The sequence below is a fragment of the Streptomyces sp. NPDC021115 genome, from assembly GCF_044333065.1.
In the GTDB taxonomy this organism is placed as follows: Bacteria; Actinomycetota; Actinomycetes; order Streptomycetales; family Streptomycetaceae; genus Streptomyces.
Window position 1 is genome coordinate 115,343 of the sequence record NZ_JBIRQF010000019.1, and the last position, 54,222, is coordinate 169,564.

Annotated in this window: 42 protein-coding genes (1 of these 42 running past the window's edge); 31 read left to right on the top strand and 11 right to left on the bottom strand. The window is 70.7% G+C overall.

Going from position 1 to position 54,222, the window contains the following annotated elements:
* The 13 genes from ACH4TL_RS37140 to ACH4TL_RS37200 form a co-directional block, all read left to right on the top strand.
* On the top strand, positions 1-2,967 hold the 3' portion of the coding sequence (locus ACH4TL_RS37140; RefSeq protein WP_398328118.1) for a DUF4157 domain-containing protein. Its footprint begins 3,651 nt before the window's first position; 2,967 of the gene's 6,618 nt are visible here — the last part of the coding sequence; the start codon falls outside the window, past its left edge; the stop codon is at positions 2,965-2,967.
* 113 nt (positions 2,968-3,080) lie between these two features.
* A complete protein-coding gene (locus ACH4TL_RS37145; RefSeq protein ID WP_398328009.1) occupies positions 3,081-3,587 on the top strand; it encodes a hypothetical protein in 507 nt (168 codons plus the stop codon).
* Positions 3,587-4,273, top strand: coding sequence for a hypothetical protein (locus tag ACH4TL_RS37150; RefSeq protein ID WP_398328012.1), 687 nt, complete (start codon positions 3,587-3,589; stop codon positions 4,271-4,273). Before ACH4TL_RS37145 ends, ACH4TL_RS37150 begins: the two co-directional genes overlap by 1 nt.
* Positions 4,274-4,279: 6 nt before the next feature.
* On the top strand, positions 4,280-4,660 hold the full coding sequence (locus ACH4TL_RS37155; protein WP_398328015.1) for a hypothetical protein: 381 nt from the start codon (positions 4,280-4,282) through the stop codon (positions 4,658-4,660).
* Positions 4,653-5,792: a hypothetical protein gene (locus tag ACH4TL_RS37160; protein WP_398328018.1), complete on the top strand. Its 1,140-nt coding sequence runs from the start codon at positions 4,653-4,655 to the stop codon at positions 5,790-5,792. Before ACH4TL_RS37155 ends, ACH4TL_RS37160 begins: the two co-directional genes overlap by 8 nt.
* A 29-nt stretch (positions 5,793-5,821) precedes the next feature.
* Positions 5,822-6,355, top strand: a complete 534-nt coding sequence (locus ACH4TL_RS37165; protein ID WP_398328021.1) for a phage baseplate assembly protein V — start codon at positions 5,822-5,824, stop codon at positions 6,353-6,355.
* A 31-nt stretch (positions 6,356-6,386) separates the two neighbouring features.
* A complete protein-coding gene (locus ACH4TL_RS37170) occupies positions 6,387-6,746 on the top strand; it encodes a hypothetical protein (RefSeq protein WP_398328024.1) in 360 nt (119 codons plus the stop codon).
* A complete protein-coding gene (locus tag ACH4TL_RS37175) occupies positions 6,743-7,138 on the top strand; it encodes a GPW/gp25 family protein (protein ID WP_398328027.1) in 396 nt (131 codons plus the stop codon). The genes ACH4TL_RS37170 and ACH4TL_RS37175 overlap by 4 nt, the downstream gene beginning before the upstream one ends.
* Complete coding sequence (locus tag ACH4TL_RS37180; RefSeq protein ID WP_398328030.1) at positions 7,135-10,278, top strand: putative baseplate assembly protein; 3,144 nt, start codon at positions 7,135-7,137, stop codon at positions 10,276-10,278. The genes ACH4TL_RS37175 and ACH4TL_RS37180 overlap by 4 nt, the downstream gene beginning before the upstream one ends.
* On the top strand, positions 10,275-14,081 hold the full coding sequence (locus ACH4TL_RS37185; protein ID WP_398328033.1) for a putative baseplate assembly protein: 3,807 nt from the start codon (positions 10,275-10,277) through the stop codon (positions 14,079-14,081). The genes ACH4TL_RS37180 and ACH4TL_RS37185 overlap by 4 nt, the downstream gene beginning before the upstream one ends.
* The gene (locus ACH4TL_RS37190; RefSeq protein WP_398328036.1) at positions 14,078-16,300 is read left to right on the top strand and encodes a hypothetical protein; all 2,223 of its coding nucleotides are present in this window, start codon (positions 14,078-14,080) and stop codon (positions 16,298-16,300) included. The genes ACH4TL_RS37185 and ACH4TL_RS37190 overlap by 4 nt, the downstream gene beginning before the upstream one ends.
* Before the next feature lie 64 nt (positions 16,301-16,364).
* The gene (locus ACH4TL_RS37195; RefSeq protein ID WP_398328039.1) at positions 16,365-17,945 is read left to right on the top strand and encodes a DUF6519 domain-containing protein; all 1,581 of its coding nucleotides are present in this window, start codon (positions 16,365-16,367) and stop codon (positions 17,943-17,945) included.
* 86 nt (positions 17,946-18,031) lie between these two features.
* On the top strand, positions 18,032-18,913 hold the full coding sequence (locus ACH4TL_RS37200) for a peptidoglycan-binding protein (RefSeq protein ID WP_398328042.1): 882 nt from the start codon (positions 18,032-18,034) through the stop codon (positions 18,911-18,913).
* A gap of 355 nt (positions 18,914-19,268) precedes the next feature.
* Here the strand turns inward: ACH4TL_RS37200 and ACH4TL_RS37205 are convergent, their stop codons facing one another.
* The 4 genes from ACH4TL_RS37205 to ACH4TL_RS37220 all read right to left on the bottom strand — a co-directional run bounded on the left by ACH4TL_RS37205 (position 19,269) and on the right by ACH4TL_RS37220 (position 22,681).
* Entirely contained in the window at positions 19,269-20,120 is an 852-nt protein-coding gene (locus ACH4TL_RS37205) for a putative RNA methyltransferase (RefSeq protein WP_398328045.1), read from the bottom strand.
* A 167-nt stretch (positions 20,121-20,287) separates the two neighbouring features.
* The gene (locus tag ACH4TL_RS37210) at positions 20,288-20,470 is read right to left on the bottom strand and encodes an LPXTG cell wall anchor domain-containing protein (protein WP_398328048.1); all 183 of its coding nucleotides are present in this window, start codon (positions 20,468-20,470) and stop codon (positions 20,288-20,290) included.
* Positions 20,471-20,615: 145 nt separating this feature from the next.
* On the bottom strand, positions 20,616-21,758 hold the full coding sequence (locus ACH4TL_RS37215) for a glycoside hydrolase family 76 protein (RefSeq protein WP_398328051.1): 1,143 nt from the start codon (positions 21,756-21,758) through the stop codon (positions 20,616-20,618).
* A 134-nt stretch (positions 21,759-21,892) separates the two neighbouring features.
* Complete coding sequence (locus ACH4TL_RS37220) at positions 21,893-22,681, bottom strand: DeoR/GlpR family DNA-binding transcription regulator (RefSeq protein ID WP_398328054.1); 789 nt, start codon at positions 22,679-22,681, stop codon at positions 21,893-21,895.
* A 233-nt stretch (positions 22,682-22,914) separates the two neighbouring features.
* Here ACH4TL_RS37220 and ACH4TL_RS37225 point away from each other — a divergent pair, with 233 nt between their 5' ends.
* From ACH4TL_RS37225 to ACH4TL_RS37250, 6 genes are all read left to right on the top strand, one after another.
* On the top strand, positions 22,915-24,288 hold the full coding sequence (locus tag ACH4TL_RS37225) for an extracellular solute-binding protein (RefSeq protein ID WP_398328057.1): 1,374 nt from the start codon (positions 22,915-22,917) through the stop codon (positions 24,286-24,288).
* A 22-nt stretch (positions 24,289-24,310) separates the two neighbouring features.
* On the top strand, positions 24,311-25,255 hold the full coding sequence (locus ACH4TL_RS37230; protein ID WP_398328060.1) for a carbohydrate ABC transporter permease: 945 nt from the start codon (positions 24,311-24,313) through the stop codon (positions 25,253-25,255).
* Between the two features lie 3 nt (positions 25,256-25,258).
* Positions 25,259-26,080, top strand: coding sequence for a carbohydrate ABC transporter permease (locus ACH4TL_RS37235; RefSeq protein ID WP_398328063.1), 822 nt, complete (start codon positions 25,259-25,261; stop codon positions 26,078-26,080).
* Between the two features lie 171 nt (positions 26,081-26,251).
* Positions 26,252-26,617 (top strand): bifunctional 3-phenylpropionate/cinnamic acid dioxygenase ferredoxin subunit, encoded by a 366-nt coding sequence (locus ACH4TL_RS37240; protein ID WP_398328066.1) that lies wholly within the window; start codon positions 26,252-26,254, stop codon positions 26,615-26,617.
* A 170-nt stretch (positions 26,618-26,787) separates the two neighbouring features.
* On the top strand, positions 26,788-27,909 hold the full coding sequence (locus ACH4TL_RS37245; protein WP_398328069.1) for an aromatic ring-hydroxylating dioxygenase subunit alpha: 1,122 nt from the start codon (positions 26,788-26,790) through the stop codon (positions 27,907-27,909).
* Between the two features lie 47 nt (positions 27,910-27,956).
* Positions 27,957-30,320, top strand: coding sequence for an FdhF/YdeP family oxidoreductase (locus ACH4TL_RS37250; protein ID WP_398328072.1), 2,364 nt, complete (start codon positions 27,957-27,959; stop codon positions 30,318-30,320).
* Here ACH4TL_RS37250 and ACH4TL_RS37255 read toward each other — a convergent pair.
* Both ACH4TL_RS37255 and purU read right to left on the bottom strand, forming a co-directional pair.
* Positions 30,308-31,108, bottom strand: a complete 801-nt coding sequence (locus ACH4TL_RS37255; RefSeq protein ID WP_398328076.1) for an IclR family transcriptional regulator — start codon at positions 31,106-31,108, stop codon at positions 30,308-30,310. The genes ACH4TL_RS37250 and ACH4TL_RS37255 overlap by 13 nt on opposite strands.
* Before the next feature lie 99 nt (positions 31,109-31,207).
* A complete protein-coding gene (gene purU, locus ACH4TL_RS37260; RefSeq protein ID WP_398328079.1) occupies positions 31,208-32,080 on the bottom strand; it encodes a formyltetrahydrofolate deformylase in 873 nt (290 codons plus the stop codon).
* A 195-nt stretch (positions 32,081-32,275) separates the two neighbouring features.
* On the opposite strand from purU, the gene ACH4TL_RS37265 reads away from it, so the two are divergent.
* The 8 genes from ACH4TL_RS37265 (at position 32,276) to ACH4TL_RS37300 (ending at position 43,127) form a co-directional block, all read left to right on the top strand.
* A complete protein-coding gene (locus ACH4TL_RS37265) occupies positions 32,276-34,717 on the top strand; it encodes an FAD-dependent oxidoreductase (RefSeq protein ID WP_398328082.1) in 2,442 nt (813 codons plus the stop codon).
* Positions 34,718-34,731: 14 nt separating this feature from the next.
* Entirely contained in the window at positions 34,732-35,616 is an 885-nt protein-coding gene (locus ACH4TL_RS37270) for a bifunctional methylenetetrahydrofolate dehydrogenase/methenyltetrahydrofolate cyclohydrolase (protein ID WP_398328085.1), read from the top strand.
* Between the two features lie 40 nt (positions 35,617-35,656).
* Positions 35,657-37,066: an MFS transporter gene (locus tag ACH4TL_RS37275; RefSeq protein ID WP_398328088.1), complete on the top strand. Its 1,410-nt coding sequence runs from the start codon at positions 35,657-35,659 to the stop codon at positions 37,064-37,066.
* A 194-nt stretch (positions 37,067-37,260) separates the two neighbouring features.
* A complete protein-coding gene (locus ACH4TL_RS37280) occupies positions 37,261-38,346 on the top strand; it encodes an S-(hydroxymethyl)mycothiol dehydrogenase (RefSeq protein ID WP_398328091.1) in 1,086 nt (361 codons plus the stop codon).
* Positions 38,343-38,972 carry an MBL fold metallo-hydrolase gene (locus ACH4TL_RS37285; protein ID WP_398328094.1) on the top strand — a complete coding sequence of 210 codons (630 nt, stop codon included), beginning with the start codon at positions 38,343-38,345 and terminating at the stop codon, positions 38,970-38,972. Before ACH4TL_RS37280 ends, ACH4TL_RS37285 begins: the two co-directional genes overlap by 4 nt.
* A 109-nt stretch (positions 38,973-39,081) precedes the next feature.
* The gene (gene solA, locus ACH4TL_RS37290; protein ID WP_398328098.1) at positions 39,082-40,227 is read left to right on the top strand and encodes an N-methyl-L-tryptophan oxidase; all 1,146 of its coding nucleotides are present in this window, start codon (positions 39,082-39,084) and stop codon (positions 40,225-40,227) included.
* Between the two features lie 265 nt (positions 40,228-40,492).
* Positions 40,493-41,674 (top strand): NAD(P)/FAD-dependent oxidoreductase, encoded by a 1,182-nt coding sequence (locus ACH4TL_RS37295; RefSeq protein WP_398328101.1) that lies wholly within the window; start codon positions 40,493-40,495, stop codon positions 41,672-41,674.
* A gap of 70 nt (positions 41,675-41,744) precedes the next feature.
* Positions 41,745-43,127 carry an L-serine ammonia-lyase gene (locus ACH4TL_RS37300; RefSeq protein ID WP_398425427.1) on the top strand — a complete coding sequence of 461 codons (1,383 nt, stop codon included), beginning with the start codon at positions 41,745-41,747 and terminating at the stop codon, positions 43,125-43,127.
* Positions 43,128-43,140: 13 nt separating this feature from the next.
* Here the strand turns inward: ACH4TL_RS37300 and ACH4TL_RS37305 are convergent, their stop codons facing one another.
* Positions 43,141-43,908: an IclR family transcriptional regulator gene (locus ACH4TL_RS37305; RefSeq protein WP_398332013.1), complete on the bottom strand. Its 768-nt coding sequence runs from the start codon at positions 43,906-43,908 to the stop codon at positions 43,141-43,143.
* Between the two features lie 130 nt (positions 43,909-44,038).
* On the opposite strand from ACH4TL_RS37305, the gene ACH4TL_RS37310 reads away from it, so the two are divergent.
* The gene (locus ACH4TL_RS37310) at positions 44,039-45,040 is read left to right on the top strand and encodes a 2-hydroxyacid dehydrogenase (RefSeq protein WP_398332016.1); all 1,002 of its coding nucleotides are present in this window, start codon (positions 44,039-44,041) and stop codon (positions 45,038-45,040) included.
* A gap of 1,013 nt (positions 45,041-46,053) precedes the next feature.
* Here ACH4TL_RS37310 and ACH4TL_RS37315 read toward each other — a convergent pair.
* Positions 46,054-46,476 carry a hypothetical protein gene (locus ACH4TL_RS37315; protein WP_398332019.1) on the bottom strand — a complete coding sequence of 141 codons (423 nt, stop codon included), beginning with the start codon at positions 46,474-46,476 and terminating at the stop codon, positions 46,054-46,056.
* Between the two features lie 289 nt (positions 46,477-46,765).
* Here ACH4TL_RS37315 and ACH4TL_RS37320 point away from each other — a divergent pair, with 289 nt between their 5' ends.
* Entirely contained in the window at positions 46,766-50,449 is a 3,684-nt protein-coding gene (locus tag ACH4TL_RS37320; protein ID WP_398332022.1) for a hypothetical protein, read from the top strand.
* Between the two features lie 46 nt (positions 50,450-50,495).
* Here the strand turns inward: ACH4TL_RS37320 and ACH4TL_RS37325 are convergent, their stop codons facing one another.
* A complete protein-coding gene (locus ACH4TL_RS37325) occupies positions 50,496-50,918 on the bottom strand; it encodes a hypothetical protein (protein ID WP_398332024.1) in 423 nt (140 codons plus the stop codon).
* Between the two features lie 213 nt (positions 50,919-51,131).
* On the opposite strand from ACH4TL_RS37325, the gene ACH4TL_RS37330 reads away from it, so the two are divergent.
* Positions 51,132-51,419 (top strand): YiaA/YiaB family inner membrane protein, encoded by a 288-nt coding sequence (locus ACH4TL_RS37330; RefSeq protein WP_398332027.1) that lies wholly within the window; start codon positions 51,132-51,134, stop codon positions 51,417-51,419.
* An 83-nt stretch (positions 51,420-51,502) separates the two neighbouring features.
* Here ACH4TL_RS37330 and ACH4TL_RS37335 read toward each other — a convergent pair whose 3' ends face one another.
* A complete protein-coding gene (locus tag ACH4TL_RS37335; RefSeq protein ID WP_398332030.1) occupies positions 51,503-52,414 on the bottom strand; it encodes a LysR family transcriptional regulator in 912 nt (303 codons plus the stop codon).
* 76 nt (positions 52,415-52,490) lie between these two features.
* Positions 52,491-52,613, bottom strand: coding sequence for a hypothetical protein (locus tag ACH4TL_RS37340; RefSeq protein ID WP_398332033.1), 123 nt, complete (start codon positions 52,611-52,613; stop codon positions 52,491-52,493).
* 52 nt (positions 52,614-52,665) lie between these two features.
* Between ACH4TL_RS37340 and aspA the strand changes: the two genes are divergently transcribed.
* Positions 52,666-54,066, top strand: coding sequence for an aspartate ammonia-lyase (gene aspA / locus ACH4TL_RS37345; RefSeq protein WP_398332036.1), 1,401 nt, complete (start codon positions 52,666-52,668; stop codon positions 54,064-54,066).
* Positions 54,067-54,222 lie beyond the last annotated feature (156 nt).

Below are 54,222 nucleotides of genomic sequence, written 5' to 3' on the forward strand. Positions count from 1 at the left end.
GCCGAGAAGGAGGCCGAGAAGAAGAAGCAGGAGGAGAAGGAGAAGAAGGAGGGCGGCGGAGGCTTCTTCGGCTGGGTCAAGGACCAGATCAACAACCTGATCGACGCGATCGTCAGTGTCGTCACCGCGGTCTTCGACGCCGCACGCAAGGTCGTCAACGGCATCATCGACGGCTTCAAGACCTTTGTGAACAAGGCCATCGACTTCGCACGGGACTTCGCCATCAAGGCCATCAAGGCGCTGGCGGACGCCCTGATCAAACTCGGGGACGTACTGCTGGCTGCCTTCCCCGAACTGCGCGACAAGTTCCGCAAGGCGATCGAGGGCTTGCGGGACAAGGCGATCGCCGCCGTCAACAAGCTGGCCGACGGCCTGAAGAAGGCCGTCAACTCCCTCCTCGACGCCCTCGCCGCCGGCCTCAACAAGCTCCTCGACGTCCTGGAAGCGGGCATCAAGGCCGCCATCGAGGTCTACCGCAAGGCCCTGCTCGCGGCGGTCGAGTTCGCCCAGAAGGCGATCGCCCTGCTGGGGCAGTTCGCCGAACTGGTCGCCGACATCGCCCCGGACCCGGGCGGCTGGCTCAGCAAGGCGGGCACCGCCGCCAAGACGGGCATCAGCCAGCACCTGTGGGGTGCCATCAAGGTCGCGGTGAAGGAGTGGTTCAACACCAAGGTCGAAGGCATCCTGGGCCTCGGCAAGACGATCATCAACGTCCTGGTCAAGGGCTGTGTCTCGATGAAGCAGATCGCCAAGATGGCCTGGGACGCGATCGTCGCCTCGCTCCCGGTGATGATCGCCACCATCATCATCGAAAAGCTCGTCTCGATGATCATCCCGGCCGCCGGTGCGATCCTCACCATCATCCAGGGCCTGATGGCGGCCTGGCAGACCATCAGCCGGATCATCGCGGCCTTCGGGAAGTTCTTCGCCTTCCTCAAGGCGGTCAAGGCGGGCCCGGCCGCGTGTCTCTTCGCCGAGGCGGTGGCGGCGGGCGTGGTCGCCCTGCTCGAATTCGTCACGAACTTCCTGCTGGCCCGCCTGGGCCGCGCGGTCAAGGGCGTGGGGAACCGCCTGAAGACCATGGCCCAGAAGATCCTCCAGGGCCTGAAGAGGACGGGCAAGGGCGCACGGAAGGCGGCGGGCGCCGCGGTCAACCGTGCCCGCGGCGCCGTCCGCAAGGCCGACCAGGCCCTGGCCCGCCCCGCGGGCCCCACCAAGCCGAACGGCCCCCGCGTCCCCTCCCGCCCCGGCGCCACCACGTCTCCGGGCGGCACCCGCCGCCCGACCCCGACCCGCCCGGCGAGCCGCACCCCAGACCGCCCCCCGAGCCGCACCCCGGACCGCCGCAAGGAGCGCACCCGAGACGAGGCGGAGGCGAAGCGCGAGCGAGACCACGAAAAGCAGACCACCCCACCGACGAGGCCAGACCGCGGCACGGACGGCGGCAAAGACCGCACCCCCGACAAGAAGCCCAAGGAAACCGAGGCCCCGAAGCGCACCAAGCCCCGCAAGCCCAAGTCCCCCCTGGGGCGCGCCCTGTCCCGCGTCAAGAGCACGGTCAAGTCGGCGCTGAAGAAGGTCAGGAACGCCGCCAATGCGCTAGGCCGGAAGCTCAAGAAGAGCAAGGTCGGCAAGGCGCTGAGGAACAGCGCGAAGCGGATGCGTGACTTCTTCAAGAAGAAGCGCGACCTCATGCGCGACCGCAAGAAACAACGCACGGACCACAAGAAGCAGCGCCGCGACGATCGTAAGAAGAAAGAGAATTCAAGAGAGTCCAAAGAGGTTCGCCTTGAAGAGATCGTAGCGCGGATCCGGCCGAAGCTTCTTTGGCTTTTGAAGCGCGGAGTCGGAGCCACTGGGCTGCGGGCTTCTTTGGCGGCAATGCGGGTGTTTTATCGCCTCACCGGCCTCTATCACAGTGGCGATGAAAGGGGGGTACTGTGGGCGGTGCTCAATCCGAAAAGGACCCCAGGGCAGTATGAAACACTGACCGAGGATGAGCACTTAAAGGTTGCCCTGGAGGCTATCAATGATTTCGTTGCCAACGATGAGGAGTTTGGGGCTGAACAAGGAAGGGTCGAGGCTACTGCGCTGACGCACCTTTTGCCAAATAGGATTCCGAATGCCTCCTCGGCCTTCCCGTATAGGCGGCCTTGGCAGAGTCCTGCAGATGACTCCGTCACTGAAATGTTCATTCCTTCGGGTGTGCACGTTGCCGCTGCGGCGGCTCGAATACGGCGTGACAGTCAAGGAAGTCGTCGATCAATTTCAAGAGATAGGATCATCAATCGGGGTCAACAGCGTCTGGGCAGACTAAGGCAACTGATAAAAGGTATTCCGAGTCGGCTGAGCATGATGAGGAGTCGTCAGAAAGATCCAGCCCGAGATCTCTCCGGGATGATTGATCCAATTAGTCTGGAGCAAGGAAATTTGAGGGGGCATGGTGGGTCTACCTATGACGCATACTCCAGAGATGCGAACGAAGAGGAAGCATTTGAAGAGGCGGCGAGGGCCTATGTCAGGGGGCATGTGGCTCGCGCCATGGTCTCAGCTCGCCGCGTCGGAGTTCCTATTGAGAATGTCGGAGAAACTGCTACTACTGTGGGGTTCGCGGAGCCGTTGAATAACGAGTTCGCATGGATCACGAGTGCGGAAATCCTGAGGGAGCGTGACGCTGAAGATACAGATCGGAGGTCATTTTCGCAACGCTTGAGGGGTGGGTCTTTCAGTGGGGAGGGTGTGCAGCGCGCGGGGCGACAACTGATTCGCAATATCTCGAACATGCGTGACGGAAATGCAAATATGGGCCCGGAGGAAACGAGGTTGAGAAATGAGATATTGAAGACCATGGAGAATGCCGGATTGATGGCCGACATCTATGTCGACCCCGGGAGTAAATCATCCATAAAGGTCAGACTGAAAAGGAATATTCAGGACTATCTCCGTCGCCAGTACGGCAAAGAATGAGCATGTTTGTGTGAAATTTTCAACCTTGGGAAGAGGTGCTCTTGCATCAGACTAGGCGTTTCATACTGCGAGATGATGTCCCTGTAGAGAAGGTTTTCAAATACGCTTCCGGGGTGGGGCTCTCATTGATTCGGGAGGACGTAACTGAAGAACCGTACCGTGTGCATGCGTGGGTATGGTCGGCGGGTGAAGATGTTCAACTCGGATACGCTGAAGACTCGCTTGTTGGTGAGCGATATTTGCGAGTCATCTCCCACTCGCCAGTCGCATGCGCGGAGTTCGGTACCCTAGTCGTTGGGTATTTCCGGCCTTGGGGGGTCGAGGAATTGCTCGCAAAGGTGGCGGAAGCGCGCGTATCTGATGTGCTATCCGAATCCGTGGTGCGGCTGGGAGTTGGTGCTCCTGTGGAATTCGATCAGAGGTTCTTTTGTGAGATCTCTCGTGCCATGCGCAGCAGTGAGCAGAAGGTGCAAATGTCGGCGATCCTTGCTTCCTCCTATGCGCTGTGGCCTGAGTTTCTGCGGCTGCTTTCCGAGATTGAGAGGAATGCAAAAGAAGGTCAAGTCAAGGATTATGCAGCCAGCATTCGTGAGCTAATCTCAGGAAAGCAGCCGATGTGATGACCCGTTACGCCGACATACCCAAACCCATCCGCTCCGGCATCGTCATCGTCGACCCCGACCGCGGCACCCCCCAACGCATCATCGTCCTCCAATTCAACCCCGACACCCTCGAACGCTCCCTCGCCCCCCAATCCGCCGGCGACCAGGCCGACAGCGGAGGCGGCGGCAGCGGAAGCGGGGACAGAAACGAAGCCCTACGACTGAAGGGGCCCGCGCAGGAGACGTGGAAGTTCACCGCCGAGATCGACGCGACCGATCAGTTCGAGGTGGCGGCGCCCGACGGGATCCATCCGCAGCTCGCCGTGCTGGAAATGCTCGTGCAGCCGACCACGGCCAAATTACGAGAGGCATCGCGGCTGTCGAAGAAGGGGACCATCGAGATCACCCCCATCGAGATGCCGCTGACCCTCTTCACCTGGGGGAGCAAGCGCGTCATGCCGGTCCGCCTCACCGAGCTGTCGATCAACGAGTCGGCCTTCGACGTGAATCTCAACCCCATACGGGCCTCACTCAGCATCGGGCTCAAGGTGCTGACCATCAGCGACCTGCCCGCAGGGCACCGGGGCGCCGAGCTGTACCTCGCGCATCTCGCGCAGAAGGAACGACTCGCGGCGGCGGCACGCGGAGGGGCGCTGAGCGTGCTGGGGCTCACCAACGGGGACATCGGGCTGGGGAGGGTGTAGAGGCAGATGGCCGGGATTGAGCCGTACGAGAGCGCGCTGGACGGGATACCGGGATCCCACCCGTACCCCCGCACCAGCCGATATCACGATGCCGAGATCGGCGTGCACACCCAGCCCGACGGGACCGAAGTGCGGTACGCCAAGCGCCGGTTGCTCCCGCCGCTCAGCGAAACCGAAACCGAAGACGAGACCGCCCCGCACACCGTCAGCAGCGGCGAGCGGCCAGACCAACTAGGTCAGCGGTACCTCGGAGACCCCGGCCAGTGGTGGCGGATCGCCGATGCCAATCCCACCCTCGATCCCCGGGAGCTGACCGCCGAGCCGGGCCGAGAGATAGAGATTCCGCTGCCCGGCGGGTTCACCGGCGGGGGAGGAGGCCGTGGCTGACGAGCCCGTGGGGCAAGGGCCCATCCACCTCGAACTCAGAATGGGGCCCCAGCTCACCCGCCCCGTACCGCCCGAGGTGACCGAGGCGCTGCTCTCCGCGCAGATCACCATGACCGCGGGGGAGCGGAGCGGATTTCAGATCGCCTTCGACCTGACCAAGAAGGGCGCGATCATCGATCGCCTGCTGCCCGAGGGGTTCTTCGACCCCCGGACCAGGGTGATCATGACGGCGGCCGTCAAGGGAACGCCGATCGTCCTGCTCGACGGGCTGATCGTGCGGCAGGAGGTCGGTGCCAGCAACCAGCCGGGCCAGACGACTCTCACGATCACCGGCGAGGACCTCACCCTGCTGATGGACCTGGAGGAGCGCACCGACCGGTACCCCGGCCTCCGGCCCGCCCGACGCGTCGAGCGGATCCTCGAGAAGTACAAGGACTACGGGATCCGCACCCGGATCATCGATGAGAAGATCCCGCAGACCCCCAACGTCCAGCAGCGCGTGGACTACCAGACCGGCACCGACCTCCAGTACGTCAACGAGCTGGCCCGCGCCAACGGGTTCACGTTCTACCTCGAACCCGGCCCGGGCCCCGGGACCTCCCTGGCGTACTGGGGCCCCGAGCGCCGCATCGGCCGCCCGCAGCACGCGCTCAACGTCAACATGGACGTCAACTCCACCGTCGACCAGCTCACCTTCGCCTACGACGGGACCGCCCGCGAGGAACCCCAGGCCCGGGTCCAGGACCCCAGGACCCGGGAGTCCACCCTCCTCCCGCAACAGGACATCAGCCCCCTCCGCCCGCCCCTCGGCAAGCGGCCCACGCCCGCGCTGAAGCGGAAGACACTCTCCGGCACGGCCAAGATGGACCGGGGCCAGGCCGAGGCCGAGGCGATGGCGCGGGCGGCGACATCGGCCGACGCGATCTCCGGATCCGGGTCGCTCGACGTCAACCGTCACGGCTACATCCTCCAGCCGCGCCAGCTGGTCGGCGTACGCGGCGCAGGCAAGACCTACGACGGCGAGTACTACGTCAAGTCCGTCACCCACACCATCCGGCCCGGGTCGTTCCAGCAGAACTTCACGATCTCCCGCGAAGGACTCATCGCCCGCAACAGCACCGTTCGACCGTAGCCCCCGCCAGGAAGGACCAGGAGCACCACATGGCCGTTGCGTCCAACAACCGCTTCCTCGGCAAGTTCCGGGGCCGGGTCCGCGACAACCAGGACCCCCTCGGCATCGGCAGGATCACCGCCGACGTGCCGGACGTGCTCGGTGACGAGCCGAGCACGTGGGCCATGCCGTGCTTCCCCTTCGCCGGGGACCAGCAGCGGCCCGCTGGTCAGTACGTCGTGCCGTCCGTCGGGGCCGGGGTGTGGGTGGAGTTCGAGCAGGGGGACCCGAGCTTCCCCATCTGGACGGGGTGCTGGTTCGGCGCGCGGGAGCAACTGCCCGAGGACGCGCGGTCCGACCCCGCGACCGCCCATCCCGTCGTCATCCAGACGCCCGGCAAACACAAGATCGTGCTGTCCGACGTGCCCGCCGAAGGGATTCTGCTCCAGGCACCCGGCGGCGCCTACGTGAAGATCGACGCCACCGGAGTGCACATGGACAACGGCCAGGGAGCGTCCGTGTCGCTCCTCGGCGACCAGGTCGACATCAACCAGGGCCGACTGACCGTGCCCAAGAAGCGATAAGCGCGGAGCGTCAGCAAACGGGGAGGGGACAGTGCCAACCGGCAATCACGGGAATCTCGTCAACCACACCGCCACCATCAGCTGCCCGCACGGCGGACGAGCACAGCCGATGTCCGTCCCGCCGTCCGGAAGCGTGCTGCTCGACGGACAGCCCGTGCCGGCCGCCGCCGACGCCTACGTCGTCATCGGCTGCCCGCACACCGTAGACGGGCTCCCCGTGCCGTGCGCCACCGTCCGGTGGATCCCGGACCGCGACGGCGTGCTGGTCGACGGCCGACCCGTGCTGCTCGACAGCACCCCCGCCCAGTGCTTCACCGCAGCGATGGTGCCCCAGGGACCCCCGGTCGTGGCCGCCACGCGCGACGGACGACAAGGAGTGGTGTGCCGATGAGGGCACGAACATCGCGACGAACATCGCGTACGGACATCGCGTTCCCGTTCAGGGTCGACCGCCGCGGGCGCACCGCGCACGCGGACTACGACGACCACGTACGGGATCTGATCGGGCAACTGCTGTTCACCAGCCCCGGCGAGCGCGTCATGCGGCCCGACTTCGGATGCGGGCTGCTGGACCTGGTGTTCACACCCAACAGCCCCGAGCTGGCCTCCGCCCTCGAACTCTCCGTGCAGGCCGCGCTCCAGCGCTGGCTCGGCGAACTGATCGACGTGGAGGCGCTGGACGTGGTGAGTGAGGAGAACGTCGTGCGGGTCCATCTGCGGTACGTGGTGCGCTCCACCGCGAGCCTCCGCGACGAGGTGTTCGAGGGGAGGGGCGCCGCATGACCCCGCACACGCCGACGAGACGACACCGCGTCCGCGCCGCCCACCTCAACGGCATCGACGCCGTCGAAGTGGCCGACGACGGCCTCACCCTCACCGTCTCCTTCCTCGGCAAGGCCCCGCACGGGCTGTGCGCCGAGAACGTGCGCATCGACGGCGGACGCCGCGTCACCGATATCACCGTCGACGAGATTTCCGTCGAGCGCGAGGACGATCCCGAACTCGACGACAAGCTGTACGTGACGCTCGACCGCACCGGGGACACCTCCCCCTACTGGCTCGCCCTCGTCGAAACCGACCCCTTCGGGCGCCCGGGCGACGAACCCTTCCCCGGCTTCGACCAGCGCTACTACCACGCCGAGTTCCGCTTCCGGCCCGACTGCCCCACCCCCTTCGACTGCAAGGACGAAGACCAGAACCCTCCGGCCACCGTCGCGCCCGCCCCCGTCATCGACTACACCGCCCGCGACTACGACACCCTCCGCGCGGCCGTCCTCGACCGGCTCCGCCTCACCACCCCCGACTGGATCGAGCGCAACGCCGCCGACCTCGGCACCACGCTGGTCGAACTCCTCGCCTACACCGCCGACCAGATCAGCTACCACCAGGACGCCGTCGCCACCGAGGCGTATCTCGACACCTCGCGCCGCCGCGTGTCCGTACGCCGCCACGTCCGGCTCATCGACTACCCCATGCACGACGGCTGCGCCGCCCGCGCGTACATCGCCGTCGAAACCGCCGAGCGGTTGACACTGCGCCCCGGCACGTACCGCTTCGCCGCCATCGACGTCCGTACGCTCGCGCCGCGCGACCGGCCCGAGATCGGCACCGTCATCGACGACCGCGACCTCGCCGTGCTGGACGAGCGCGGCTCGGTGGAGGTCTTCGAACCCGTCTCCGCCCGCCCCCTGCGGCTGCGGCCCGCGCACAACGCGATCCGCCTGTGGACCTGGGGCGACGAGGTCTGCTCGCTGCCGAGGGGCGCGAGCGCCACGACGTTACGCGACGAGTGGACCGACGACCGCTGCGAGGAACGGGCCCTCGACCTGCACCCCGGCGATCTGCTGCTCTTCGAGGAGGTCCGCGGCCCCTGCTCCGGCACCCCCGGCGACGCCGACCCGGCTCACCGGCACGCCGTACGCCTCACCTCCGTCACCCCCGCCGTCGACCGGCTGGCCGAACAGCCGGTGCTGGAAGTCACCTGGGCCGAGGCGGACGCGCTGCCCTTCCCCCTGTGCCTCACCACCCGCGCCGGTACGCACTGCGCGCCCGTCGAGGACGTGACCGTGGCGCGCGGCAACGTGGCGCTCGCCGACCACGGCCGCTCGCTGACCTGGGGCTGCGAGCCGGGCATACCCGAGACCGTCACCGTGCCACCGATACCCCCCGCCGCCGGGTCCTGCGCACCGCCCGCCTTCGGCTGCTTCGACAGGGACGCGGGCAATGAGCCCGCCCGCCTCATCGGCTCCCTCCTCGACACGACCCGCCACGTCGGGCAGCTCACCCCCGCCGACGTGACCGCACTGTTCACCGTCATCGGCCAGGACCCGACCGAACGCGCCGGGCTCGGCCTGGAGCGCGCCGGGCAGAGGCAGGAGCGCGTCGTGCCCGGCACCGCGTACGCCCAGGCCGAGGCGCTCAGGACACTGCTGGCGCAGGGCCTCTACCCCGGCATCGTGCCCCGCTTCCGCCCGGTGCTCCAGCGCTCGCCCGTCGCCCAGACCGTGCCGTTCCCCGACCCGCGACACATCGCCGCGGGCCAGGCCGAGCGGCTGGCGGCCATCCCCGACCGGGTCGGGCACCGCCTACTGGAGCTGTGGCGCAGCGCCCGTGACCACGACGGGCTCTCGGACGACGAGACGGGCGAGCTGACCGTGCTGTTCGGGCTGCGGCTGCTGGAACGGCTGGAGCTGGCCCGCCACCCGGTGCGCACGCTCCGCGAACTGCTGCACCGCTCCGACCAGTTGCTCGCCACCAAGCGGCGCCGCCTCGCCGTGCTGACCGCACGCGCCGGGGCGGGCACCGTACTCGACCCGCACATCGCCTGGGAGATCAGCCACAGCTGGGGGCGCGCGTACGCACACGGGCTGCACCCGGACGATCCGGCGCTGCACGGCCCCGCCACCGCGCTCACCCCCGACCCCCGGGACGCGCTCCCGGCCGTACGCATCACCGAGGGGGACACCGTGTGGTCCCCGCGCCGGGATCTGCTCGCATCCGGCCCCCGCGACCGGCACTTCGTCGGCGAGCTGGAGGACGACGGCCGTATCGCGCTGCGCTTCGGAGACAGCCGCCACGGCGCCAAGCCGACCCCCGGGGCCCGGCTGCACCTCCACTACCGGCTCGGCGGCGGCACCGCGGGCAACGTCGGCGCCGAGGCCATCAACCACCTCGTGCTCTCCCGTGACCCCGACGACGCGGACGCCGGAGAGCCGATGCCCGTCGCCGGCGTACGCAACCCGCTGCCCGCCGTCGGCGGCACCGAACCCGAACCCGTCGAGCAGGTACGCCAGCTCGCCCCGCTGGACCTCAAGCGGACCCGGCTGCGGGCCATCACCGCCGAGGACTACGCGGCGCTCGCCGCCGAACTCCCCGGCGTACAGCGGGCCGCGGCCGAGATCCGCTGGACCGGCAGCGTGCAGGAAGCGCACATCGCGATCGACGCGTACGGGACCGGGACACCCCGGCAAGCCCTGCTCGACTCCGTCGCGCACGCCCTGGCCGCGTACCGCCGGATCGGGCACGACCTGGTCGTCGGGCCCGCCCAGCCCGTACCGCTGGACATCGCCGTCGAGGTGTGCGCCGCGCCCGGCCATCAGCACGGGCAGATCCTGGCCGAGCTGTACCGGGTGCTCGGCAGCCGCCCGCTACCGGGCGGACGGCTCGGCTTCTTCCACCCCGACGCGCTCACCTTCGGCGAACCGGTCCGCCTCAGCCGTCTGGTGGCCGTCGCCGCGGCCGTGCCCGGGGCCGAGAGCGTGACGGTCACCCGGCTGCGGCGGATGTTCCACCCCGACGACGGAGAGAGGGAGGCAGGCGTGCTGCGGCTCGGCCCGCTGGAGGTCGCCCAATGCGACAACGACCCCGACCGGCCGGAGAACGGCCGCATAGAGATCACCCTGAACACCGGAGGTGCCCGATGAGCGGCACCTGCGCCTGCGGCTGCGGCGGCCACGACGAACGCCACGCCCCCGACGCCCTCTACAACCCGCCCGGCCGCACCGCCCTGGACTACCGGGTCGGGGAGTACGGCTCCTTCCTCGCCGCCATGCTCGACCGGCTCGCCTCGCCCGCCTACCCCGCGCTGCGCGGCCTGACCGTCCGCACCCCCGACGACCCGGCCGTCGGACTGCTGGACGCCTGGGCCGTCCTCGGCGACCTGCTGACCTTCCACTCCGAGCGGATCGCCGACGAGGGCTATCTGCGCACCGCGAACGAACACCGCTCGCTCGCGCTCCTCGGCCGCCTCGTCGGCCATGTGCCCCGCCCGGGCGTCGCGGCCGACACCGACCTCGCCTACACCGTGGACCGCGACCCGCGCGCCGAGGACGTCCTCGTCACGATCCCGCGCGGCGCCATCAGCCACAGCGTGCCCGCCGCCTCCGACGAGGAGTCGCACACCTTCGAGACCGACGAGGACCTGACCGCCCACTGGTCCTGGAACGAGCTGGCGGTACGGCGACGCCGCCCCGCCCTGCTCACCCCCGACGACCTGAAACAGCGCTCCGAACTGCTCGTCTCCGGGACCTCCACCGGGCTGACCACCGGCGACCAGCTCCTCTTCGTCTTCGCGGGCTCCGGCGACGGCACCCCTGGGCAGCGCCTGCTGCTGCCCGTATCCAGGATCCGTACCGACCGGGACGACGACGTGACCGCCATCGGACTGCCGCAGTCCCCGCCCGCCTCCTTCAAGGAGCTGGTGGACGAACTCCGCCAGTGGATCGCCCCACCGGAGGGGGACCCGGACACCAGCGACCCCGAACCCACCCCCGACCACCCCAACCCCCGCCCCCTCAGCAGACTGATCGAGGAGTTCGACAGCCAGGTCCTCAGCCCCCTCCGCGCCGACCTCGACGACATCACCCGCCCCGCCCAGCTCGCCCGCAGGCTCGCCGAACCGCACGCCCGGCTGGCGGAGGCGCAGGTGCTCGCCACCCCGTACGAGGAGGTCGCGGCCTGGTTCGAGCGGCTGGAGGCGGTGATCGGCGAACTGGCCGGGCGCGCCGAGGAACTGGAGGCCGCCCAGCCCGCCCGGACCGGCGCCCGCTCCCAGCTCATCCACGACCGCCCGGAGGAGACCGGCACCGGTGCTGCCCCGGCCGCCCTCCGCGCGCTCGGCGCCGTACTCCCCGCCCTGCGCACCAGCGTCGTCCGGCCCCCGTCCGGGGCCGCGCCCGCCGGGCACCTCCTCGCGCCCGGCTCCGATCTCGCCCCGCGGCTCCTGGCCGCCCTCGACCCGCGCCTCGGTCCCGGGATGTACGCCGCCTGGCGGCGGGCCGCCCCGCCGCGGCAGGCCACCGTCCTGCTCCGCGAGCTGCTGGCGATGCGGGTGACCGCCGCGCCCTTCGGCGCGACCGCGCCGCTGAAGGCCGTGCAGGACGACCGCGGCCGCGTCGTCCGGCAGGTCGACTGGCCGCTCACCGGCGGCGCGCTGACCAGCATGCGCGTCGTGTACGACACCGCGGGCAAGGTGCCGGTGAAGGCCGAGTTCCAGCACACCGAGACCGGCACCTCGGTGCAGCGCAGCGAGAACCTGCCGCAGAACGAGACGTTCGACCTGCCGCCCGGCCGGATCGAACTGTCCACCCGCACCGGCCAGGACCACGACCTGAGCTGGCTGAGCCGCCGCCCCGTGGACACTCAGGAGCCCGGCGTCACCACCAGGCTGCTGCCCGGCCTGCCCGCGTACACCCTGTTCGTCTCCCGCCCCGCCGAGGACGGCCGGGTGCACATCGCGGTGGAGGTGGACAGCGGCGAGTCCCCGCAGTGGCGGCTCGCGCGCGGTGAGCAGAAGCAGGTCCCCCTCGGCCGGTACGAGCTGACCATCCGGTACACCCCGGGCAGCGAGCCACCGGCCGTCGAGATCGGCATCGCGACCGTCCCCGAGCCCGCCGACCGCCACGTCCTGGCGCTCGACTCCGTCCAGAGCGGCATCACGGTCGGCAGCTGGGTCGCCATCGAGCGGCCCCGCAAGGGCGCGGAGGGCGGGGTGCCCGGTGACAAGAAGCTGGCGTTCGTCACCACCCGGGTCACCGCCGTCCGCACCGCCGCGTACACCAACTACGGCATCACCGGCCGGGGCACCGAACTCACCCTCGCCGACCCCTGGCTGGACGAACACGACGTCGTCCTCTCCGCGATCCGTGACACCACCGTGCACGCGGGCGGCGAACCGCTCCGCCTCGCCGACGAGCCGCTGGGTGAGGACGTGCACGGCAACGAGCTGGAACTGGCCGAGCTGTACGAGGGGCTGCGCCCCGGCCGCCGCATCGTCGTCTCCGGCGAGCGCACCGACCTCCCGGGTTCCGCCGCCATCCGCGGCACCGAACTCGCGGTCGTCGCGGCCGTCGAGCAGCGCGTCGCCCCCGACCTGCCCGGCGACCACGTCCACACCGTCCTCACCCTCACCGCCGACCTCGGATACCGCTACCGCCGCGACACCGTCCGCGTACAGGGCAACGTCGTACCGGCCAGCCACGGCGAGAGCCGCGACGAGCCCATCGGCAGCGGCGACGCCACCCGCGCCAACCAGACCTTCGCGCTCTGGCAGTCCCCGCTGACCTGGCTGCCCGACGGCAACCCGCTGGGCGCGTCCCCCGCGCTGGAAGTCCGGGTGGACGGGCTGTTGTGGCACCGGGCCGACAGCCTCGCCGGGCGCGGCCCGCGCGAGCGGATCTACGTCACCGGGACCGCCGCGGACGGCCGTACGACGGTGACCTTCGGCGACGGTGTCCACGGCGCCCGGCTCCCCACCGGACACGACAACGTCCGCGCCCGCTACCGTTTCGGCACCGGCGGCCCCCACGGCGCGGCCAACGTCGCCGCCGACCGCATCACCCAGCCCCTCACCCGCCCCCTCGGCGTCACCGCCGTCACCAACCCCCGGCCCGCCACCGGCGGAGCCGTGGGCGACGGACCCGGCCTCACCCGCCGCAACATCCCGCTCGCGGTCTCCGCTCTCGACCGCCTCGTCTCCGTCCAGGACTACGAGGACTTCGCCCGCTCGCGGGCGGGCATCGGCCGCGCCCACGCCGCCGAACTCCACGACGGGCGGCGCACGGTGCTGCACGTGACGGTCGCCGGAGTGGACGACGTGCCGATCGCCGATGACGCCGAGGTGTTACGCGCACTGCGCGCCTCGCTCACCCGGTACGGCGACGCCCGGCTCCCGGTCCGCGTCGAGTGGCGCGAACTCGTGCTCCTGCTGCTGGTCGCGCGGGTGAAAGTGGCGCCCGACCACACCTGGGCGCTCGTCGAACCCCGTCTGCGCGCCGCGCTGCTGGCGAAACTCGGCTACCCGGGGCGGGAGCTGGCCCAGCCCGCCAGGCTCTCCGACGTCCTGGCCACCGCACACGCCGTGCCCGGCGTGGACTACGTCGACGTCGACGCCTTCACCGGCGTCCCCGCCTCCAGCACCCCGGCGGAGCTGGCCCGGCTGGCCGAACGGCTCACCACACCCGGCTCAGCCGTCCCCGCACGGAGCGCCGAGTACGCCGAGGACACCTACCGCGTCACCGCGGCCGACGGCGAGACGCTGACCGACATCGCGGCCCGCGGCGGCATCACCCTCGCCGAACTGCTGCGCCTCAACCCCGACATCACCGACACCGCCCGCCTGTCCAAGGGCCGCTCGGTGTTCGTCTTCCGCGGCATCAGGCCCGCACAGTTCGCGCTGCTGACGCCCGATGTCCCGGACACGCTGATTCTGACGGAGGTCACATCATGAGCAGGGAGCCGGACGGGCTCGCCGAGCTGCTCCCGCAATGGCACCGGCTCCGGGACGCCGAGGCGGGCGAGCCCTTGCGCGCGCTGCTCGCGGTCATCGCCGAGCAGGCCGACCTCGTACGCGACGGGGTCGAGCAGCAATACGAGGACTGGTTCGTGGAGACCGCGGCCGACTGGGTGCTGCCCTACCTCGGCGACCTGGTGGGCTACCGCCCGCTGCCCGGCTACGAGCGCGTGCTCGCCACCGGCCTGCGCGACGGCGGACGCCCCGACGCCTCCCGGCGGCGGCTGGCGGAGGCCCTGGCCCCGCGCCGGGACGTCGCCGCCACCGTCGGCCACCGGCGCCGCAAGGGCACCCTCGCGCTGCTGGAGGAGCTGTCGGCATCGGTCGCCGGATGGCCCGCACGCGCCGTCGAGCTGTCCCGGCTCGTCGCCCACCAGCAGCCCGTCAAGCTGCTCACCGGCGCCCACGACGCCGATACCAACCGGCTTTCCCGCGGCCGCCTCGCCGACCTGCGGGACGGCTCGGCGCTCGACCTCGCGGGCGGCCCCTTCGGCGCCGTGGCCCGCTCGGTGGACGTACGGCGCGCCGACTCCCGGCGCACGCAAGGCGGTTACACCCCCGCCGGGGTCGGTCTCTTCGTGTGGCGGCTGAAGCCGTACCACGTGACGCGGGCGCCCGCGTACTGCATCGACCGGGCCCGCAACCTGTACACCTTCTCCATCCTCGGCAACGACACCCCCCTGGTGACCCGGCCGGAACCGGAGCCGTCGGCATCCCACATCGCCGCCGTCGACAACGTCCCCGCGTACATCCGCCGCAGGCAGCTCGCGGACCGGCTCGCCGACTACTACGGCCCCGGCAAGTCCTTCGCCATCTGGCGCGACGGACACGAGGATCCCGTACCGCCGTCGGACCTGGTCGTGGCCGACCTGACCGACTGGCGCTACCGCCCCAAGCGCGGACAGGTGGCCGTCGACCCGGTGCTCGGCCGGATCGCCTTCGGCTCGCGCTCCGCGCCACGACAGGGCGTCTGGGTGACGTACCACTACGCCTTCGCCGACGACATCGGCGGCGGCGAATACCCGCGCGACGACCGCGAGAACCCTCCCGCCCGCCGCCCGACCACCACCCCTCATGGAAGCCCTCCGGGCAGCCCCCTTTCCTCAGCCGAGATCTACCGGGTCGGTCCCGGGTGCGCCTACCAGCGCATCATGGACGCCTACGGGCAGTGGCGGAACGACCGCCGGGCCGGGCGCTGCGGACCCGAGGGCATCATCGAGATCACCCACAGCGGGGCCTACCAGGAGCAGCTGGACTTCGACCTCGCCCCCGGCGACCGCCTTCAGGTGCGCGCCGCCGAGGGCACACGGCCGGTCATCCGGCTGCTCGACTGGTACAGCAACCGGCCCGACGCGCTCAACATCCGGGCGCCCGAGGAGAATTGCGAGACCGGCCACCCGCCACGCATCGTGCTGGACGGGCTGCTCATCGCCGGGCGCGGAATCAACGTCACCGGCCCGGTCGGCACCGTCGTACTGCGCCACTGCACCCTGGTGCCCGGCTGGTCCCTGGAGCCGGAATGCGAGCCGCGCTCCCCGGACGAGCCGAGCCTGGTCCTGGAGCGCACCACCGCGTGTGTGCAGATCGAGCGCTCCATCCTCGGCACCATCGAGGTCATGGGCGACGAGGTGCACACCGACCCGCTCGCCCTCCACATCCGCGACAGCATCCTCGACGCCACCGGTCACGACCGACCCGCGCTCGCCGCCCCGGACTGCCGCCACGCACACGCCGTGCTGCACGCCCACCGCACCACCGTCATCGGCGAAGTCCACACGCACGCCGTGTGGTTGGGCGAGAACAGCATCTTCACCGGCCGGATGCACGTGGCCCGGCGCGGCATCGGCTGCCTGCGCTTCGCTTACGTACCCCCGGGCTCGCGCACCCCGCGCCGCCACCGCTGCCAGCCGGACCTGGTGGGCGCCGACGAGGCGTGGCGGGTACGGCCGCACTTCAGCGGCGAGCGCTACGGGACACCGGTGTACGCGCAACTGGCCGCCGGATGCGCCGACGAGATCCGCAGGGGCGCGGAGGACGGAGCCGAGATGGGCGCCTTCCACGACCTCTACCAGCCGCAGCGCGCGGACAGCCTGCGCGCCCGCCTCGCCGAGTACGCACCGGCCGGAACCGACGCGGGAGTCGTCTACGTGACCTGACGCCGAGCGCCCTCAGCGCCTTCTACGCCAAGCCTTCACGAACCTTCGAGGGGGACCCCTTCCGATGCACGCAGACCTCTCCCGCGTCACCTTCCGGCCCGAACGGCACTACTCGGCGGTCGTCGCCCAGCAGGGCCGCGTCCAGCTCGACGCGGACGCCAACGAACAGACCGCCATCCAGCTCCAGCAGGCCCGCACCCTCGCCACCGACCTCATCGGACAGCACGGCGGCCCGGCCGGGAACACCGGCTTCAAGCTCGACTTCAAGGGCGGCAGCCGCGAACTGGACGACCTGCTCATCGGCGGTGGCCGCTACTACGTCGACGGCATCCTGGTCGACGCTAGCCGCCCGCGGCCCGACGAGGCGGTGGACGACGAGGCGGAAACGTCCGGGCCCGACGACGAGGCCGGCCCGGAGGCCGAGCCGTCGGCGCCGCCCGCCACCTGGACGTACTGGGACCAGCCGGACGCCTACCGTGACCCGGAGCGCGCGGGAGACCGGCTGCCCACCCAGTTCCCGTACCTGGCCTATCTGAAGGTGTGGGAGCGCACGGTCACCGCCGCCGAGGACCCGGCGCTGCGCGAAGTGGCCCTCGGCCCGGCGATGCCGGACACCGCCGCCCGGCTCAAGGTGGTCTGGCAGGTGCTGCCGCTGGAGGGCTCGCAGCTCGACATCGAGGACGGCCCCGGGGACCAGCGGGACCTGATCCGCAAGGCGTTCGCCGCCTGGGCCGCCACCGCCGGGGCCCCCGCCTCCAGGCTCGCCGCGCGGGCAGAGCGGCCCGACCACGCCGACGAGGATCCGTGCCTGGTAGCACCGGACGCCCGCTACCGGGGGCCGGAGAACCAGCTCTACCGGGTGGAGATCCATGACGGCGGCCCCGCCAAGGGCGCCACCTTCAAGTGGTCCCGCGAGAACGGCTCCGTGGTCTTCCCCGTCGACGAACTCGACGGAACCTGGGTCGAGTTGGCGTCGCTCGGCGGTGATGACAAGCTCGATCTGAACGTGGGGGACTGGGTCGAGGCCATGGACAGCGCCACCATCAGCCGTGGCGAACAGCTGCCACTGCTGCGCGTGGAGGAGGTCGACCTGCCGGGCCGCCGCGTACGGCTCTCCGGCGAGCCCGAACCGGGCGTCGGACGGCGCCCCGAGCTGCATCCGTATCTGCGCCGCTGGGATCAGCGGGACGCACACCGCCGCCCCCGCAAGGGCTCCGGCGCGGCGGCTCGGCTCCGGCGCGGCGCGGTCCCGGTGGAGGAGGGCCGCTGGGTGCCGCTGGAGGACGGCGTCGAGGTGTACTTCGCCCCCGGTGGCACCTACCGGCCCGGCGACCACTGGCTGGTTCCGGCCCGCACCGCCACCGGCGCCGTGGAGTGGCCGGTCAACGCGGCCCACAAGCCGCTGCTGCGTGCGCCGGACGGAATCCAGGTGCATTACGCGCCACTCGGGTGGGTGTTCGGCGAGGGCGAGGTATCCGACCTGCGCATGACCTTCGCGCCCCTCGCCGTCCCCGTCCCGGCGGCGGACGCGGCGGCGCTGGACGCGGAGGCGCGGGCGGCGGCGCAGACCGAGGCCGCGGAGGCGGAAGGGGAGCAGGGGGCCACGGACTCCGCGGCCAAAAACCCACGCCGGTCCAGTAGTTGATGCGTCACACACCGACCGCAACTGAGTCATGCCCTCACGGCATCCGTATATGACGGATACCAGTAGCACCGAAGGAGCACTCCACCATGGCAACACCCCTGAGCGCCGACAGACTGCTCAAGGCCCTGCGCGACGAGGGCCTGACCGTCCACGAATACCGCAACTGGCGCTCGCACAACCGCAACTCCAAGGGCCCCTGGGGCCCGGTGAACGGCGTCATGATCCACCACACCGTGACGTCGGGCACCGACAGCTCCGTCGAGCTGTGCTACAACGGCCACTCCTCCCTCCCCGGCCCGCTGTGCCACGGCGTCATCGACAAGAAGGGCGAGATCCACCTCGTCGGCAACGGCCGCGCCAACCACGCGGGCCTCGGCGACAACGACGTCCTCAACGCCGTCATCAACGAGACCAAGCTGCCCACCGACAACGAGGCCGACAAGGACGGCAACGCCCGCTTCTACGGCTTCGAGTGCATCAACCTCGGCGACGGCGACGACCCGTGGCCGGAGGCGCAGAAGCTGGCTATCGAGAAGGTGTCCGCCGCCATCTGCCGCGCCCACGGCTGGAGCGAGCGGTCCGTCATCGGCCACCTGGAGTGGCAGCCGGGCAAGGTGGACCCCCGGGGCTTCACCATGAACTCCATGCGCACCCGCATCGGCAAGCGGCTCGGCGCCAAGCCCGACGGCCCGAGCCAGACCAAGCCGAAGCCCCCGGCGACGTACGAGCCCTTCCCCGGCGCCGACTTCTTCCGCAATGGCCGCGACAGCAAGATCATCACCGCCATGGGCAAGCGGCTCGTCGCCGAAGGATGCGGCCGCTACGAGGAGGGCCCGGGCCCCGAGTGGACGGACGCCGACAAGAAGTCGTACGCGGCGTGGCAGCGGAAGCTGGGCTACTCCGGCGATGACGCCGACGGCGTCCCGGGCAAGAAGAGCTGGGACAAGCTGCGCGTCCCGAACGTCTAGAGCGGTACCGAGCCGGTGCGAGCAGTCGGCCCCTCGTGGCGTGGGTTGGTCGAGACGGTGCTTTCTGCCGATCCACGGTGTCGTCGAGGCCGGTGGCGGCGGCGTGCTCATCGGAGAAAAGGAGCGAGCGGAATGGCGCACCGACCTGGACCCGAGGATCCAGGTCGTGCGCAACCTCGCGCGCGAGTACGGCGCCCATCTGCTCGCCGCCGACGACATGTTCGCCGAACTCGCCGCGATGTCCGGCCGGAGCACTGGTCCGCGGACGGCGTACACCCGACGCCGGCCGGTCACGTCGCACTCGCGGCGGCCTGGCTGCGCCTGGTCAGGTGTGCGGCTGAGAACTACGGCTGGCTCATGGTCGCCGGGCCCGGAAGACGGTGGCCAGCACGGAGACGGTGACCCGGTCGGGCAGGAAACCGCCGTCGGCCAGGTCTGAAGGGGCCCGGTGGCGTGCGCTCGGGGTCATCCCCACCAGGTCGAGGGCCCCCTGCTCGGTCAGGGGCAGGGGGTACTCGACCTGTTCGGTGACGGCGGCCTCGAAGCAGGGGTTCAGCGCTTGGCGCAGGCGCTGTTCCTTGGCCGGATCGACCGTGACCATCGCGGGCAACCCATGTAGCTCGGCCAAGTGGCGCCTGGTGGGACGTACGACGATCAACCGGCCGGTCGGGCGCAGCACTCGGCGGAACTCGGACGGGTTGCGCGGGGCGAACACGTCCAGCACGACGTCCGCCGCCCCGTCGGCCAGCGGGAAGGGGCGGAAGACGTCCCAGGTCGCCGCCGCGGCTCGGTCATGGGCTCGGGCAGCCGAGCGCAGCGCGCGCACCGAGGTGTCCAGTCCCAGGCCACGGGCGCCCGTCAACTGGTCGAGCACACCGGCCAGGTAGTAGCCCGTGCCGCATCCCACGTCCACGACCGTGCCCCGTTCGGGCACGTCGTCGGACGCCAGACGGGCCACGACCTGTCGGATGGGTTCATAACCGCCGGTGGACAGGAAGCGAGCCCGGGCCCGGACCATGGGCGCGTCGTCGCCGCTGGTGGCGCGGCTGCCCGTCAGCAGGCTGACGTAGCCGTGGCGGGCGATGTCGTAGGTGTGACCCGCCGGGCAGCGCAGTGCGCCGCGGTCGGGGTGGAGCCGGGCACGGCACTTCGGGCAGCGCAACAGGTCGAGGAACGGTTCGAGGGCAGGGCGGAGCAACGCGGGCATGGGGCACTCCTGGCAACGGTGACGGGAAGGGACCGTGCCCGCGCGCGGGGGATGTGGTTCACGCCGCGGGCACACCAAGGAGGGCGATGCCGTTCGGCAACGCCCTCACGGTCTTCCGGTCAAAGGAAGTTGCAGTGCGGGATGCTCATGAATGCCACGCCGCAAGTCTACGAGGCCACTCCGGTGCTCTTGCGGCGCTTGCGGATCACGAATACCGCGACGAGTACGAGCAGCAAGCCGACGATGGCCGCGAGAACCATGTTGCTGGCGTTCTTCAGTCCCGCGGCGATCCCGATGCCGACCAGGAGTAGGAGTGGCAGTACGGTCGAGCAGGCCGCCCCCACTGCCACCGGAGGCCGACCCAGGGGCGTCCCCCGCCGTCGCCTGACGGCGTGCCGTCAGCTGTCCAGCTGACGAACAACCGGCAGCCGGCGCCCCGCGCCGCCCGCCCGGAGGGGCGTGGCAGCGCGGGGCGCAGCGGGGTGGGGGAGCGGGTCAGAGGACGGAGACCAGGAGCGAGACCGCCGACTCCTGGCGGCCGATCGACGCCTTGTCGAACGGTCCCGCCCAGCTCTGTCCGTACTGGTTCTCGCCGTTCCGGTCGTTGGCGTAGGCCGACTTCGCCTGCGCCTCGAGGTAGCTCCGGTAGGGATGCCCGGGGAGGGCCCGGTCGAGTTCGCCGAGGTTGCGCGCGAAGATGCCCTTGAAGGCCGTCCCGTCGAATTCGCAGTTCCCGGCCGCCTCGCAGGGTTCGGTCAGGATGCCCTTCGGCGACAGCAGCGGGCTGGCGATCACGGCGTCGGCGATCTGCCGGGCGGTGGTGAGCATGCTCCCGTCGCCGGTGGCCTTGTACAGCTCGACGAGGCCGCCGAGGACCACCCCCTGGTTGTAGCTCCAGGTGGTGCCGCCGTTGTTGGCGCAGCCGCCGCTCTGCGTGGTCAGGCCGTCGTTGACGAGGTGGTCCTTATTGATCATCCCGCTGTTCCTGAACCAGTTCCACGCTTCGAGAGCATGGTTCAGGTACACCTTGTCGCCGGGGATCCGGTTGTGCAGGGACGCGGCGAGCTTGATGTACAGCTCGATGCTGATCGCGTTCTTGTAGGTCTTGGTCGGGATGTCCCACCAGATACCGCCGCCACAGGTGTCGTCCCAGTAGCCGCGCATATAGGCCTCGTCCAGCTTGGCGATGTTCAGGTACTGCTTGTCGCGCGTCAGGTCGTACATGCGGGTCATGGCCAGCGCCCACCAGCCGGTGTCGTCGGTGGAGTCGGCCCGGAACTCCCCGCCGCCCTGCGGCCACCACTCCAGGGGCTTGCGCTGCTCGGTGATGGTGTTCTTGACCTCGGGCAGGTACTTCCGTGAGCCGGTCCTCGTCATGTAGTCCAGCAGCGCCTGGAGGGCGTTCCCCGACTGCCACCAGGGTGCATCGGGATTCCAGCGGCCGGTCTTCTGGTCGTAGAAGCCCATCATCGCGTCGACGGCCGCGGAAGCCTTGGCGCGGGCGGTGGGGGCGATGGGGGCGGAGGGGGCGGCCTGCGGGGCGCCCTGGGCCGGTATGGCGGTCGCGAGCAGGGACAGGACCACACCGCAGGCGGCGACGACCGCGGTGGTCCATATTCTTCGGGCCCGTCTGTGCATGTCGGGAACTCCTTGCGTGGTGAGCGGCACTGCTCCTAGGGAGTGGGGGGTCGGCGGAGGGGGAGGAGGACGGCGCGGGTGCGCCTTTCAGGGGATGCGGGCGGGTGACCCGCGTACGGGCCGCCGGGACGGCCTCACGCGGTGATCACCTCGCCGCCCTTCTGCCGGAAGAACTCCAGCGTCCGGGGGTCGGCTCCGGAGGTGGTGACGAGGACGTCGACATCGGAGAGGGAGCACAGGCGCAGGCTGCCCGTACCGGGGAACTTGGTCTCGGTGGCCACCAGCGCCACGCGGTCGGCGACCTCGATCATGGCCTGTTTGATGGGCGCCTCGACGGCCATGTTGTCCACGACGTGGCCGCTGCGGCGTACGCCCGTACAGCTCAGGAACAGCAGGTCGGCGCTGATCTGCCGGAGGGCCGTCTCGGTGAGCGAGCCGACCAGTGACTGGTAATTGCGGCGCAGTACGCCGCCGAGCATGACCAGCCGTACGGTGTCGTCGTCCCGCAGCTCGTCCAGCACGGCCACATTGCTGGTGATCACGGTGACCGGGCGGCCGCGAAGCCGACGGGCGATCATGGCGGTGCTGGTGCCGATGTCCAGGACGACGACGCTGTCGTCCGCCACGAGGTCGGCGGCGCGCGTGGCCATGGCCTCCTTCATCGCCATGTCGTGGGCTGCCGAGACGTCGAACGGCTCCTCGTCGTCGGGTTTCTCCGCCGCGGCCTGCGCGCTGGCGCTCAGCGACAGGGCGGCGCCGCCGTAGGTGCGTATCAGTTCGCCGTCGCGGTCGAGCAGCGTCAGGTCGCGGCGGATCGTCGACTCGCTGACCTGGAGCCGCTCGGCCAGCTCGCGCACGGAGGCCACGCCTCCCGTCATCCGGAGGGATTTCACGATCTTGGCGTGCCGTTTGCTCGGAGTCACGCGCTGAAAGTAGCACCGAGATGACTGACTTCGGTCATGGAGAAAAGTAAACAAGTGCTTTACTGACCGACTCTTGTCATAAGCGAATCCACCTGCTCATAGTTGAGCACCTTGACGGCAACGCGCAGCATGCGCGATATGCCCGAATCGCCCCTGGGGGCCCCGGCCGGCACCCCGGCATCCCGCACCCCGCTCCGCCCCCACCGCGGCCGAGAAACACAGGAGAACCACCCATGAGCGACAAAACACGTTATCGTCGCCTCGCCGCGGCCACCCTCACCGCCGCGTGTCTGACCGCCGCGGCGGCCTGCGCCCCGGGCGGCGACAGCGGTTCGTCGAAGGGCCCGGACAGCGCGAGCCCGGTCTCCACCGACCCGGCCAAGGCCGGAAAGGTCACGCTCACCGTGTGGGACCAGAACACCGATACCGGGACCGACGCCTCGACCAAGGCGCTCAACGCGGCGTTCATGAAGAAGTACCCGAACGTCACCATCAAGCGCGTCTCCCGGTCCTTCTCCGACCTCAAGACGACGCTCAAGCTCGCCCTGTCCTCGGCCAACCCGCCGGACGCAATCCAGGCCAACCAGGGCTACCCCGACATGGGCGCCTTCGTGAAGGCCAAGCTGCTCCAGCCCGTCGACCGCTACGCCAAGGCCTACGGCTGGTCCACTGCCTATCCCCAGCAGCTGCTCGACCTCAACAAGTTCTCCTCCGACGGCAAGACCTGGAAGACCGGCAACCTGTACGGCGTCTCCCAGACCGGCGAGATCATCGGCGTCTACTACAACAAGGCCAAGCTGAAGTCCCTCGGCATCGCGCCCCCGGCCACGCTCGCCGAGTTCCAGAGCGCCCTCGCCAAGGCGAAGGCCGCCGGTCAGTTGCCTGTCTCCTACGGCGACTCCGACAAGAGCCCGGGCATCCACCTCTTCGGCGTCGTCCAGGCCCTGACCGCGGGCAAGGCCGAGGTCCGGAACCTGGTCTTCGACCAGGGCAAGGCGAAGTGGACCGGCTCCGGCACCGTGAAGGCCGCCCAGATCCTCCAGCAGTGGGCCAAGAAGGGCTATCTGACGCCCGGCTTCAACGGCCAGAGCGCGGACCAGGCCGCCTCCGCCTTCGCCGCGGGCAAGTCCGCCTTCCTGGTGGACGGCACCTGGCAGCAGGCCACCCTCGCGCAGAAGATGGGCGCCGGGAAGGTCGGCTTCACCGCACTGGCCCCGTCCTCCGGCGCGACCCCGCTCACCCAGGGCGGCGAGGGGCTGGCGTGGGCCGTCACGTCCAAGTCCCGGCACCCCGACGTGGCCGCCGCGTACATCAACTTCCTGGTCGACGCGGGCGGCATGAAGGTCTCCGCGGACAAGGGCAACCTCCCCGCGCTGCCGCCCCCGTCGTGGAAGCCCGCCGAGGGCACGGTCCACGCCGACATCCTGAAGGAGTGGAAGGCCGTCAGCCAGAAGGACGGACTGCTGCCGTACCTCGACTACTCCACCCCGACCTTCTACGACACCCTCACCGCCGCGGTGCAGGAAGTGACCGCGGGCCAGCTGAGCCCGGCGAAGTTCGGCCGGACGCTCCAGTCCGACTACTCCTCCTTCCAGCAGAGCAGGTAGGACCGCGAGCGGAAACGAACCCATGGCAGTCACCACGCCCCGCACCCCCGCGCACAAGCGCCCGGCCGAAGCGCCCCGACGGCGCCGCCCGGCCGGGCGGCGCGGCCGCATCCAGGCGAAGGGGTACCTCTACCTCCTGCCCGCCTTCACCGTCCTCGCCGTCTTCCTGCTGGTCCCGCTCGGGCAGCTGGTCCAGATCTCCCTGTACCACTGGGACGGCCTGTCCGGCTCGACCTGGGCCGGTCTCGCCAACTACACCGAGATCGCGCGGAGCCCCCAGCTGCGCGCGAGCTTCGTCCACTCCCTGGTGCTCATCGTCTTCTACGCGGTCATCCCGACCGCGCTGGCGCTGATGCTGGCCGGGGTGACCACCCGCGCGGCACGGCTGCGCGGCGCGTCCTTCTTCCGCGCCGTGATCTTCCTGCCCCAGGTCGTCGCCATGGTCGTCACCGCCACCGCGTGGACGGCCATCTACGCGCCCGACGGCGTGCTCAACACCCTGCTGCGGACCATCGGCCTGAAGTCGGTCACCCGCGCCTGGCTCGGCGACTTCGGCACCGCCCTCCCGGCCGTCGGCCTCATCGGCACCTGGCTGGAGATCGGCCTGTGCCTCGTGCTGTTCATCTCCGGGATCGGCCAGATCCCGCGCGAGCTCTACGAGGCCGCCAAGGTGGACGGCGCCGGAGCGGTCCGGGAGTTCTTCGCCGTCACACTGCCCGGACTGCGCGGCCAGATCACCGTGGCGCTCACCCTCACCGTCATCGCCGCGCTGCGCACGTTCGACCTGGTGTACATCACCACCCACGGCGGCCCCGGCGACTCCACCAGCCTGCCCGCCTTCGAGGTGTACAACCGCGCCTTCAGCACCGGCCAGGTCGGCTCGGCCTGTGCCATCGCCGTGGTCCTGACGCTGATCATCCTGCTGGTCACCTACGCGATCACCAAGCTCCAGCCCAAGGAGGACTGACCGGTGATCTCCCGGCGTGAACGCGCTCTCAGCTACGCGATCCTCATCGTCTTCGCGGCCCTCGCCACGCTGCCCCTCATCGGCGTGCTGACCTCCGCGCTCGCCCCGCGCAGCCAGTCCTCCGCGTCCTTCAGCTGGCCGGACCGGCTCGACTGGAGCAACTTCTCCGCGGCCTGGGCCGAGGGCCACTTCGCCACCTATCTCGCGTCCAGCGTGCTGGTCACCGTGAGCGTGGTGCTGCTCACCGCGTTCCTGGCGATCCTGGCCGGGTACTCCTTCGCACACTTCACCTATCCGTGCCGCTCCCTGCTCTTCTACATCACCCTGATCGGCCTGATGGTGCCGCCCGAGGCATTCGTCATCCCGCTCTACTTCAATCTGCGGTCCCTCGGCCTCACCGACTCGTACTGGTCGTTGATCCTTCCGCAGACCGCCCAGTCCCTGGCCTTCGGCGTCTTCTGGATGCGCAACTACTTCCGCTCGGTCCCCTCCAGCGTGATCGAGGCGGCCAGACTCGACGGGGCCTCCGACTGGCGGGTGCTGTGGCAGATCCTGGTGCCGTCCGGGCGACCGGCGCTGGTCACGATGGCCATGCTCGTCTTCATGTGGACGTGGAACGAGTTCCTGCTGCCGCTCGTCATGATCACGGACGAGAGCAAGCGCACCGCGCCGCTCGGCCTGGCCTTCTTCCAGGGCGAGCACACCACGCAGTTCTCCCTGCTCGCCGCCGCGTCCGTGATCGTGGCCCTGCCGGTGGTGATCCTCTATGTGTTCCTCCAGCGGCACTTCATCTCGGGAATGCTGTCCGGGGCCGTGAAGGGATAGTCGGCCCGACCGCGAAAGCCCAGGTCAGCTCCAGGAATCCGCGTTCCGTGAGCGGGCCCGCGGACGACGCCCGCGGGCCGCCCAGGCGAATCCTTGACAGGGCATGGGTGCGACTTCACACTGGCGTTGCGCGCTGCGCACTCCGTTTCGTAATACGCACCAAGGTGGTCAATGATGATTCCTGTGTGCCGTCTCGACGATGTGCCGCGAGGCGACTCGGTCCGGCTCGAGTTCGACCCGCCCGTCGCCGTGTTCCACACCGAGGACGGCGAGGTGTACGCGATCGACGACACCTGTACCCACCAGGACGCCTCGCTCGCCGACGGCTGGGTGGAGGGGTGCTGGGTCGAATGCCCGCTGCACGCCTCGAAGTTCAACCTGCGCACCGGCGGGGTGGACGCCCCGCCCGCCCGGCGCCCCGTCCGTACCCACCAGGTCCTGGTCGAGGACGGCATGGTCTACCTCGAGCTGTCCGACGCCATGCCGAACCTCCCGGCCGCCTGCCCCGCCGCCCGGCTCGCCAGCGGAGCGGTGTGAGGAGTATGGCGCTCGGCCTGGGCGCAGGCATCCTGCGCCCAGGCTCTGTTGCGTAATACGCCGACTGTTGCACAATGGGGAACGCGTCATCGCGAACCGCCGATGACGGCCCGACGCGCGACGCCCGGCGGACCAGGCGTGTGCGTCTGACATCTCCTGAGGTGACATCGATGACCACCACCAGTGTGTCCCCGAGCCTGATCTCCACGCTGTCGGGGGAGTTCTACACCGATCCCGAGATCTTCGCGGCGGAGCAGGAGCGGGTTTTCGAGGCCATGTGGTTCTGTGCGGCCCGGGCCTCCGAACTGGACAAGCCGGGGAGCTTCCGCACCTGCCAGGTGGGCCGGGAGAGCGTGCTGATCTCCCGCGCCCGGGACGGTTCGGTGAAGGCGTTCCTGAACATCTGCCGGCACCGTGGCGCGAAGCTGTGCACACAGGAGTCGGGCGAGGTCAAGCGGGCCTTCCAATGCCCCTATCACGCCTGGACCTACGGTCTGGACGGAAAGCTGGTGGCGGCGCCGAACCTGACGTCGATGCCGGACATCGACCGGGTCGGATTCGGGCTCATCAAGGTCCATGTCCGGGAATGGCTGGGGTATGTGTGGGTGTGCCTGGCCGACAACCCCCCGTCGTTCGAGGACGAGGTGATCGGTGCCGTGGTCGAGCGGCTGGGCGACGCCGAGTCCATCGAGAACTACGGGATCGACGGGCTGCGGCTGGGGCGCCGGATCACGTACGACGTGCAGGCCAACTGGAAGCTCATCATCGAGAACTTCATGGAGTGCTACCACTGCGCGACGATCCACCCGGAGCTGACGGAGGTGCTGCCGGAGTTCGCGGACGGGTTCGCCGCGCAGTACTACGTGGGCCACGGCGCGGAGTTCGGCGAAGAGGCCAAGGGATTCACGGTCGACGGCTCGGAAGGGCTGGACCGCATTCCCACGGTCGCCGAAGAACAGGACCGCCGCTATTACGCGATGACGGTCAGGCCGCAGGTGTTCATCAACCTCGTGCCCGATCACGTGGTCTTCCACCGGATGTATCCGCTGGCCGCCGACCGCACGGTGGTCGAGTGTGACTGGCTCTACCTCCCGCACGTGGTGGACAGCGGTGCGGACGTGGAGCGTTCGGTGGAGCTGTTCCACCGGGTGAATCAGCAGGACTTCGACGCGTGCGAGCGCACCCAGCCTGGGATGGCGTCCCGGGCGTACACCAAGGGCGGTGTCCTGGTGCCCAGCGAGCACCACATCGGTGAATTCCACGCCTGGCTCCAGGCCCGGCTCGGCGCATAGCGAGCACGTCCCACCCGGCACCACACCGATACGAGGAGCAGGCCGTCATGGCACGCAAGGCGCCGCGCGAGGACCCCGGCGAGGACGGACTGGAGGTGTCGGCGCCCAAGGACTGGGCCGCCGGGATTCCCGCGGTGACCCATGCGCTGCGCATGGGGTACGACCAGATGGGGGTGCGGCGCACCGCGCTGACCCTGCTGAAGGTCAACCAGAAGAACGGCTTCGACTGCCCCGGCTGCGCCTGGCCGGAGGGTGACCACCGCAGCGCGGCCGAGTTCTGCGAGAACGGCGCCAAGGCCGTCGCCGAGGAGGCCACCGTCCGCCGGGTGACGCGGGAGTTCTCCGCCGCGCATCCGGTGGGCGAGCTGGCGGGCCGCAGCGACTACTGGCTGGGCCAGCAGGGCCGTCTCACCGAGCCGATGTACAAGCCCGCAGGATCCGACACCTATGTGCCGGTGTCCTGGGAGGCGGCGTTCGACGTCGTCTGCCGGGAGCTGAGGGCGCTGCGAAGCCCCGACGAGGCAGCCTTCTACACCTCGGGCCGCACCTCCAACGAGGCCGCCTACCTCTATCAGCTCCTGGTGCGGCAGTACGGGACCAACAACCTGCCCGACTGCTCCAACATGTGTCATGAGTCGAGCGGTTCGGCGCTCACCGAGACGATCGGCATCGGCAAGGGCAGCGTCAGCGTCGACGACCTGTACCGCGCCGACCTGATCTTCGTCGTCGGGCAGAACCCCGGCACCAATCACCCGCGGATGCTGTCCGCGCTGGAGAAGGCCAAGCGGCGCGGCGCGCGCATCGTCGCGGTCAACCCGCTGCCCGAGGCCGGGCTGATGCGCTTCAAGAACCCGCAGAACGCCCGGGGTGTCGCCGGGGGCGGCACGGCCCTGGCGGACCGGTTCCTCCAGATACGGCTCGGTGGCGACCTGGCGCTCTTCCAGGCGCTGTCACGGCTTCTGCTCGACGCCGAGGACGCCGCCCCCGGCACCGTCCTGGACCACGACTTCATCACCGCGCACACCGACGGCTTCGACGCCTGCGCCGAGCAGCTGCGCAAGCTCGACTGGGACGACGTCGCCGAGGCCACCGGACTCGCGCGCGAGGACATCGAGGCCACCGCGCGTGACGTCCTCTCCGCCCCGTCGGTCTCGGTGTGCTGGGCCATGGGGCTGACCCAGCACAAGCACTCGGTGCCCACCATCCGCGAGGTGGTGAACTTCCTGCTGCTGCGCGGCAACATCGGCCGTCCCGGCGCCGGAGTGTGCCCGGTGCGCGGCCACTCCAACGTCCAGGGCGACCGGACCATGGGCATCTACGAGAAACCGGCGCCGGAATTCCTCGACGCGCTGCGGGACGAATTCGGCTTCGACCCGCCCCGCCACCACGGCTTCGACGCGGTGGAGACGATCCGGGCGATGGGCACCGGCGAGGTGAAGGTGTTCTTCGCCATGGGCGGCAACTTCGTCTCCGCCGCCCCGGACACGGGCGCCACCGAGCGCGCCCTGCGCAACTGCCGCCTGACCGTACAGGTCTCCACCAAGCTCAACCGCTCCCATGCCGTCTGCGGCCGGGAGGCCCTCATCCTCCCCGTTCTCGGCCGCACCGAACGGGACCGGGGACCGGACGGGGCGGATCGTTTCGTCACCGTCGAGGACTCGATGGGGATGGTGCACGCCTCGCGCGGCGGGCTGGCGCCCGCCTCACCGCGGCTGCTCTCCGAGCCCGCCGTGGTGTGCCGACTGGCCCGCGTCCTCTTCGGACCGGACGGCGACGTGCCGTGGGCGGCCTTCGAGGCCGACTACGACACCGTCCGCGACAGCATCGCCCGGGTCGTGCCCGGCTTCGACGACTTCAACACCCGGGTGCGCCACCCCGGCGGCTTCACCCTGCCGCACGCCCCGCGCGACGAGCGGCGCTTCCCCACCTCCACCGGCAAGGCCAACTTCACGGTCAACCCGCTGGAGGTGCTCCGGGTGCCGCCGGGGCGGCTGCTGCTCCAGACGATGCGCAGCCACGACCAGTACAACACCACCATCTACGGCCTCGACGACCGCTACCGCGGCATCCGCCGCGGGCGCCGGGTGGTCTTCGTCCACCCCGACGACCTCGCCGAGCGCGGCATCGCCGACGGCGCCCTGGTGGATCTCGTCAGCGAATGGGCGGACGGCTCGGAGCGGCGGGCGGAGGCCTTCCGCGCCATCGGCTACGACACCCCCCGCGGCTGCTGCGCGGCCTACTTCCCCGAGGCCAATGTGCTCGTCCCACTCGGCTCGGTGGCCGACACCTCCAACACACCGACGTCCAAGAGCATCGTGGTCCGGCTGGAGGGACACACGGCACGCTCCGACGGGGAGGCGCAGGCGGAACCGGCCCGCGGCTCAGGGCCCGGCCGGGCTCAGCCCGCGTAGCCCATGCGGTGGCTGATCTCCTCGGCGCCCTCGACCAGCACGGGCGCGAGCTCGGGGATGCGTTCCTCGGTGAAGCGGTAGGCGGGGCCGGAGGCGCTGACGGCGGCGACGACCTCGCCGTCTCCGGACCGGATCGGGGCCGCCATGGCGTGCAGCCCGATCTCCAGTTCCTCCAGCGTCACCGCGTACCCGCGCTCGCGCGTCTCGGTGAGGTTCTTCTCCAGCTTGGTCCTGGCGGTCAGGGTGCGCGGCGTCAGCTTCTCCATGCCGGACGCCTTGAGCGCCGCGGCGCGCTCCTTCGCGGACAGGTGGGCCAGCAGGATCTTGCCGCTGGACGTGGCGTGCAGCGGGGTGAGCTGCCCCACCCACCGGTGGGTGCCGACGGCGCCCGGGCCGCGCACCTGGTAGAGGTTGACCGCGTAGTGCTCCCGCAGGACGGCGATGTTGACGGTCTCGCCGATCTCCTCGGCCAGCCGCTCGCACACCGGCCGCCCCTGCTGGGTGATGTCGAGGCGGCCCATGACCGAGCCCGCAAGCCGCACGATCCCGAAGCCGAGCCGGTACTTGCCCCGCTCGGCCGCCTGCTCGACCAGACCGCGTGCCTCCAGCGCTCCGAGCAGGCGGAACGCGGTCGACTTGTGGACCTCGATCTCGGCGGCGACCTCGCTCACGCCCGCCTCGCCGCGCTGGGCGAGGATCTCCATGACGCTGACGGCACGGTCGACGGACTGCACCCCGGTCCCCGGCGGGGGACGTGTCGTTCCACCATCTGCCGTGTAGTTGCTCATAACGCAACTATACGTGCAGGTGAGCGCCGGTCCCGCCGGTCAGGGGCCACCGGAGGGCGTTGCTCGCCGGAAGCCGGTGGCGCCCTCGGAGTCCGGTCCTCAGCGGAAGACGACCGTGCGGTTGCCGTTGACCAGCACCCGGCTCTCGCTGTGCCACTCCACGGCGCGGGCGAGCACCTGGGCCTCGACGTCGCGGCCCATGGTGACCAGCTCGTCCGGGGCGCGCGAGTGGTCCACGCGGACCACGTCCTGCTCGATGATCGGGCCTTCGTCGAGGTCGGAGGTGACGTAGTGGGCCGTGGCCCCGACCAGCTTCACCCCGCGCTCATGCGCCTGCACGTACGGCCGCGCGCCCTTGAAGCTCGGCAGGAACGAGTGGTGGATGTTGATCGCCCGGCCGTCGAGCTGCTTGCACAGGTCGTCGGAGAGGATCTGCATATAGCGGGCGAGGACCACGAGGTCGACGTCCAGCTCGTCCACCAGCCGCAGCAGCCGCGCCTCCGCCTCGTGCTTCGTCTCCGGGGTCACCGGGATGTGGTGGAAGGGGATGCCGTAGTTCTCGGCCAGCGGCTCGAAGGTGCGGTGGTTGGAGACGATCGCCGGGATCTCGATCTTTAGCTGGCCGGTGGACTTGCGGAACAGCAGATCGTTCAGGCAGTGGCCGAACTTCGACACCATGAGCAGCGTGCGGGTCGGCGTCGTCGCGTCGTGCAGCTGCCAGCTGATCCGGTGCGCCTCGGCCACCGGACCGAAACCGGCCCGCAGGTCCGGAAGGGAGACGTCCGGGTCCAGGACGTCGAAGTGCACCCGCATGAAGAAGCGGTCCTGCCGCCGGTCGTCGAACTGCTGGCTCTCCAGGATGTTGCCGGAGTGGCTGACGAGATAGCTGGCCACGGCGTGGACGAGCCCGGCCCGGTCCGGGCACGAAAGGGTGAGGACGAACTCGCGGCCGGGCTGCGGACGAGGAGACATGGCATCCTCCGTTGGTGCGTATGGCGCAACGTTGTGGGTGATGCGCAACATGGTCCAGTGCGGTGGCCGGGCGGTCAAGGGGTCTTCCGCGGCCCGCCGTTTCCATGATTCGACCCTTGACACCACCCTGACCCCCCTGCACTGTGAGTTGCGCAATGCGAGGCACGTTGCGCTGAACGCAACTGGAGGTATGTGATGGCGGGACCGCGAGTGGTCATCATCGGCGCGGGCGTCGTGGGGGCGGCGCTGGCGGACGAACTGTCCTCCCGAGGCTGGACCGAAGTGACGGTCGTGGACCAGGGCCCGCTGCCCGCCACCGGCGGGTCGTCCTCCCACGCCCCCGGCCTGGTGTTCCAGACGAACGCGTCGAAGACCATGACCGAGCTGGCGCGCTACACCGTCGAGAAGTTCTGCTCCCTCGACGTCGACGGACAGCCCTGTTTCCTGGAGGTCGGCGGCCTGGAGGTCGCCACCAGCCCCGAGCGCCTGGCCGAACTCCACCGCCGCCAGGGCTGGCTCGACTCCTGGGGCATCGAATCCCGGGTGATCGGCCCGGACGAGTGCGTCGAACGGCATCCGCTGGTGGCGCGCGAGCGCGTCCTCGGCGGACTGCTGATCCCCACCGACGGCCTGGCCAAGGCGGTCCTCGCGGTCGAGGCCCAGCTCCGCGCCGCCCGCGTCCGTGGCGTGACGACCCTCGGCCGCCACGAGGTCCTCGACATCCTCACCGACGACGGCAACCAGGTCACGGCCGTCCTCACCGACCAGGGGGAGATCCCCGCCGACATCGTGGTGTGCTGCGCCGGGATCTGGGGCCCCAAGGTGGCCCGCATGGCCGGCATGGACCTCCCGCTGACCCCACTGGCCCACCAGCTGGCGTGGACCGGGCCGGTGCCCGCCCTCGCCGGGCAGGACCAGGAGGCCATCCGCCCCATCCTGCGCCACCAGGACGCCGACCTGTACTACCGCGACCGCTTCGACCGGCTCGGCATCGGCTACTACGGGCACCGGCCCATGCCCATCGACGCGGACGACATCCTCTCCGTAGACGCCGCCGAGGAGATGCCCTCCGTCCTGCGCTTCACCGAGGACGACTTCGCCGAGGCGTGGACCGAGACCCAGGCCCTGCTGCCCGCCACCAAGGAGGCGGAGGTCGAGGAGGGCATCAACGGACTGTTCTCCTTCACCACCGACGGACTGCCCCTGCTCGGCCAGTCGCGGGACGTCAAGGGCTTCTGGGTCGCCGAGGCCGTATGGGTCACCCACTCCGCGGGCGTCGGCCGCGCCATGGCCGAATGGCTCGTCGACGGCCACTGCTCGTCGTTCGACCTGCACGAATGCGACGTCAACCGCTTCGAGCCCCACCAGCTCGCCCCGGAGTACGTACTGGCCCGCGACTGCCAGAACTTCGTCGAGGTGTACGACATCCTCCACCCCCTCCAGCCGCCCGGCGCGCCCCGCCCCCTGCGCACCAGCCCCTTCCACCCCCGCCAGCAGGAACTGGGCGCGGTCTTCCTGGAGGCCACCGGCTGGGAGCGGCCCCAGTGGTACGAGGCCAACGACGCCCTGGTGGCGGGGCGGGACATCCCCGTACCGGGCGACTGGGCGGCCCGCTACTGGTCGCCGACCGTCGGCGCCGAGGCCCAGGCCACGCGGGAGGGCGTCGCGATGTACGACATGACCGCCCTCAAGCGCCTGGAGGTCACCGGCCGCGGAGCCGCCGCCTTCCTCCAGCACCTGACCACCGGCAACGTCGACAAGTCCATCGGCTCCGTCACCTACACCCTGACGCTCGACCACGACGGCGGAATCCGCAGCGACGTGACCGTCGCCCGGCTGGGCCGCGACCACTTCCAGGTCGGCGCCAACAGCAACCTCGACCTCGACTGGTTCACCCGCCACCTGCCCGAGGACGGCTCGGTGCAGGTGCGCGACATCACCGCCGGCACCTGCTGCATCGGCCTGTGGGGCCCCAAGGCGCGTGAGGTCCTGCAACCCCTGGCCGACCAGGACTTCTCCCACCAGGGCCTGAAGTTCTTCCGCGCCAAGCGCGCCCACATCGGCGCCGTCCCCGTCACCGCCATGCGCCTGAGCTACGTGGGCGAACTGGGCTGGGAGCTGTACACCACCGCCGACATGGGCACCAAGCTCTGGGACACCCTCTGGGAGGCGGGCCGGGAACACGGCATCATCGCCGCCGGGCGCGGCGCCTTCAACAGCCTCCGCCTGGAGAAGGGCTACCGCTCCTTCGGCCACGACATGACCTACGAACACGACCCGTACGAGGCCGGAGTCGGCTTCGCGGTCAAGCGCGACAAGGACGACTTCATCGGCAAGGCCGCGCTGGAGCGGCGCGCCGAGAACGTGACCCGCCGCCTCACCTGCCTGACGATCGACGACCCGCGCGACGTCGTCATGGGCCACGAGCCGGTGTACGACGGCGACCGCCCGGTCGGCTACGTCACCAGCGCCGCGTACGGCTACACCATCGGCAAGGGCATCGCCTACGCCTGGCTCCCCGCCGAACTCGCCACCCCCGGCCGGACCCTGCACATCGGCTACTTCGGACGGCGCGTCCCCGCCGCCGTCGCCGAGGAGCCCCTGTTCGACCCGTCCATGCGGCGCCTGCGCGGCTGAGGAAGAGGAACCCCATGAACGCACACGCTCTCGACGGACGCCGCACCGCGGCCGCGATCCGCGACGAACTCGCCGCGCGCGTCGCCACCCTGGCCGCCCAGGGCCACACGCCAGGGCTCGGCACGCTGCTCGTCGGCGACGACCCCGGCAGCCACGCCTACGTCGCGGGCAAACACCGCGACTGCGCCCAGGTCGGAATCGCCTCCATCCGCCGCGAACTCCCCGCCGACGCCACCCAGGAGCAGGTCGAGGCCGTCGTCGACGAACTCAACGCCGACCCCGCCTGCACCGGCTACATCGTGCAGCTGCCGCTGCCCCGCGGCCTCGACACCGGCGCCGTCCTGGCCCGCATGGACCCCGCCAAGGACGCCGACGGCCTGCACCCGGCCAACCTCGGCCGGCTCGTGCTCGGCGTCGACGGCCCGCTGCCCTGCACCCCGCGCGGCGTCGTCGAACTGCTGCGCCGCCACGACGTCCCGCTGGCCGGAGCGCGGGTCTGCGTCATCGGCCGCGGGGTCACCGTCGGCCGCCCCCTCGGGCTGCTGCTCACCCGCAGGTCGGAGAACGCGACCGTGACGCTGTGCCACACCGGTACCAAGGGCATGGCCTGGCACGTGCGCGACGCGGACATCGTCGTCGCGGCCGCCGGTTCCCCGGGGATCGTCACCGAGGACATGGTCCGGCCCGGCGCCGCCGTCCTCGACGTCGGCATCACCCGCACCGAGGACGGCCTGCTCGGCGACGTCCACTCCGATGTCGCCAAGGTCGCCGGATGGGTCGCCCCCATGCCGGGCGGCGTCGGCCCGATGACCCGGGCCATGCTGCTCGCCAACGTCGTCGAGACCGCCGAACGCGCCGCTGCCGCCGCCGCGCCCGCGCTCAGCGCGGCGCGGGTGTGAGCCGCCCACCGCGACCGTCCCCCCAACCTTCGGAGGTCAGATGTCCATCCCCGCCATCGACGAGGCGCCACTGAGCCGATTCCACCGAAAACTCACCTGGGCCTGCGCCGGAGGCCCCTTCCTGGACGGCTATCTGCTCAGCATCATCGGCGTCGCGCTGGTCGGCATGAGCAACGAGCTCCAGCTGACCACCGGGGACGAGAGCCTCATCGGCGCCGCCGCCCTGGTCGGCATCTTCGTCGGAGGGCTGTTCTTCGGTGCCGTCACCGACAAGCTCGGCCGTGAGGCGATGTACACCGTCGACCTGGCGGTCCTGGTGGGCGGATCGCTGCTGTCGGTGTTCGCCACCGAGACCTGGCAATTCGTCGTGCTGCGCTTCGTGCTCGGCATGGCCATCGGGGCCGACTATCCGATCGCGACGTCCCTGCTGGCCGAATGGGTGCCCAACCGGCACCGGGGCAGGCTGCTCGGCATCCTGACCCTCTCCTGGTACGTCGGCGCGGCCTCCGCCTATGTGGTCGGCTACGTATTGGCCGAGATCGGCGGCGACGGCACCTGGCGGTGGATGCTCGCCTCCGGCGCCGTACTGAGCGCCGTGATCCTGCTGCTGCGCGTCGGCACCCCCGAATCCCCGCTGTGGCTGGTGAACAAGGGCCGCACTGCCGACGCCCAGAAATCGATCAAACGGGCCCTCGGCCGCACCATCTCCATCGACGAACTGCTCGCAGCCTCGGCCGCCGAGCAGGCGGTGGAGAAGAACCAGATCCGTGACCTCTTCGAAGGCACCTATCTGCGGCGGACGTTGTTCTGCGGGCTGTTCTACATGTGCCAGATCACGCCGATGTTCGCCCTGTACACCTTCGGCCCCGCCATTCTGGATTCCTTCGGCCTCGGCGAGGGCCACACCAGCAACCTGGGCTCGGCGCTCATCAGCATCGTCTTCGTCCTGGGCTGCGTCCCCGCACTGCGCCTGGTGGACCGGGTGGGCCGCCGCCCCGTCATCACCTGGTCGTTCGCCCTGATGGTGATCCCGCTCCTGGTGCTCGGGGGCGGCTCCGCGCTCCCCATCGGGGTGGTCATCGTGTGCTTCTGTACCTACGCCCTCCTCTCGGGCGGTCCCACGGTGCTGGAGTGGACGTATCCCAACGAGCTGTTCCCCACCAACATCCGGGCCACCGCGGGCGGTGTGGCCACCTCCATCAGCCGCATCGGCGCCGCCGCGGGCACCTATCTGCTGCCGATCTCCCTCAGTGCGCTGGGCATCGGCACGACCATGCTGATCGGCGCCGGCATCACGCTGTTGGGCTGGCTGGTGTCCATGGCGTGGGCCGAGGAAACACGGGGCCGCACACTGGCGGAGACCAGCGCGCTGCCCGGCGACTCCCGGAGTTCCCGGCCGTCCTCCGCGGCCGAAGGGAAGCGGGGAAAGTTCGTGCGGCCAACTCCTTGACAGCGGTCGCCTAGAAGACAGATTGTTGCTCATAGTGAAGCAGCACGCGCCATGCGCAACAAGTCGCGACGGCTCGGGCGGAGTTCATTCCCTTCCCTCGCCGATCGTCCCCCGTGGAGCGGTCCGGCGTCCCCGCCATCGAAAACATCCGGCCGAAGCCCGCATTCGGCCGCCCCTCAACGAGGAGTGCGACAGTGACACACGAGGTACGCGCCGTCGTCGCCCGGCAGAAGGGCGCTCCGGTCTCGGTGGAGACCATCCTGGTGCCGGACCCCGGACCGGGCGAGGCGCTGGTGCAGGTGCAGGCTTGCGGTGTCTGCCACACCGATCTGCACTACCAGCAGGGCGGGATCAACGACGAGTTCCCCTTCCTGCTCGGGCATGAGGCCGCGGGCGTGGTCGAGGCGGTCGGCGAGGGCGTCACCCACGTCGTGCCGGGGGACTTCGTCGTGCTCAACTGGCGTGCGGTGTGCGGCCAGTGCAGGGCCTGCCGCAAGGGCAAGCCGTGGTACTGCTTCGACACCCACAACGCCACCCAGCCGATGACCCTGGCCGACGGCACCCCGCTGTCCCCGGCCCTGGGCATCGGCGCCTTCGCCGAGAAGACCCTGGTGGCCGCCGGGCAGTGCACCAAGGTCGATCCGACCGCCTCGGCCACCGCGGCGGGACTGCTCGGCTGCGGTGTGATGGCCGGATTCGGCGCCGCGGTCCACACCGGCGGCGTCGGCCGCGGAGACTCGATCGCGGTGATCGGCTGCGGCGGCGTGGGCATGGCCGCCATCGCGGGCGCCAAGGTGGCCGGAGCGAGCCGCATCATCGCCGTCGACGTCGACCAGCGGAAGCTGAAGTGGGCCGAGGAGTTCGGCGCCACCGACACCGTCGACTCCTCCCAGACCGACGCCGTCGAGGCCGTCCGCGGCATCACCGGCGGATTCGGCGCCGACGTCGTCGTGGACGCGGTGGGCCGCCCCGAGACCTACAAGCAGGCGTTCTACGCCCGCGACCTGGCCGGGACCACGGTCCTGGTCGGCGTCCCCGCCCCCGAGATGACCGTCGAACTGCCCCTGCTGGACGTCTTCGGCCGCGGCGGAGCGCTGAAGTCCTCCTGGTACGGCGACTGTCTGCCCTCCCGGGACTTTCCCGCCCTGATCGACCTCTACCAGCAGGGCCGGTTCGACCTCGGCCGCTTCGTCACCGAGGAGATCGCCCTGGACGACGTGGAGGCCGCGTTCGCCAAGATGCACCGCGGTGAGGTCCTGCGCTCGGTGGTGGTCCTGTGACGGCGCGCATCGAGCACCTGGTCACCTCCGGGACCTTCGAGCTGGACGGGGGCAGCTGGGAGGTGGACAACAACGTCTGGCTGATCGGTGACGAACGCGAAGTCATGGTCATCGACGCCGCACACGACGAAGCGGCCATCGCGGAAGCCGTCGGCGACCGGCGCCTGGTCGCCATCGTGTGCACCCACGCCCACAACGACCACATCAACGCCGCCCCCGCCCTCGCCGCCCGCACCGGCGCCCCCATCCTGCTCCACCCGGCGGACGCGGTGCTGTGGAAGTCCGTACACCCCCATGCCGAGCCGGACCGGGACCTGGTCGACGGCGAGCTGCTGAGCGTGGCCGGTACCGGGCTGTATGTGCTGCACACACCAGGGCACGCCCCCGGCGCGGTCTGCCTGTACGCGCCCGAGCTGGGAGCCCTGTTCTCCGGCGACACCCTCTTCCAGGGCGGCCCCGGAGCCACCGGCCGCTCCTACTCCGACTTCGGCACCATCATCGCCTCCATCCGCGACCGGCTGTTCACCCTCCCCGCCTCCACCGCCGTGCACACCGGACATGGCGGCACCACCGTGATCGGGGCCGAAGCGCCCCAGCTCGCGGCGTGGGTGGACCGGGGATATTGACGAGCCGTCAGAAGTCCCGAATTCCGAGGAGGACCATGAGCGCCCGCAGAACCCGCGCATTACCGGCAGAGAATCCAGAAGAGCCAGGACAGCCAGGGGAGACGGACGGATGGCCCCTTCGTACGACGTGATCGTCGTCGGCCTGGGCGGCATGGGCAGCGCGGCCGCCTACCACCTCGCCGCCCGCGGTCAGCGCGTGCTCGGCCTGGAGCGCTTCGGCCCGGCCCACAACCTCGGCTCCAGCCACGGCGGATCCCGCATCTACCGGCAGGCGTACGAGGACCCGGCCTATGTGCCCCTGCTGCTCCGCGCCCACGAACTGTGGGAGAAGCTGGCCGCCGACTCCGGCCACGAGGTGTTCACCCGGACCGGCGGCCTGGTCATCGGGCGTGAGGACAACGCGGCGCTCGCGGGCACCCTGCGCAGCGCCGAGCAGTGGGGGCTGGACCACGAAGTCCTCACCGCCGCCGACCTCCGGCGTCGCTTCCCCACCTTCAAACCGGCCGCCGAGGACGTCGCCTTCTACGAGAGCGGAGCCGGGGTGGCGCGGCCGGAGGCGACCGTCACCGCCCACCTGGACCTCGCCCGGATCCACGGCGCCGAACTGCACTTCGCGGAAACCGTCTTCGGCTGGCAGGCCGACGGCCCGGGCGGCAAGGCATGGGTGGTCACCGACCGCGGCATCTACACCGCTGACCGGCTGGTGATCGCCCCCGGGGCCTGGGCGTCGAACCTCCTCTCCGACATCGGCGTGACGGTCACGGTGGAACGCCAGGTCATGTACTGGTTCCGGCCCCAGGGCGGAACCGGCCCGTTCACTGCCGACCGCCACCCCGTCTACATCTGGGAGGACCCGGAGGGCACGCAGATCTACGGCTTTCCCGCCCTCGACGGTCCCGACGGCGGCGTCAAGGCCGCCTTCTTCCGCGGTGGCGTCCCCAGTAACCCCGAGACCGTCGACCGCCGGGTCCGCTCGGACGAGATCGCGGCCATGGCCGAGTATCTGCGGCTGCGCATCCCCACGCTGCCCGGCCGCTTCCTCAAGGCCACGGCCTGCATGTACGCCAACACCCCGGACCAACACTTCGTCCTCGCCCAGCATCCCGAGCATCCGAGGGTGACGGTGGCCTGCGGATTCTCCGGCCATGGGTTCAAGTTCGTACCCGTGGTCGGCGAAATCCTCGCCGACCTCGCCACCGAGGGCACCACCCAGCACCCCATCGCGCTCTTCGACCCCCGCCGCGTGCGCCCCTGACCGCGTTTCCGGGGGCTCTTGACAACCCCCGGAACCGTGGCAAAGCATGTTGCGTATAGCGCATCGCGTTGTTCCATTCGAGACAGTGTTCCGTTCGAGACAGAGGCGGACCGCCGTCTCTTCCACTCCGCCGCACAGCCGGGTGTCACCGCCCGGCAAGACGGCTTCCCATCCCAGTCGGGCACCGCAATCCGGAGGTACCCATGATCACGGCGTGCCGCATCGACGGCCACGTACTGCGCCACATCTTCGTCGGGGAGTCGGTATGAGGAGCATCACCGTCGTCGGAGCGTCACTGGCCGGCCTGAGCACCGTCCGCGCGCTGCGCACGGAAGGCTTCGACGGCGACATCGTCGTCGTCGGGGAGGAGCGCCACGCGCCCTACGACCGCCCGCCGCTGTCCAAGGAGTTCCTGAAGGGGGAGATCGGCCCCGACGAGCTCATGCTCAGCGACGCGGAGGAGTACGAGGAGCTCCAGGCGGAATGGCTGCTCGGCGAGCGCGCGGTGGCCCTCGACACCACGGCCCGGACCGTCACCCTGGCCGGAGGGCGCGAGGTGCGGACCGACGGGATCGTCGTCGCCACCGGCGCCACCCCCCGGGCGCTCCCCGGCACGGACGGACTCGCCGGTGTCCACACCCTGCGCACCCTGGACGATGCCCAGGCGCTGCGCGCCGAACTGCTCGACGGACTGCCCCGCGTCGTCGTCATCGGCGCCGGATTCATCGGCGCCGAAGTGGCGTCCACCGCCCACCGGCTCGGGCTCGACGTCACCGTCGTCGAAGCGCTCGACGTACCGCTGCAACGCCAACTGGGCCGCGAGATGGGGCTGGTGTGCTCTTCCCTGCACACCGACCACGGGGTGCGGCTGCTGTGCGGAACCGGCGTGGCGGGATTCACCGGCCACGACCGGGTCACCGGCGTACAGCTGGAGGACGGGCGGCTGCTGCCCGCCGACATCGTCGTGGCCGGGGTGGGGGTGCGGCCCGTCACCGACTGGCTCGACGGCTCCGGCGTGAAGGTGGACGACGGCGTGGTGTGCGACGCCGGATGCGCCACCAGCATCCCGGGCGTGGTCGCGGTCGGCGATGTCGCCCGCTGCCCCCACCCGTTCACCGGACGGCACGCCCGCATCGAGCACTGGAGCAACGCCACCGAGCAGGCCAAGACCGCCGCCCGCACCCTGCTCTCCGGCGTATCGGCGGACCCGCCGCGCACCGCGCCGCACTTCTGGTCCGACCAGTACCGGGTGCGCATCCAGCTCGCCGGACACGTCGTCCCCGGCGCCGAGCCCGAGGTGGTCGAGGGCGACGTCGCCAGCCGCTCCTTCGCCGCCGTCTACCGGCACGAGGGCGCCGCCGTCGCCGTGCTCACCATGAACCAGCCGAAGCTGTTCAACCGCCTCCGCCGCACCCTCACCGCGCCCACGGCGACCGCCCCGACATAGGCCCGACAACCCCGCGGGGGCGTGCCCGCGACACGTCCGGGCACGCCCCACCCACCCCACGGAGTACGGCGTGGCAATCAGCGTCTTCGACCTGTTCTCGATCGGCATCGGCCCGTCCAGCTCGCACACCGTCGGCCCCATGCGGGCCTCCCGCATGTTCGCCGCCCGGCTGAAGCAGGACGGCCTGCTCGCCCAGACCGCCTCGGTGCGCGCGGAGTTGTTCGGCTCCCTCGGCGCCACCGGCCACGGCCACGGCACCCCCAAGGCCGTCCTCCTTGGTCTGGAGGGCAACGAGCCGCACACTGTCGACGTCGCCCGGGCAGACCTGGACGTCGAGCGGATCCGCGCCACCGGGCGCCTCCGCCTGCTCGGCGCCGAGATCGGCCCGTCCCACGAGATCGACTTCGACGCCGCCTCCCACTTGGTCCTGCACCGCCGCCGGTCCCTGCCGTACCACGCCAACGGCATGACGCTCCTCGCGTACGACGAGACCGGTCATCCGCTGCTGGAGAAGACCTACTACTCGGTCGGCGGCGGCTTCGTCGTCGACGAGGACGCGGTCGGCGAGGACCGCATCAAGCCGGACGCCACACCGCTGGCTCACCCCTTCCGCACCGGCGACGAGCTGCTGCGCCTGACCCGCGAAACGGGTCTGTCGATCACCGCGCTGATGCTGGAGAACGAGAAGGCGTGGCGCACGGAGGAGGAGATCCGGGCGGGGCTGCTGGAGATCTGGCGGGTCATGGAGTCCTGCGTCTCCCGCGGGCTGACGCAGGAGGGCATCCTGCCGGGCGGGCTGAGGGTCCGCCGCCGCGCGGCCAACGCCGCCCGCGCCCTGCGTTCCGAGGGCGACGCGGCCGCGCGTGCGATGGAGTGGGTGACGCTGTACGCGATGGCGGTCAACGAGGAGAACGCCGCCGGGGGCCGTGTCGTGACCGCCCCGACCAACGGCGCCGCCGGGATCATCCCGGCCGTCCTGCACTACTACACCCGCTTCGTCCCCGGCGCGGACGAGGAGGGCGTCATCCGCTTCCTGCTCGCCGCGGGCGCCATCGGCATGCTCTTCAAGGAGAACGCGTCGATCTCCGGTGCCGAGGTCGGCTGCCAGGGCGAGGTCGGCTCCGCCTGCTCGATGGCCGCCGGTGGCCTGGCCGAGGTGCTGGGCGGCAGCCCCGAGCAGGTCGAGAACGCCGCCGAGATCGGCATGGAACACAACCTGGGTCTGACCTGCGACCCGGTCGGCGGTCTGGTGCAGATCCCCTGCATCGAGCGCAACGGCATGGCGGCGGTCAAGGCCGTCACCGCCGCGCGGATGGCGCTGCGCGGCGACGGCCGCCACCATGTGTCCCTGGACAAGGTCATCAAGACCATGAAGGACACCGGCGCCGACATGAAGGTCAAGTACAAGGAGACGGCGCGGGGCGGGCTCGCGGTCAACGTCATCGAGTGCTGACCCCCGTGCCCCTTCAGCGTGCGGGCAGCCGGACACCCAGTTCGGACGCCGCGGCCTGGAGCAGCGGCACCATGGCGACCAGGTCGTCCATGCCGCGGCGGAAGGCGGGCGCGGCGGTGGACAGGGCCGCGAAGACGCTGCCGTCCGGCCGCAGCACGGGCACGGCGACGGCGCGCAGCCCGCGGTGGTGTTCCTCGTCGGCCGTGGCGTAGCCGCGCTCGGCGGCGCGGGCGACGGCCTCGCGCAGGGCGCCGCGGTCGGTGATGCTGTTCGGCCCGTGCGGGGTCAGCTCGACGCGGTCCAGTAGGTCGGTGCGTACGTCGTCGGGGGCGAACGCCATCAGGACCTTGCCCATCGAGGTGCAGTGCAGCGGGCCGTGGCGGCCCGGGTCGCTGCGCACGCCGACCGGCTGGGGGCCGTCCACGTAGTGCACGTACAGGTGGCGCGTGCCGTCCAGGACGGACATGAGGGTGGCTTCCTCGGTCTGCCGTGTCACGCGCTGCATCACGGGCAGGGCGGTACCGGCGAATCCGTACACCTGGCCCGCCTGCTGGCCGAGCTGGAACAGCCGCAGCCCCGGCTTGTAGCGCTTGCCGGCGGCCTCGAACTCCACCAGGCCCTCCCGGCAGAGGGCGTTGACCAGCCGGTGCGAGGTGCTGACGGGGACGCCGCTCTCGCGGGCCAGCGCGGACAGGGTGATGCCGTGGGGGTGCTCGCCGACCAGGACGAGCAGCCGGATCGCCCGGCCGACGACATCGGCCGGGACATCACTGGTGCTCACGCTGTGCAAATTACCACTGAACGGAATCTATTTTCACCCAGTGGTTGACATCCGCCACCTGCGGTCCTGACGATACTTTCCGTTGAACAGATAGATTTTCCACTGAGTGGAAAAATTGAGGAGTGGCGTGATGACGCAGCGAGTGCTGACCACCCGGCCCGCCCTGCCCGGCGGCGGCCTGGACCGGCTGGCGGCCGGGTCGGACCTGGTGCGCTGGGACGGCGACGGCAAGCCCGAACCGGCCGAACTGCACGCCCTCGCCGCCGGTGCGGACGCCATCCTCTGCCTGGGCAACGACCGGGTGGACGCCGCCCTCCTCGACGCCGCCGGACCCTCGCTGAAGGTCGTCGGACTGGCCAGCATGGGATTCGACGCCGTGGACCGGGAGGCGGCGGCCGAGCGCGGAGTCGTGGTCACCCACACCCCGGGCGTCCTCGCCGAGACCACCGCCGACCTCACCTTCAGCCTCATCCTCATGGCCCGCAGGCGGCTCGGCGCCGCCCGCGACTCCCTCGCCGCCGGACAGTGGGGCCTGTTCCGGATGGACGACTACCTGGGCCTGGACATCCACGGCGCGACGCTCGGCCTCGTCGGCTTCGGCCAGATCGGGCGCGCCGTGGCCCGCCGCGCCCAGGGCTTCGGCATGCGCGTCATCCACCACGACCCGTTCGCGCCCGACGACACCCAGGACCCGCCCTCCCGGGCCGTGGACCTGCCCACCCTGCTCGCCGAGGCCGACGTGGTCTCGCTGCACGTCCCCCTGACCCCGCAGACCCGCCACCTCATCGGCGCCGCCGAGCTGGCGGCCATGAAGTCCACCGCCACCCTGGTCAGCACCTCCCGCGGCGGCGTCATCGACGAGGACGCCCTGCTGCGCGCCGTACGCGAGGGCGACATCCACTCGGCGGGCCTGGACGTCTACGAGCGCGAACCCATGGGCGCCGACCTGTCACCCCTGGTCGGCGAGGAGCGCGTGGTGACGCTTCCGCACATCGGCTCGGCCACCGAGGCCACCCGGGCCGCCATGGTCGACCTCGCCGTCGACAACATCCTCGACGTGCTCGCGGGCCGCCCGGCCACCACACCGCTGCCCGGCAGCGCGGCTCGGCCCGGCGCCCCGGCCCGCCCCTGAACCAACCTCACCGTCGGCGTCGCGCCGGGCGGGCACCCGGCCGGTCACCCGGTCCGCCGCGCGCAGCCAGTGCCGCTTGGCGGCCTTCAGCGCGCGGAAGCTCCGGGCGTGCGCGCGGATGGTCTCCGTCTGGAGGCGCGCCTCGGCGGTGCGCCAGATCTCGACCAGCCGGGTCCTCCGCTTGCACCGCACATCGGCGACCGCGGTACGGACCTCTCGGGCGGACGGCCGGGACGACGCCGCCCAGGCGTGAGCGTCGGCGACGCTCAGGGGATCGGCGTGACGGAAGCCCGCCTCGCGCAGACAGGCGCTCCACGCGCGCACGCCCCGGCGGACGGCCGCGTCGCGCCGGGACCGCTCGAAGGTGCGCGTCACCAGCCGGTTGAACAAGGCGTGATCGGACGTCGGCGCGCCGCGCAGCAGCCGCGCGTGCGCCGCCTTCCAGCACCCGCCCGTGCCGTTCCTCCCGTACGCGGCCCGGCGCTGCCGGGTCGTCAGCCGCGCGTCCCGTGCGGTGTCCGCCGCCTTGCGCCGTGCGACGGTCGGCAGGGGAGGGGGAGCGTGGTAGCCGAAGCGGCGGGCGACCTCGGACTCGACCGGTCCGTACCGGGTGCGGTTCGGCGGCGCCAGGTCCCTGCCCGCCGCGCGGGGCAGCAGCTTCCAGCCCATGCCCCGATCGCGCATGCAACGGCGCAGCAGGAGGTCTTCGGCCGACTCGATCGTGTGGATGTCCCGGTCGGACAACTCGTAGGCGTCGAAGGGCAGCGTGAGGCTCCGGGCCTCGGCGCCGACGGCCGGAACGGCCACCTCGCCCTGGGACGGCCGCTGGGCCGGTGCCGTGGCGGCGCACCCGGCGGCCCCGGCCACGGTGGCGCACAACAGCAGCAGGCCCGCGCCCGAGCGGACCGCGCTGGAACGGATGGTCATGGCCCCTCCTCAGCTCCCTTCCGGTGGGCCCGTGCGGTGGGGGTGGCGCCCGCCCGTCGGTATGGGCGCCACCCCCACCCGCGGTCCTAGCGGAAGATGACGCAGCTCAGCCGGTTGTCCTTGATCGCGTCATTGCTCAGGTTCTTGTCACTGGTGCCCGGGTACGACGTCGTGTGCGCGCCCGTGCACCGGCCCTGGGCGTTGGCGACGTTCTGGTACAGGTCCACGTACTTGCGCGTCTGGTTCTTCACCGAGCTGGTGCCGTTGTCGACCTTCCCTCCCCGGTCCCAGTAGTTGTTCCGGAGGTCCTTGTCGGTGCGCGTGACGTACGCCCAGCCGCCCTCGCGACCCTTGTTGTAGTTGTCGTGCTGGTACATGTGGAAGCCACCGGCCTGGGCGCCGCGGGCGGCGGCAGGGGAGTCGGCGGCGGACGCCACCGGCACCGCGGCGAGGGCGGTGCCGCCGACGAGCGCGACAGCTGCCAGGGCGGTGCGGATCGTGATCGACATGGTGAGGTTTCCCTTCGGTTCCGGCCCCCGGGACCTGCGCGGTCCGGGGCGCAGCGGTTCTCCGTCCGACGCGTCGCCCGGCCCGCTGTGAGCCGGGCGACGCCGTACGCCAACGACTCTCCGCGGCGCCGACCTTGTTGCGCAGCCCCGGTCCGCAGCCCGCAACAATCACGTCGTCACAGCTGAGGCAGTCACCGAGGGCGACGCCCTGCCCCCGGCGCGGCCTTGTCCAGGCATCTCGCGGCTCCCTAAGTTGTGGACGACGGGGAAGCGGGGAGAGGGGATCCCGATGGGCCGACCGGAAGCGCCACTCGATCCGGGCGCCGGGCCCGTACAGCGGTTCGCGCTGGAACTGCGCAAGCTGCGCCAGGAGGCCGACGGGGTCACCTACCGCGTCCTGGCCCAGCGCACGCCGTATACCGTCTCCACCCTGTCCAGAGCCGCCTCGGGCGAACAACTGCCCTCCCTCCAGGTCACCTTGGCCTATGTCGAGGGATGCGGGGGAGACCCGGAGGACTGGGAGCGGCGCTGGAGGCAGGTGGCCGAGGAAGCGGCCGCCGAGGCGGCCGAACAGGACGACGCCGAGCCGCCGTACCAGGGCCTCGCCCGCTTCGAACTCCGAGATCACGACCGGTTCTTCGGCCGCGAGGAGCTGGTCGCCGATCTGCGGGAGCTGATGCGGAAGCACCGGCTCACCGCCGTCGTCGGCGCCTCCGGCAGCGGCAAGTCCTCGCTGCTGCGCGCCGGGCTGATCCCGGCCCTCCAGCACGCCGCCCCGGAGGAGGAGCGCCCGGCGGCCATCCGCATCTTCACCCCCGGCGCGCACCCCGCCCGCACTCACGCCGAACGGCTCACGCCCAAGGACGGCGACGGCGACACGGTGGTCGTGGTCGACCAGTTCGAGGAGACCTTCACCCTGTGCGCCGACCCAGCGGAGCGGACGGCCTTCACCGACCTGCTGCGCGCGGCATGCGAACCCGGGAGCCGATTACGCGTGATCATCGCGGTGCGCGCCGACTTCCTCGGCCGCTGCGCCGAGCACCGCGGGCTCGGCGCAGCGCTGCGGACCGCCACCCTGCTGGTCGGACCGATGAGCCCCGCCGAACTGCGCGAGGCGATAGTGAAACCGGCCGCCGCCGCCGGACTCATCGTGGAGCGCGCCCTGACCGCCCGGCTCATCGAGGGGGTCACGGACGAACCCGGGGGACTGCCCCTGCTGTCCCACGTCCTGCTGGAGACCTGGCGCCGCCGCCGCGGCCGGGCGCTGACCGAGACGGCGTACGAGGCGGCGGGCGGCCTGCACGGCGCCATCGCCCGCACAGCGGAACGCGCCTACGCCGAGCTCACCCCCGAACGCGCCGGGATCGCCCGCCTCGTACTGCTCAGGCTGATCACCCCGGGGGAGGGCGCCCAGGACACCCGCCGCCCCGTCGACCGGTCCGAACTGGACACCATCGCCGCCCCCGAAGACCTCTCCCTCGTCCTCGAACAGCTGACCAGCGCCCGGCTGATCACCCAGGACGAGGACGCCGTGGACCTCGCGCACGAGGCACTGATCAGCGGCTGGCCCCGGCTGCGCGGCTGGGTCGAAGAGGACCGCGAGCGGCTGCGCGCCCACCGCCATCTGACCGAGGCCGCCCGGGCCTGGGCGGAGCTGGAGCGCGACGCCGGCGCCCTGTACCGGGGCACCCGGCTCGCGGTCCTCCGCGACTGGGCTTCCCGCGACGGCAGCCGAGCCGAACTCAACGCGGTGGAACGGGCGTTCCTCGACGCGAGTGTCGGCCTGGCGGACAGCGAGCGGGCCGCGGCCGCGCGGCGCCACCGCCATCTGCGCCTTCTCGCCGCGGGCCTCGCCCTGCTGCTGCTCGTGGTCACCGGCGTCAGCGTGGTCGCCCTGCAACAGCGCCGGGATGCCGTACGGGCCCACCGCATCGCCGTGTCACGGCAACTGGCGGCCGAGGCGCTCGGTCTCGTCGAGTCCCGTCCGGCCGCGGCCATGCTGCTGAGCGTGGAGGCGTTCCGTACCGCGCGGACATTCGAAGCGCGCAGCGCCATGCTGTCCATCTCGGCACATCGGTACTACCGGGCCGAGCTGTCCGGCCACGCCGACGCCGTCTCCGAGGCGGCCTTCAGCCCCGACGGCACGCTCGCCACCGTCAGCCGCGACCGTACGGTGATGCTGTGGGACACGAACACACGGCGGCGGCTCGCCACCCTGACCGGACACCACACCTGGCTGCGCGCGGTGGCCTACAGCCCGGACGGCCACACCCTGGCCACGGGAGGCAACGACGGGAAGCTGATGCTCTGGGACGCCGCGGCGCGCACGCCGTCGGCGGCCCTGACCGGCCACAAGGGGCAGATCAAGAGCATCGCCTTCAGCCCGGACGGCCGGACCGCGGCCACCGCGGGCGCCGACCACAGCGTCAGGCTCTGGGACACCGAGCGCCGGACCCGGAAGCGCACCCTCGCCGGCCACACCGGCATCGTCTGGGCGGTGGCGTTCAGCCCCGACGGCCGCACCGTGGCCACCGCGGGCGCGGACCACAAGGTGATGCTGTGGGACACCGCGACGGGCAAGCGCACCGCCACCCTCACCGGCCACACCGAGTCCGTCGGCGCCGTCGCCTTCAGCCCCGACGGCCGCACCCTCGCCACCGCGAGCGACGACTGGACGGCGAGGCTGTGGGACGTACGACGCCACACCGGCGTGGCCACGCTGCGCGGCCACCGGGGAGAGGTCAGAGCGGTGGCCTTCAGCCCGGACGGGCGCACCCTCGCCACGGGAGGGCACGACAAGTCGGTCATGCTGTGGGACGTCGGCAGCGCCACCCGCCTGACCACGCTCACCGGGCAGACCACCAACGTCTACACGCTCGCGTATCGCCCGCGAAGCTCTGTTCTCGCCTCCGCCGGGGAGGACGGCAAGGTCGTGCTCTGGGACACGGCCCGGATTCCCCTCTCCGGCCACCGCGACCGGGTCAACGACGTGGCCTTCAGCCCGGACGGCCGCACCCTCGCCACCGGCGGCGCCGATGACACCGTCGTGCTCTGGGACACCAGGCGCCGCACCCGCCGCGCCACTCTCCCCAGCGGCTCCGGGTCCGTCCACGCCGTGGCGTTCGCCCCCGACGGACGCACCATCGCCACGGCGAGCGGCGCCGACGCGCGGCCCGCGAGCGCCCGCAACCACGTCCTCACCTTCTGGAGCGCTTCGGGCCACGGTCCGCCCGCGAGGCGTACCGGGCATTCCGGCAGCGTCACGGATGTCGCCTACAGCCCGGACGGCCGCCTCGTCGCGACGAGCGGCGCGGACAAGAAGGTCATCCTCTGGGACGCCGCCCGCCGCACCCGGCTGGCCTCGCTGACCGCGGCGTCCGGAGAACCCGGGACAGCCGTCAACGGCGTGGCCTTCAGTCCCGACGGCCGGTTTCTCGCCACCGCCAATCACGATCGCAAAGCGACGCTGTGGGACGTGGCGAAACGGACCAGGCTGGCCACCCTGACCGGGCACACGGGACAGCTCAGAGGCGTGGCCTTCAGCCCGGACGGCCGCATGCTGGCGACCGCGGGCATCGACCAGAAGGTGATGCTGTGGGACGTGGCCAGGCGCACCCGCGTCGCCGACCTCGCCGACAGCACCGGACCCGCGTTCGCCCTGGCGTTCAGCCCGGACGGCCGCACCCTCGCCACGGCCAACGCGAACAAGTCCGTGATGCTGTGGGACGTCGCCCGGCGCAGCCCGCTGGCCCAGCTGACCGGCCACACCAAGCAGGTCAGATCGCTCGCCTTCAGCCCGGACGGCCGCACGCTGGCCACCGGGGGCGACGACCAGTCCGTCATGCTGTGGAACGTCGACCTCCGGCGCACCGCCGCGGAGCTGTGCCGCACCGCGGGCCGCAACCTCACCTCACAGGAGTGGCACCAGCTGATCCCCGGCACGGCGTACCGCACGACGTGCCCCGCGGCCTGACCGGGCCGCGGGGCACGCCGTCGATGCGGCCGTGCGGGCGGGCCGGTCAGCAGCGGATGTCGACGATCTGGATCTTCTGACCGTCCCGCACCTTGTGCCAGCCGGGCCCGACCGTCCTCAGCCCCAGCGACCGCTTGACCTTGCACCCGGGGCCGACCCAGTAGCCGTCGACATCCTTCACGCCCACGTGGTGTCCGTTCTGGCCGGGCTTGAGGACGCGCCAGGTCGAGGAGTTGCGATGCTTCCCCCAGTCATTGGTGATCATCAGCGTGTACCGGTTGTCGCGGTTGTAGACGTTGCCGCAGATGTGGCCGCCGATCGCACAGGTGCCGAACGGGCGGATCTCCGCCCCTGTCCGCTCCACGCCTCCCGAGCCCCCACCGGCCGCGGCGTGCGCCGCGGTCGCACCCGGGAGCGCGACAGCGACCCCCGCCGCCAGAGCCACGATGACTGAGCGCTTCGAACGCAAGGGTTCCTCCACTGATGTGCGGTGCCGAACTCGTCCCGTCGGGCCCTCCCCCGTTCCACTGACCGGGCCCGCGTTCTTCGAGGCTGGCGCCTCCCGGAGTTGTTGCGCAGCCCGTTCCACCGCGCGAAACAATCCGCGGCGCGCGCCCGATCTGAGTACGTACTGAGTATCCGAACGGATGTGGCAACGACCACGGCCGCCGATCCTTTGCCCATGAGTGAGACTCCGGTCAAGCAACAGAGCACGACCGCGTTCTACGGTCAGGCGGTCGCCTCCTTCTCCATCGCCATGGCGGCCACCGCCATCGGCATCTTCCGGCTGAGCGCCGACGCCTGGGTACGCGGCTTCCTGGCCATCGCCGTGCTCTACCTGGTGACCTCCGCCTTCACCCTGGCGAAGGTGATCCGGGACCGGCAGGAGGCCGGGCAGATCGTCAGCCGGGTCGATCAGGCGCGGGTGGAGAAGCTTCTCTCCGAGCACGACCCTTTCGAAAAGCTCTGACCCCGTAAAGCTCTGAACTCTGATCCCAGTCATGAGCTGAGCGGACGACTCGGCGGCCGGCGCCGTCGCTGTTCAGCGCCTGATCAGGCGCTGAGGGCGGCGGCCTGGTCGCCGAGTCCGCGTAGCGCCAGCCGCAGCAGCGGATGCCCCTCGCTGCCGCGCCGCACGGCGGTGAACACCCGCCGCGTCGGACGGGGGCCCCTGACCGGGCGCGCGACGGCGCCGCCGAAGGCGATGCCGTGGAGCGCCGAACGGGGCACCAGCGCCACCCCGGAACCGGCCGACACCAGCGCGCACACCGCCCGGGAGTCATCGGCCAGGCACTCCGCCCGAGGCTGGAAACCGATCGCTTCGCAGGCGCTCAGGACGACGTCATGCACCGGATTACCGGGCCACGGCGTGATCCACGGATCCGCCTTCAAATCGGTCAGGTCCACCTCCGCGGCCGAGGCCAGCGGATGGTCGGTCGGCAGGACCACATCGAACGGTTCCGCGTACAGCGGCTCGCGCAGCAGCTGGTCACCGTGCTGGCCGGGGGAGTCCCGGTGCTCCACCGCCAGGGCGATGTCGACGGCGCCGTCGACGAGGAGCCGCCTGCTCGCATGCCCCTCGGCGTCCTTCACGCGGATCCGCACCTGCGGGGCGTGCTTCCGCAGCGCCGCCACCGCAGGGGCCACCACTTCGGTGATCGCACTCGCGAACGCGGCGATGGTCACCTCGCCCGCCAGCCCCTCCGAGCTGGCGGCCATGTCGGCCTCCGCCTGCTCCAGCTGTGCGGCGATCTTCATCGCGTGGTCGGCCAGTAGCGCGCCCGTGGGAGTGAGCCGGACGGTGCGGCCGCGCCGCTCCAGCAGCACATGCCCGACCTCCGCCTCGAGCGCCGCGAGCTGCTGCGAAGCCGCTGATGGGGACAGGTAGAGGGCCCGGGCGGCGGCGGTGACGGTGCCGTGCTCGGCCAGAGCCTGCAGCACCCGGAGCCTTCGTGGATCGATCACAGGGGGCAGTTCACCAGACGGGAAGGCGTCTGTGAAGTAGAGCTTCACAGGCAACCTGGGAAATTGCCGATGGACTTCACAGGATCGGCTCTCCAAAGTGGTCTTCCATGAACGCAACGGCAAGGACCGCCGTTGGCCCGGTGTCCGCAGGGGCGCCGGACAGGTCCTGATCACGCGGCGTTGATGCGGTCGCCGTCATGCCCTCCTTCACCCGAATCCCCACCACCCCTCCCCAAGGAACTGATGTGTCCATGACTGCCGGTTGTCGCCGTGAACACGATCTGCTCGGCGACCGGGACGTCCCCGCCGACGCGTACTGGGGCATCCACACCCTGCGCGCCTCGGAGAACTTCCCCATCACCGGTACGGCGATCTCCGCGTACCCGCACCTCATCAACGCGCTCGCCGCCGTGAAGGAGGCGGCGGCCCGCGCGAACGAGGACCTGGGCCTGCTGGCTCCGGAGAAGGCCGACGCCATCGCCACCGCGTGTCAGGAGATACGCCGCGGCCAGCTGCACGACCAGTTCACCGTGGATGTGATCCAGGGCGGCGCCGGGACCTCGACCAACATGAACGCCAACGAGGTCATCGCCAACCGGGCGCTGGAGATCCTGGGCCACGCCAAGGGTGAGTACGGCATCCTCCACCCCAACGAGGACGTCAACCTCAGCCAGTCCACCAACGACGTCTACCCGACCGCCGTCAACGTTTCCACGATCATCGCCGTACGGGAACTCCTCGACGCGATGACCGTCCTGCGCGAGGCCTTCGGGGCCAAGGCCGAGGAGTTCGGCGACATCCTGAAGATGGGCCGCACCCAGCTCCAGGACGCGGTGCCGATGACACTGGGGCAGGAGTTCTCCTCGTACGCGGTGATGCTGGAGGAGGACCAGAGCCGACTGGGCGAGGCCGCCCTGCTCATCCATGAGATCAACCTCGGCGCGACCGCGATCGGCACCGGGCTCAACGCCCCGAAGGGCTACGCCGAGGCCGCCCGCGGGCATCTGGAGGACATCACCGGGCTGCCTCTGATCACCGCCGCGAACCTGGTGGAGGCGACGCAGGACTGTGGCGCCTTCGTCCATCTCTCGGGTGTGCTGAAGCGGATCGCGGTCAAGCTCTCCAAGAGCTGCAACGATCTGCGGCTGCTGTCCTCCGGGCCGCGTGCCGGGCTCAACGAGATCAACCTGCCGCCGGTGCAGGCCGGTTCGAGCATCATGCCGGGCAAGGTCAACCCGGTCATCCCCGAGGTCGTCAACCAGGTGGCCTTCGAGGTGATCGGCAACGACGTGGCCATCACCATGGCCGCCGAGGCCGGACAGCTCCAGCTCAACGCCTTCGAACCGATCATCCTCCACTCCCTCTCGGAAAGCATCACCCACCTGCGCGCCGCCTGCCTCACCCTCGCGGAACGCTGCGTGTCCGGCATCACCGCCAACACCGAGACCCTGCGCGCGAGCGTGGCGAACTCGATCGGGCTCGTCACCGCCCTCAACCCGCACATCGGCTACACCGCCGCCACCGGCATCGCCAAGGAGGCCCTGGCCACCGGGCGCGGCGTCGCCGAACTCGTCCTGGAAAAGGGCCTGTTGCCCGCCGACCGGCTCGCGGACCTGCTGCGCCCGGAGCACATCGCCGGGACCAGGGCCTGATGCCGGTCGCGGACCGGACTCCCCGGACACAACACACAACGCACCAGCAGAGGAAGTCGGCCATGGCAACGGCGCCCAGCGTCTCGTACTCGATGACGGTCCGGTTGGAGGTGCCCGCGAGTGGTACCGCGGTCAGCCAGCTGACCACGGCCGTGG

Bases quoted from the DNA above. Each gene is read 5' to 3' on its own strand.
- ACH4TL_RS37150 (WP_398328012.1), top strand. From the start codon at position 3,587: ATGACCCGTTACGCCGACATACCCAAACCCATCCGCTCCGGCATCGTC.
- ACH4TL_RS37155 (WP_398328015.1), top strand. From the start codon at position 4,280: ATGGCCGGGATTGAGCCGTACGAGAGCGCGCTGGACGGGATACCGGGA.
- ACH4TL_RS37165 (WP_398328021.1), top strand. From the start codon at position 5,822: ATGGCCGTTGCGTCCAACAACCGCTTCCTCGGCAAGTTCCGGGGCCGG.
- ACH4TL_RS37175 (WP_398328027.1), top strand. From the start codon at position 6,743: ATGAGGGCACGAACATCGCGACGAACATCGCGTACGGACATCGCGTTC.
- ACH4TL_RS37180 (WP_398328030.1), top strand. From the start codon at position 7,135: ATGACCCCGCACACGCCGACGAGACGACACCGCGTCCGCGCCGCCCAC.
- ACH4TL_RS37185 (WP_398328033.1), top strand. From the start codon at position 10,275: ATGAGCGGCACCTGCGCCTGCGGCTGCGGCGGCCACGACGAACGCCAC.
- ACH4TL_RS37190 (WP_398328036.1), top strand. From the start codon at position 14,078: ATGAGCAGGGAGCCGGACGGGCTCGCCGAGCTGCTCCCGCAATGGCAC.
- ACH4TL_RS37195 (WP_398328039.1), top strand. From the start codon at position 16,365: ATGCACGCAGACCTCTCCCGCGTCACCTTCCGGCCCGAACGGCACTAC.
- ACH4TL_RS37200 (WP_398328042.1), top strand. From the start codon at position 18,032: ATGGCAACACCCCTGAGCGCCGACAGACTGCTCAAGGCCCTGCGCGAC.
- ACH4TL_RS37205 (WP_398328045.1), bottom strand. From the start codon at position 20,120: ATGCCCGCGTTGCTCCGCCCTGCCCTCGAACCGTTCCTCGACCTGTTG.
- ACH4TL_RS37215 (WP_398328051.1), bottom strand. From the start codon at position 21,758: ATGCACAGACGGGCCCGAAGAATATGGACCACCGCGGTCGTCGCCGCC.
- ACH4TL_RS37225 (WP_398328057.1), top strand. From the start codon at position 22,915: ATGAGCGACAAAACACGTTATCGTCGCCTCGCCGCGGCCACCCTCACC.
- ACH4TL_RS37230 (WP_398328060.1), top strand. From the start codon at position 24,311: ATGGCAGTCACCACGCCCCGCACCCCCGCGCACAAGCGCCCGGCCGAA.
- ACH4TL_RS37240 (WP_398328066.1), top strand. From the start codon at position 26,252: ATGATGATTCCTGTGTGCCGTCTCGACGATGTGCCGCGAGGCGACTCG.
- ACH4TL_RS37245 (WP_398328069.1), top strand. From the start codon at position 26,788: ATGACCACCACCAGTGTGTCCCCGAGCCTGATCTCCACGCTGTCGGGG.
- ACH4TL_RS37250 (WP_398328072.1), top strand. From the start codon at position 27,957: ATGGCACGCAAGGCGCCGCGCGAGGACCCCGGCGAGGACGGACTGGAG.
- ACH4TL_RS37255 (WP_398328076.1), bottom strand. From the start codon at position 31,108: ATGAGCAACTACACGGCAGATGGTGGAACGACACGTCCCCCGCCGGGG.
- purU (WP_398328079.1), bottom strand. From the start codon at position 32,080: ATGTCTCCTCGTCCGCAGCCCGGCCGCGAGTTCGTCCTCACCCTTTCG.
- ACH4TL_RS37265 (WP_398328082.1), top strand. From the start codon at position 32,276: ATGGCGGGACCGCGAGTGGTCATCATCGGCGCGGGCGTCGTGGGGGCG.
- ACH4TL_RS37270 (WP_398328085.1), top strand. From the start codon at position 34,732: ATGAACGCACACGCTCTCGACGGACGCCGCACCGCGGCCGCGATCCGC.
- ACH4TL_RS37275 (WP_398328088.1), top strand. From the start codon at position 35,657: ATGTCCATCCCCGCCATCGACGAGGCGCCACTGAGCCGATTCCACCGA.
- solA (WP_398328098.1), top strand. From the start codon at position 39,082: ATGGCCCCTTCGTACGACGTGATCGTCGTCGGCCTGGGCGGCATGGGC.
- ACH4TL_RS37295 (WP_398328101.1), top strand. From the start codon at position 40,493: ATGAGGAGCATCACCGTCGTCGGAGCGTCACTGGCCGGCCTGAGCACC.
- ACH4TL_RS37310 (WP_398332016.1), top strand. From the start codon at position 44,039: ATGACGCAGCGAGTGCTGACCACCCGGCCCGCCCTGCCCGGCGGCGGC.
- ACH4TL_RS37315 (WP_398332019.1), bottom strand. From the start codon at position 46,476: ATGTCGATCACGATCCGCACCGCCCTGGCAGCTGTCGCGCTCGTCGGC.
- ACH4TL_RS37320 (WP_398332022.1), top strand. From the start codon at position 46,766: ATGGGCCGACCGGAAGCGCCACTCGATCCGGGCGCCGGGCCCGTACAG.
- ACH4TL_RS37330 (WP_398332027.1), top strand. From the start codon at position 51,132: ATGAGTGAGACTCCGGTCAAGCAACAGAGCACGACCGCGTTCTACGGT.
- ACH4TL_RS37340 (WP_398332033.1), bottom strand. From the start codon at position 52,613: ATGACGGCGACCGCATCAACGCCGCGTGATCAGGACCTGTCCGGCGCC.
- aspA (WP_398332036.1), top strand. From the start codon at position 52,666: ATGACTGCCGGTTGTCGCCGTGAACACGATCTGCTCGGCGACCGGGAC.